Origin of the sequence: Polaromonas sp. UBA4122 (assembly GCA_002381615.1) — a bacterium.
In the GTDB taxonomy this organism is placed as follows: domain Bacteria; phylum Pseudomonadota; class Gammaproteobacteria; order Burkholderiales; family Burkholderiaceae_C; genus Polaromonas.
Window position 1 is genome coordinate 69,510 of the sequence record DFWY01000033.1, and the last position, 57,609, is coordinate 127,118.

Consider the following 57,609-nt stretch of genomic DNA (forward strand, 5'->3'; position numbering starts at 1 on the left):
TCTACGCCGGGATGGCCAAAAAAGTGATTGCCCTGGTGTCGCGCGACAAACGTCTGCTGCGGCTTGAGTTGACCCTGCCGCCCGCCCTCACGACCTGGCGTCTGGCGGTGCAGGATGCGGCGCTGGTGAACGAATGGCTGGCACCCAAAGACTGAGTTCATCGCTAAATTTATAGAAAAAGGACCTCCCGTGACCTACGAAATGATTGTGACCCGCACCGAAGGCCCGGATTCGCGCCAGGTGGCCATCGTGACGCTGAACCGGCCCAAGCAGCTCAATGCGCTCAATGACCAGCTCATGGATGAACTGGGCCGCGCGCTCAAGGCCTTTGCCGCCGATGACAGCGTCGGCTGCATCGTGCTGACCGGTAGCGAAAAGGCCTTTGCCGCCGGTGCCGATATTGGTGCCATGGCGAACTACAGCTTTGCCGACGTCTACAACAACGACTTCATTACCCGCAACTGGGAGCAAATCCGAAGCATCCGCAAACCGGTGATTGCCGCAGTCAGCGGTTTTGCGCTGGGCGGCGGCTGCGAATTGGCCATGATGTGCGACTTCATCATTGCCGCCGACAACGCTAAGTTTGGCCAGCCGGAAATCAAACTGGGCATTATTCCTGGCGCCGGCGGCACGCAGCGCCTGCCCCGCGCCGTCGGCAAAGCCAAGGCCATGGACATGGCCCTGACAGGCCGCATGATGGATGCCGCCGAGGCTGAACGCGTGGGCCTGGTGAGCCGCGTGGTGCCGCTGGACAAGCTGATGGACGAAGCGATGGGCGCAGCCTTGACCATTTGCAGCTACGGCCAGCCCAGCCTCATGGCAGCCAAGGAGGCCGTCAACCGGGCGTTTGAAGGGGGCTTAAGCGATGGCGTGATGTTCGAGCGGCGCCTGTTTCATGCGCTGTTTGCTACCCAGGACCAGAAAGAAGGCATGGAGGCATTTGTGAATAAACGCAAGCCCGCGTTCAAGCATCGCTGACGCAGTGCTTGCAAGTCGCTATAATATTGGTCGCGCGGTGATATAGCTCAGTTGGTTAGAGCGCAGCATTCATAATGCTGATGTCGGTGGTTCAAGTCCACCTATCACCACCACCGATATCTTAAGAGCCTCAGAGGTATTTACCTCTGAGGCTTTGTTAATTCACAGCCTCTGGACACATACCATGAACCGCTGCGCACCCCGCCTGATGGCCGCCCTGATATTGCTGGCAGCATCGATCAGCTTTTTAAGCTCTCCTGCCGCTGCCCAAACCGGCGAGGTCACACCCAACGTCAGGCCATTCCCCAAAGCGGCCCTGCGCGGCGAAATGGTGGTGCTCGCACCGCCCGTAATTTCCATGGACGGCAAGCCCGATTGGCTCTCCGTGGGCTCGCGCATATACGACGCCAACAACCACCTGGTGCTGTCGGGCGCACTGGTCAACCAGAAACTGGTGGTGAACTACCTGCGCGAGAACAACGGCCAGGTGCATCAGGTCTGGATACTCAACAGCGAAGAGGCCCGTGAAAAGCGACGCGGTGCCACAGACACTGTTTTCAACTTCAACACCGGTTCCACGGCAACGCCCACCGATGACGGTAAAACTTCCTACGGACAGTCGCCGGCCTACTTCCACTAGTATTTGCTTTTTTTAAGCATAAAACAGGCATTTAGCCCTTTATTGGCAGGCGTTAGAAGCTATCAATTACATAGCAAATAATGAGTAAAAAAGTCTTCATAAAAACCTTCGGCTGCCAGATGAACGAGTACGACTCGGACAAGATGTCTGACGTGCTGAATGCCGCTGAGGGTTACGAGCCCACGCAGAACATGGACGAAGCCGACCTGATCCTGTTCAACACCTGCTCGGTGCGCGAGAAGGCGCAGGAGAAAGTGTTCAGCGACCTGGGCCGCGTCAAGCATTTGAAGGCAAAAGGCGTGCTGATCGGCGTGGGCGGCTGCGTCGCCAGCCAGGAAGGCGCCGCCATCATCCAGCGAGCGCCGTACGTTGACGTGGTGTTCGGCCCCCAGACGCTGCACCGCCTGCCGGAACTGCTCGCCAGACGCGCCCGGCTGGGCAAGCCGCAGGTCGACATCAGCTTTCCCGAAATTGAAAAATTTGACCACTTGCCGCCGGCCCGCGTGGAAGGTGCCAGCGCCTTCGTCAGCATCATGGAAGGCTGCTCCAAGTACTGCAGTTACTGCGTGGTGCCCTACACGCGGGGCGAAGAAGTCTCGCGGCCCTTTGAAGATGTGCTGGTCGAAGTCGCCGGCCTGGCCGATCAGGGCGTCAAGGAAGTCACGCTGCTGGGACAAAACGTCAATGCCTACCGCGGCCCCATGGGCGGAACCGCAGAGATTGCCGACTTTGCCACGCTGCTGGAGTACGTGTCCGACATCCCGGGCATTGAACGCATCCGCTATGTGACCAGCCACCCCAACGAGTTCACGCAAAGCCTGATCGACGCCTATGGCAAGCTGCCCAAGCTGGTCAATCACCTGCACCTGCCGGTGCAGCATGGCTCGGACCGCATCCTCATGGCCATGAAGCGCGGCTACACCGCTATGGAATACAAAAGCACCATTCGCAAACTGCGCGCGATCCGCCCCGACCTGGCCATGAGCAGCGATTTCATTGTGGGCTTTCCCGGCGAAACCGAAGACGATTTCAACAAGATGATGAAGCTGATCGACGAGATCGGATACGACACCTCTTTCAGCTTCATCTTCAGCCCGCGGCCCGGCACGCCCGCCGCCAATCTGGCGGACGGCACGCCGCACGAAGTCAAGCTCAAGCGCCTGCAACAACTGCAAGCCACGATTGACGACAGCGTGCGCGCCATCAGCGCCAGCCGTCTGGGCACGGTGCAGCGCATTCTGGTCGAAGGCGCGTCGCGCAAAGATCCGACCGAGCTGATGGGCCGCACGGAATGCAACCGCGTAGTCAATTTCAAGGGCCAGTCGCGGCTGATCGGCCAGATGCTGGACATCACGATCACGCAAGCCACCCAGCGTTCGCTGCGGGGCGAAGTCCTGACCCGCGACACCGCCGTGCCAGCCTGAGGCCGCATCGTTGCTCAAGCGTCCCACCCGAATGCTGCAGCGATTTTCGTTCCGGCAACTGCTGGTCATCGCCTTCCTGCTGATTGCCGCTTTGCTGGGTGCCGCTTCGCTGCGCGCCCTATTCACGCTTGAAGACCTCACGCTGCAAAGCCGCGACAACGCGGCCCGCGCGCTCGAACTCAGCGGAGCGGCCCAGTCGCTGAGCGAGCGCAGCGTCTCGATGGAGCGCACCTCGCGGCAGTCGGTCGTGCTCGATGATCGCGTCCTTGGCAAGCGCTTTGGCGATGAGGCCCGCGAGGCCACGGACATCCTGGCCAGCCTGGCTGCGGAAGGCATACCCAGCGCCAAAGCGCGACAGTGGCGCGCTCACCTGCAAACCATTGGCAGCCTGCTTGCTGGCCCGCCCGATACCGCGCTCGACCGGGAACGCCAGCTGGCGCAGGCGTTTCGCGAACTGGAAGGGGTCAATGCCGCCATTGCGGTGCAGGTGCAGCAAACCATCCAGCAGCGCAACAAATCGTTGGAAGGCAAGCTGGAAGCCAGCCGCAAACACCTGGCACAGCAGGTGACCTGGGCCATCGTGCTGGCCGTTGCCATGGCGCTGGCTTTCGGTGTCTGGTTCACCTTGCCCCTGAAGCGTCTGGAAAATGCCATTGTGGGCCTCGGCGAAAACCGGCTGGATCAGGTGATTGCGATTCAGGGTCCGGCCGATCTGGCACTGGTAGGCCAGCGACTGAACTGGCTGCGCCTGCGGCTGGTGGAACTCGATGCCGACAAATCCCGGTTTCTACGCCACATTTCGCACGAACTCAAAACACCGCTGGCGTCGCTGCGTGAAGGGGTGTCGCTGCTGGAAGATGGCGTGGCCGGCACCCTGAGCAATGACCAGCGCGAAATTGCACAAATTCTCAGGCACAACACCGGCGTATTGCAGGGCCAGATTGAAGACCTGCTACGCTTCAATACGGCGGCGTTCGAGGCCCGCCAACTGCACCGGCAGAACGTTGATCTATTGCAACTCATAGAAGATCAGGTCGACGCGCAACGGCTGCAATGGCGCGCACGGGAACTGTCGGTCACGGTCATAGGCGAGCCGCTCAAAATGGAGGTGGACCCCGAGAAAATCGGTACCGCGCTGGCCAACCTGCTGTCCAACGCCATTCGCTATTCACCGCTCAGAGGCCTGATTCGCCTGGAGTTGATCCGACTGCCAGGCCTTGCGCGCATTGACATTCACGACCAGGGAATAGGCGTGGCCCTGGCCGACCGCGAACGGATTTTTGAACCCTTTTACCGTGGCGAGCGCCAGCCGGCCGACGTGGTTCGCGGCAGCGGCATCGGGCTGTCCATCGTGCACGAGTACATCGCCGCGCACGGCGGACGCATAGCGCTGCTGCCGGACCAACCTGGTGCACACTTCAGAATTGAGCTTCCTCATGTTTTTAAAAACTGAATTTATCTCGCCCCGCACCTACCGCTGCCTGCTGGCTTCGGTGGCTGTGGCCGTGCTGGCAGCCTGCAGCACCAGCCCGTCCAGCAAGAGCGCTGAAGTAGCAGCGGGCCGGATGACGGCGCCCTCTTCTGTCGCCTACGACGGCACCGGCCGGCCCAGCGCTGGCCAGCCAACACCTCAGGCCAACACAGCTGCATCGCCAGCGACTGACGCCACCCTGCGCATGCTGGCCTATGCGGACCGGGTACGTTTGATGCTCCCTGCAGAGCTAAGCCAGGAGATGACGCGGCTAGGTGAGGTGTCAGCCCCTGCCGAGCAGCTTCAGCTGTCACTGGTGCTGAGCCAGCTGCGTCAGTTGCCTGAACTGATACGTGCGCAAGAGCTGCTGGCCCGCGTGCTCGGCAATGACGACGCCCAGGCATTGCATCCGCTGGCCCGCTTGCTGGCCGCGCGTTATGGCGAGCAGCGCCGCCTCGAAGAACAACTTGAAAAGCAAACCCAGCAGGTGCGCGACCTGCAGCGCAGGATGGACCAGACCAATGAAAGACTGGAGGCGCTCAAGGCCATTGAACGCAGCCTGACGAGCCGGCCCCCCGCTGCGTCGTCCTCGTCTCCGCTTAACCGTGCCCGCCCCCCAGCGCCATGACCGACAATTCCACGCCGGACTCCCCCCACCTGCTGGTCGTTGATGACGACGCCGACATGCTGCGCCTGCTGACCATGCGGCTCACGGCGGCGGGTTACCGTGTGACCGCGGTCACCTCCGCGGAGGCGGCCCTGACCCAGCTTCATATCGAGCGGCCTCAATTGGTACTCAGCGACGTCCGGCTTCCCGGCAAGGACGGCTTGGGCCTGTTTGACGACATTCGCGCGCAGCACCCCTCGCTGCCCGTTATTTTGCTGACCGCGCACGGCACCATTCCCGATGCGGTCGAAGCCACCGAGCGAGGCGTGTTCACCTACCTGACCAAGCCTTTTGACGGCAAGGGCCTGATCGAGAAGATTGCACAGGCTTTGGCGCTGAGTGCGCCCGCCCATTCGGCCAAAAAGGGCAGCCCGGAAGCCTGGCAAACCCAGATCATCAGCCGGTCCAGTCGCATGGCCGAAACCCTGGCAGAGGCGCAGATGGTGGCGCAATCCGACGCCAGCGTGTTGCTGCGCGGTGAAAGCGGCACGGGCAAGGAATTGCTGGCCCAGGCGATTCACCAAGCCAGCGCGCGGGCCAGCAAGCCCTTCATTGCCGTGAACTGCGGCGCCATTCCCGAGGCCTTGCTCGAATCGGAATTGTTTGGCCACGTCAAAGGCGCCTTCACTGACGCGGTGGCGAGTCACAAGGGGCTTTTTCAGGCGGCGGACGGCGGCACTCTGCTGCTCGACGAAATCGGCGACATGCCGCTCGCGCTGCAGGTCAAGCTGCTGCGCGTGCTGCAGGAGCGGGAGGTCAGGCCTTTGGGCTCAAGCCAGTCGATTCCCGTGGATGTGCGCATCATCTCGGCCACGCACCGCGATCTGGATGCCGCAATGGCCGAGGGCCTGTTCCGTGCCGACCTGTACTACCGGCTCAACGTGGTCACACTGACGCTGCCGCCGCTGTCGGAGCGCCGCGAGGACATTCCCCTGCTGGCCAACCACTTCCTGCACCAGCTGGCCAGCAAGTACGACAAGCGCCTGAGTGGCTTCGCGCCCGAAGCCCTCAAAGCCCTGACCACTGCGGCCTGGCCGGGCAATGTGCGCCAGCTCTACAACGTGGTGGAACAGGTCTGCGCCCTGTCGACCACGCCGCTGGTGCCTCTGGCGCTGGTTCAGCGCGCCCTGCGCTCACCCAGCGTGCAGGTGCTCACCTTTGCCGAAGCCAAGCAGCGTTTTGAGCGCGACTACCTGGTGGGCCTGCTCAAGCTGACGGACGGCAATGTGGCCGACGCCGCCCGTCTGGCCGACCGGAACCGGACCGAGTTTTACCGCCTGATGCAAAAGCACGGCTTGACGCCAGGTCATTTCAAGCCAGACAGCCCCTCAACGACCTCCAGTTGAGTCGCTCTCAGGCGACAGGCTTAGACCCCTGATTTCAAAGGGATTTCTCATCCCAGACCAGAATGCTGTCGCTGCCTGGCGACAAAAAAACCGGTTTATGCCAGTTTATTCGACCATTTCCCGATTTTCCTCCATAGAAAAATTCTGAATTGATTCCAAGCCATTGATTTAAAAAGGATTTTTCAAGCTGGCACAGGGTTTGCCCTAGTCATGCCATGCAAGCCTTTTTTCGCCTTTCTGTCCCCTCCTGCCGACTTGCGTTACGGGCCCGCTTTGCAGCCCTGGTGTGCCTGGCTGCTCTGGTTGCGGGCCAGGCCCATGCCTGGAGCCTCGACGACGTCGCCGGACTGGCCCAGCAGAGCGCCCAAGCACCATTCCAGTCGGCGCGCCATGCCGTCCCGGCTGAACTTGCAAAGCTGGACTATGACGGCTACCGCGACATCCGCTTCAACCCGGACCGCGCCTTGTGGCGCGCCGACCAACTGCCCTACGAAGCCAACTTTTTCCATGTAGGGCCGCATGGGGACTCTGTTCGCATCCACGAAATCACCCCGGAGGGTGTCAAGCTCTTGCCCTATGACCCGGCCAACTTCAACTTTGGAAAAAACAAGGTTACTCCCCAGCGCTGGGGAGACTTGGGCCACGGCGGGCTACGGGCCTTCAGCCATCTGAACTCGGCGGCCTACAAAGACGAATTGATCGTTTTTCTGGGTGCCAGCTACTTCAGGGCGCTGGGCGCCGGCCAGCGCTATGGCCTGTCGGCGCGCGGCCTTGCGGTGGACACGGTAGGCGCTGCGCGGGAAGAGTTTCCGCGCTTTACCGACTTCTGGCTGGAAAAGCCCGCACCAGGCGCCGAGCGGCTCACCGTTTTCGCATTGATGGACTCGCAGCACATGACGGGCGCCTACCGCTTCGATATCAAGCCGGGCAAGCAGACCGTCACGCAAGTGCATGCCCACATCTTCATGCGCGCGACCGAAAAACCAGTAGTCACGCTGGGCCTGGCACCGCTGACCAGCATGTTTTTCTTTGGCGAGAACCAGCCCCGGCCCGGCGACTTTCGCCCCGAAGTGCACGACTCGGACGGCCTGATGGTCGCGACCGGTGAAGGCGAATGGCTGTGGCGTCCGCTGCAAAATCCGACGTCACCGCTGGTCACCTCGTTCAGCATGAAGAGCCTGAAAGGCTTTGGCCTGATGCAGCGCGACCGGGCTTTCAACAGCTACGAAGACACCGAAGCACGCTATGAACTCCGGCCTAGCGCCTGGGTCACGCCCTTGAACGACTTTGGCGACTGGGGCGCCGGAAAAGTGGAACTTCTGCAATTTGCGACGCCCGACGAAACCCACGACAACGTGGCGGCCTACTGGGTGCCGGGAAAAATGCCGGCGCCCGGCCAGTCCCTCGACATCGCCTACCAGATTGCCTGGCAGGGCAAAAACCAGCAATTGCCGCCCAACGGCTGGGTCACGCAATCGCGCCGCGGCACGGGCTACTCCAAGCTCGGCGCGGATGCCCAGGGCCAGCAGATTCAGTTCGTCATCGATTTTGCCGGCCCCGCACTCGACGCCTTGCCCGAAGACGCGAAGGTCGAGGCCATAGTGACGGCCAGCGCCAACGCACGCGTGTTGGAAAGCCTGGCTTACCGCAACCCCGCGACGGGCGCCTGGCGCATGACCTTGCGCGTGCAGCGACTGAACAACGCTAGCCAGCCGGCCCAGCCCATTGAGTTGCGCGCCTTCCTCCAACACAACAGCAACACCCTGACCGAAACATGGACCAACCTGATCACAAACTGAATCGGCGCAGCCTGCTGCGCGAAGAACGTCACCCCAATGCGGTCACTGCGCCGCCCGTTAATCGCGGCTCCATGGCACCGCGTCCCTGGCGTGGATTCTGGAACAGCATCGGCACCGCCACCTTGCGGCCCCTGCTTGGGAAGACCGATGCGGCGGCACCTCAAGCTTCTGCCTCCGGAGAGCTGGAGCCCTGGCAACATGCCGCCAAACGCCGCCGCGCCGTGTTTGTGTTGCTGACCGTGATCAGTACGGTGCTGGCCACCAGGCTTTTTGCCGACGTGCAGCCCGACTACGACAGCGCCTGGCTGCAATATGGCCAGCTCGCCCTGTTTGCACTGCTGTCTGCCTGGGTGGTCACGGGCTTCATGACGGCCATGATGGGTTTTTATGTGACGCTGCGCAGCGATGCCCACGCCCTGTCGGCTAAAAAGGTCCAGCACCACACGCTCGATGCGGCCACGCGGACCGCCATCATCATGCCGATCTGCAACGAAGATGTGCGCACGGTATTTGCAGGTTTGCGCGCCACCTGTGAATCCGTCGCGGTGACCGGCCATGTCCAGGCCTTCGACGTGTTTGTCCTGTCTGACAGCAACCAGCCGGCGATCCAGAAAGCCGAGCGCGCCGCCTGGGAAGACTTGCGGGCCCAACTGGCCAGCCAGCCTGAGCAGCCACAAATCGAGGTGTATTACCGCCTGCGCAAACGCCGCACCGACCGCAAGGCCGGCAACGTAGCCGACTTCTGCCGCCGCTGGGGCAAGGACTACCGCTACATGGTGGTGCTCGATGCAGACAGCGTGATGAGTGGCGACTGCCTGGTCTCCATGGTCAAGCTGATGGAAGCCAACCCCACAGCTGGCATCATCCAGACCGCCACACAGGCCATCGGCCATGTCACATTGCACGCCCGTGCGCAGCAGTTCGCCTCGCGCGTGACCGGCCGCCTCTTCACGCTGGGCATGCAGTTCTGGCAGATGGGCGAGTCGCACTACTGGGGCCACAACGCCATCATTCGCATAGCACCCTTCATGCAGCACTGCGCGCTGGCACGCATCAAGGGCACGGGCGGCATGGCGGGCAGCATCATGTCGCATGATTTTGTTGAAGCCGCCCTGATGCGCCGCGCCGGTTACCACGTCTGGCTGGTGGCCGACCTGGTGGGCAGCTATGAGCAGCAGCCGCCCGACCTGCTGGCCGAGCTGCAGCGCGACCGCCGCTGGTGCCAGGGCAACCTGCAAAACTCGCGTCTGATTGCCGAGCCCGGGATTCACCCGGTGCACCGCTCCATGTTTGGCACCGGTGCCATGGCCTACCTGTCAGCACCCTTGTGGCTGTGCTTCCTCACACTGGGGACCGCGCTGTGGCTGTCGGGCTCGCCCATGGTGGCCGACTGGGCGCTGCTGCCCGGCGAACTCGTGTCGCTCTGGTCCTGGACGCTGTGCCTGCTGTTTTTGCCGCGCATTCTTGGCATCGCCGCCGTGCTGCTCAAGCGGGAGCAGCAGGCCTATGGCGGCACGGCCAACCTGCTGCGCAGCGCGCTGCTGGAAACACTGATCGCCCTACTGCAGGCGCCCATCCGCATGCTGGCACACTCGCTGTTTGTGGCGGTCGCGCTGACCGGGCTGAAGCTGGAATGGAAGTCGCCCCCGCGCGAAGCGGCGGCGGTGCCGTGGCGTCATGCGCTAGCGCAACTCGCACCGATGAGCGCGGTGATCGTGCTGCTGGCAGCCGGCATCGCCTTGATCGACGCGCGCGCGCTGGTCTGGTTGCTGCCGGTGGGCCTGCCCCTGCTGCTGGCGATTCCGATGACCGTGATGACCAGCAAGGTGGGGGTAGGCACGGCGATGCGCGCGCAGAACTACCTGCTGATTCCTGAAGAAACCCGGTCACCGGCGGTGCTGCGCCGCGCCTGGCTGCACGCCGGCCAGCTGGCCAAGCCGCGGCTGAGAGCCGCATGAACGTTTCGGGAAACAGAGCTTCCGAAGCGGAGAAATACTATCATTTTGATAGCTTGCTGCGCCCGGATTTATTGGGCTACAGCCTCTTTTTACTTAAGAAATAGGCTCAGAACTTGGGCATGCCTTTCATGCCCCCCATGCGCTTCATCATCTTCATCATGCCGCCGCCCTTCATCTTTTTCATCATGCCCTGCATTTGCTCAAACTCCTTGAGCAGGCGGTTGACTTCCTGAACCTGCACGCCTGAGCCGACCGCAATGCGCCGCTTGCGCGTGGCCTTGATCAGTTCAGGCTTGCGGCGCTCCAGCGGCGTCATGCTCTGGATGATGCCTTCCTTGCGCTTGATGTCTTTTTCGGCCTTCTCCATGTCGACCTGGCCGGCCTTGGCCGCCATTTGCGCCGGCAGCTTATCGAGCAGGCTGGACAGGCCACCCATGCTTTTCATTTGCTGCAGCTGGCTTAAAAAGTCACTCAGATCAAAGCCGCTGCCGGATTTGATTTTGGCGGCGAGCTTTTGCGCCGCGGCCATGTCCACCCCGGCAGCCACCTGCTCGACCAACGCAACAATGTCGCCCATACCCAGAATGCGGCCGGCGTGGCGCTCGGCATCAAACACTTCCAGGCCGTCGAGTTTTTCGCTGGTACCGGAAAACTTGATGGGTGCTCCGGTAATCTGCCGCACGCTGAGCGCGGCACCACCGCGCGAATCGCCGTCGGTCTTGGTCAGGATGATGCCGGTCAGCGGCAGCGCCTCCTTGAAGGCCTTGGCCGTGTTGACGGCATCCTGGCCCTGCATGGCATCGACCACGAACAGTGTTTCAACCGGATTGAGAGCCGCGTGCAGCTCCTTGATCTCTTTCATCAAGGCTTCGTCAATGGCCAGTCGGCCGGCCGTGTCGACAAGCAACACGTCAAAGAAATGCTTGCGCGCATAGTCGATGGCGGCTTTGGCAATATCGACGGGCTTTTGATCCGGTGTGCTGGGAAACCATTCAGCACCGGCCTGCTTCGTGACGGTCTTGAGCTGCTCAATAGCGGCAGGCCGGTAAACGTCAGCAGACACTGTCAGCACTTTTTTCTTGCGCTTTTCAATCAGGTGCTTGGCCAGCTTGGCCGTGGTGGTGGTTTTACCTGCGCCTTGCAGGCCAGCCATCAAAATAACCGCCGGCGGTTGCGCCGCCAGGTTGATGTCGCTGACACCTTCGCCCATCGTCGCCGCCAGTTCGCGGTTGACAATCCCCACCAGCGCTTGCCCGGGGGACAGTGAGCCCATTACTTCCTGGCCCAGTGCCTTGTCCTTGACACGGGCGATGAAGTCGCGCACCACCGGCAGGGCCACGTCGGCCTCTAGCAGCGCCATGCGCACCTCGCGCAGCATGTCCTGCACGTTGGATTCGGTGATGCGGGCCTGGCCTCGCATTTCCTTGACGAGGCGGGATAACTTGTCGGTAAGGGCTGAAGCCATCAATGGGGTCCGGGAAGTGGGAAGTGAGGCTCCGAGAGGAGCGCAAAAAGGTCATGGAAGACCTGGCGAGGCGCTAAACTGTAGCCATGATTTTAGCTTTAAGCACTTTGTGGGGTCTTGCAGCGGCGGCAGGTGCCGTCACAGCCTATGCAGTACTTGCGTTGGCCGCCCCACGTCTGGGTTCCGGCACCATCCGCGGCCTGTTGCTGGCGGCTTGGTTGCTGCACGCACTGGCATTGGCCGAAGGCCTGCTGGGCGAGCCACCGCGCTTTGGTTTTGCACCCGCGATTTCCATGACTGTCTGGCTGATGCTGACCGTGTATGCGATTGAAAGCCGCCTGCTCCCGCAGCTTCAGGCCCATTGGGCGCTGGCGGGGCTGGGCAGCGCAGCGGTCATCCTGTCGCTCATTTTTCCGGGCGCCAGTTACCCCGCGATTGCTTCGCCCTGGCTACCGCTGCACTGGGCTTTGGGTATTGCCTCTTACGGGCTGTTTGCTGCCGCGGTGGTGCATGGCTGGCTGATGACCCGGTCCGAACGCGCCATCCGGCTGGCTGGGCAAACCTATGTCGGCGTGCCGCTGCTCACACTGGAACGCCTCACCTTTCGCTTTGTGGAAGCAGGTTTTGCTCTGCTTTCAGCAACCTTGCTGGTGGGCTGGCTGTTCGCCGAAACACTTTACGGGCCCGGTCTGGCCTGGAAGTGGAACCACAAAACAGTGTTTTCAGTGCTGGCCTGGCTGACCTTCGCAGGTTTGCTGGTCGGGCGCGCCCGTCTGGGCTGGCGTGGCCGCAAAGCCATTCGTGTGCTGTACCTGGGCGCTGGCCTGCTGCTGCTGGGCTATGCCGGTTCGAGTTTTGTGCTTGAAGTCATCCTGAGGCGGGCATGAAGTACTTGCTGGTCACAGCCCTCGTACTGGTCGTCTTTTGGCTCTGGCGCCACAATCGGGAGGCGGAAAGAAACGAAGCGGCAAGCTCTCGAAGTGCCCGCCCTGGTAGTCCCTCAAAGGGAACCGAGGTCACGGAAGTGGTGGCCTGCGACGTCTGCCACGTGCATCTGCCGCGGTCCGAGGCCCTGATCGGCCACAAGGGCATCTACTGCAGCGATGCGCACCGCCGCCAAGCCGGAGGCTAGATGACTCCCCAAGTCCACGCTTGGCTCGAATCTGCAGAAAAAATTTCCGCGCCTTGGGAGGCTAAACCCGAGTCAGGCTCTTTCGGCCGCCTCTGGCGTGTTTTCATGACGGCCCGCGTCGCGATTGCCAGCGTGCTGGTGATTCTGCAGGCGTTCATCTATGCCCTGGGCAACATCACCAATCGCTGGTCCATCGCGGTGTGCATAGCCTACCTGTGCGCCACGCTGGTCGCACGGCTCTGGGCCCGGCCCCGGCCGCACGGCAACACGTTTGATGCGCAATGGGTGTCCACCATTGGCGTGGACGTTGTCACGTTCTCTGTGTTGAATTTTTTGTCATCGGGAGGGATCAACTACACCCCGCTGTTTGCACTGCCGGTACTGTTGTCCTCGGTGCTCGGACCGATTTTGTTGGCTTTCGGTACGGCAGCCAGCGTGACGCTGCTGCTGCTTGCCGACGCCTGGCGGAATTCGCTGCAATCGCCTGGAGATTTCAACGCACACTTCCTGCAGGCCGGCCTGAGCGGCTCGGGGTTTTTTCTGGTGGCGCTGCTAGCCAACCAGCTGGTCCTGCGGCTGGCACGGGAGGAGAAGCTGGCGAAAAGCAGCCAGTCCACCGCGCGCATGCTAACCCAGGTCAACGAGCTGGTGATTGAAACGCTGGCCGACGGCGTTCTGGTGGTTGATGTCAATGGCATGGTGCGTTCGGCCAATCCGGCCTCCAGGCGCTTGCTGGCTACACAGGATGCGATCCGAAGTGCCCCCTTCATGCTCGCCACGGAAGCCGCCTGGCAACCGTTGGTCGAACTGATGCTTCGCACCTTTACGACGCAGTCTCCGCAAGAAGTGGACATCAGCCTCGAATGCCCGGCCCGAAACGCCAGACGGCTTCATGTGCGCACGCGTCTGGCCGCCTCGCAAAATAACACACACGACAGCCTGTGCGTGATGTTTCTCAAAGACCTGCGGGAAATGGAAGCGCGTGTGCGTACTGAAAAGATGGCGGCCATGGGACGCATGTCTGCTGCGGTGGCCCACGAAATCAGGAACCCGCTGGCCGCCATTTCGCAGGCCAATGCCCTGCTCGAAGAAGACCTGCACGATACCGGTCACCGTCAGCTCACGGCCATGGTCAGGCAAAACGCGCAGCGCCTGGCCAAAATTGTCGACGAAGTGCTGAACATTTCGCGGGCCCAGGAACAGATACCCGCACCCCAGACCAGCACGCTCATGCTGGACGACATGGTCCTTCGCATCGCCACAGACTGGGCCAGGCAAACCGCGGCAACGCAGCGGATGGGCGTGACGGCAGGCTCCGCCAATGCAGCGGTGTGGTTTGACCCCGAGCATTTGCGGCGCCTGATGATCAACCTGTTGGACAATGCCTTGCGCTATGCCAGCACCTCCGCCCAAGCCATTGAAGTGACCACCCAGTTGGTGGCGCCCGGGCAGGCCCGGCTGGCGGTATGGAGCGACGGCCAAGCACTGGAGAAAACGGTCCAGACGCATCTGTTCGAACCTTTTTTCTCCTCCGAGAGCCGCTCCAGCGGGCTGGGCCTCTATATCAGCAGGGAGCTGTGCGAACGCTACGGTGCCCTGATCGGCTACCAGCGCGTGCTGAGTGGCGGCATCGAGGGCAATGAATTTTTTGTCATGTTCAGGCCGGCTTCACAGCCTTTGAGCGCCGATTCTCTTTCTTTCGACGCCATACTTGTCTGAGACCATGAGCCTTCAAGCACCCGCCACCCATCAGCCCCACATTCTTGTCATTGATGACGAACCGGATCTGCGCACCCTGTACGAACTGACGCTGCTCAGGGAAGGTTATCGGGTGGAAGCGGCCGGCGATCTGTTGCAGGCTCGCGAACAGCTCAAGGAACATCGCTTCGATGCGGTCATCACCGACATGCGCCTGCCCGACGGCCTGGGGCTTGAACTGCTGCGCGACATGGCGAAGCAGCAGCGTGCGGAGCGCTGCGTGGTCATCACGGCGCACGGCTCTGCTGAAAATGCGGTGGAAGCCCTCAAGGCGGGGGCATTTGACTATCTCACCAAGCCCGTCGACCTCAAGCAATTCCGCAGCGTCGTGGCGTCGGCCATACAAGGAGCAAAAAATGGGGGGCTGCCAGCCAAGGACGCGCGAAGCGCACCGGCGCCTAGCGCAGGGCTTGCTACTCCGGTACCGTCCAGACCGTGCGATGCGGGTGATGCTTCAGTCCTATTGCAAAAGCTGGTAGGCGAATCGCCAGTGATGCGAGCGGTCAAGTCCCGCATTGTCAAAGTGGCCGGCAGCATGGCGCCTATCCTGATTCAGGGAGAATCGGGCACGGGTAAAGAACTGGTCGCGCGCGCAGTACACGATTGCAGCCACCGCGCGGCTGGCCCGTTTGTGGCCGTCAATTGCAGTGCAATTCCGGAAAATTTGCTTGAAGCAGAATTTTTTGGCGCGCGCAAAGGCGCTTACACCGGCTCGGCACAAGACCGGCAAGGCTACTTCCAGGCCGCCAAGGGCGGGACCCTGTTTCTCGATGAGATCGGCGACTTGCCGCTGGCCATGCAATCCAAGCTGCTCCGGGCCATTCAGGAACGCACCGTGCGGCCGCTGGGCTCGCCGCAGGAAGACATGGTAGACGTGCGCATCGTCAGCGCAACGCACAAGAACCTTGCCGCGGAAGTCCAGGCGGAAAACTTTCGCCAGGATTTGTATTACCGGCTCAATGTGATCGAAATTGTCGTGCCGCCACTGCGCGAACGACGCGAAGACTTGCCGGCACTTTGCAATGCCCTACTTTCAAGAATCTGCCAGGAGTCCGGGTTCAACATGCCCGAGCTGACCGGCCCTGTGATGGAGCAGTTGCGTTCGCGCCCCTTCAACGGCAATGTCAGGGAGCTGGAAAATATCCTGCACCGCGCGGTGGCACTCGGTGAAGGCGGCGACCTGCATTTCGATGCGCCGCCTGAAGACTATGTAGCCGTTCCGGATAATCTGCAGGAGTTCCTGGACCAGCAGGAGCGAAGCATCCTGTCAAAGGTATTGCAGGAGACCGGCTTTAACCGGACGGCCGCTGCTTCCAAACTGGGACTGAGCCTGCGCCAGATCCGCTACCGCATTGCCCGCCTGAACATCGTGACCGCGGGCGGCGATGATGCACCCGACGCGCCCGATGACGAGGCCTGAGCGCGACGGCGTCCCTGCCAGCCCGGCCTTATGGCAGGATGGCTGGTACCGGTATGCACGCGCACTGGCTTCGCCCAACTTCGGTCCGCGCCCCGCCAGCGCGCAAATTGACCTGATCGTCATTCACTCCATCAGCCTGCCGCCCGGGGAGTTTGACAATGGCAACGTACAGCGCCTCTTCACCAATCAACTTGACTGGGAAGCGCACGCTTACTTTCAGGGCATTCGAGGTTTGCAGGTTTCATCGCACTTTTTCATCACCCGTTCCGGCGCCCTGTGGCAATTTGTGGGATGTAACGACCGGGCATGGCATGCCGGCGAATCAAACTACCGGGGGCGGAGCAACTGCAATGACGATTCCATCGGCATTGAGCTGGAAGGACTTGAGGGTGGCACATTTGAAGCACTCCAGTACGAAACCCTGGCCGGACTGTGCGCGGCACTGCTCCAGGCCTATCCCATCGCACATATTGCCGGGCACGAGCACATTGCAGCAGGGCGCAAGCAGGACCCCGGTCCCGGTTTTGACTGGCCCTTGTTGCAGCGTTCACTGGCTTCACCGTCTAAGTGTTTTCCCGCAATCACCTGATCAGGTTCAGATCCCCAACCACACCATTGCGGTGCATCTTGTGGTTGAAAAATTCCCAGTATTTTCACCATTCAAGCACTGACCGGCGTTGGCGACAGGAAGTCTGCGGGAAGTCGCACCAGTGCTCTGTTTGTCTAGCTGAAGCCTGACCGAATCAGGCTTTTCCGCCGGTTCGCCCAACCGGCGACCCGGCCAACCCAAGCGTCCAAAACAGGGCTAAAAAAAGTCCTTGAATGTAACAATGAATTCAGCCGGCGATACACTACCGGTAGTGGCTTGTCTTAGTCTTGTACTCTAGGTATAGTGTCTAAGCTCCAATTCAGTTTGATGTAATTCGGGCCAATTCTGGCGAGAAAACGAAGGCATTGGTTGCTAGATCGGATGCCCCTCAGCAGATCCAAAATTGCCCTGAAACGCACAGCAGACCCGTCATAAAGCAAAGCAAAAGAGGAAATCATGCAAACTGCACAACACATGGTGCCCGTTCCGTCCAGGTTTCTGGCAAGCAGCGATGCCAACGCGCCAGCCAATCCGCTCGCCCATTACCAGATCATTCGCCGCAATGGCGGCGTGGTCCCGTTCGAGCCCAACAAAATCGCCGTGGCCATGATGAAGGCTTTTCTGGCCGTGCATGGCACGCAGGGTGCAGCGTCGGCAAGCGTCCGCGAAACGGTGGACGGCCTGACCCAGACCGTTATTCGCGCCCTGGTACGCTCGCGCCCCAGCGGCGGAACCTTTCATATTGAAGATGTGCAGGACCAGGTTGAGCTGGGCCTGATGCGCGGTGGCCACCATGAGATTGCCCGTGCCTATGTGCTGTACCGTGAAAAACGCACCCAGGAACGCGCACGCCAGCCGCAAACCCAGACGTCCGATGCGCCCTTGCTGCATGTGATGGATGGCGGCAAAAAGATTGCACTCGATGTCCGCAACCTGCAGGCGCTGATTGAAGCGGCCTGTGCCAATCTGGGTGCCGAGGTCAAACCCGACCCGATTGTTGCGGAAACCATGCGCAACCTGTATGACGGCGTGCCCATCGACGAGGTTTACAAGGCCTCCATCCTGGCGGCCCGTACCCTGATTGAAAAAGATCCTGATTACACCTACGCCACGGCACGACTGCTGATGCACACCATCCGCAAGGAAGTCCTGGGCGAGGAAGTCAGCCAGGAGGAAATGGTTACCCGCTATGCCGAGTACTTTCCGAAGTTCATTGCCAAAGGCGTCCAGAACGAACTGCTCGACGAAAAACTGCAGCAGTTTGACCTGGCCCGACTGGGTGCGGCGCTCAAGCCGGAGCGCGACCTGAAGTTTGACTACCTCGGACTGCAGACCCTGTTTGACCGCTACTTCCTGCACGTGCGCAAGCAGCGCATTGAACTGCCACAGGCTTTTTTCATGCGCGTGGCCATGGGACTCTCGCTCAATGAGATCAACCGCGAAGAGCGGGCCATCGAGTTCTACGAAATCCTCTCGTCGTTTGACTTCATGTCGAGCACGCCGACACTGTTCAATGCGGGCACCCTCCGTTCGCAGCTGTCGTCCTGCTACCTCACCACGGTGGCCGATGACCTGGGCGGAATTTACGATGCCATAAAGGAAAACGCCCTGCTGTCCAAATTTGCCGGCGGCCTCGGCAACGACTGGACGCCCGTGCGCGCTCTTGGCGCCCACATCAAGGGAACCAACGGCGAATCCCAAGGCGTGGTGCCTTTCCTGAAAGTGGTCAACGACACCGCCGTGGCGGTCAACCAGGGCGGCAAACGCAAGGGAGCCGTCTGCGCCTATCTGGAAACCTGGCACCTCGATATCGAGGAATTCCTGGAACTGCGCAAGAACACCGGCGATGACCGTCGCCGCACGCATGACATGAATACCGCCAACTGGGTTCCCGACCTCTTTATGCGTCGCGTGATGGAGAAGGGCAGCTGGACGCTGTTCTCACCATCTGACACACCCGACCTGCACGACAAGTTTGGCAAGGATTTCGAAAAGATTTATACGGCTTATGAAGCCCAAGCCGAGCGCGGCGAGATCAAACCGGCCCGCAAACTGCAAGCCACTGACATGTGGCGCAAGATGCTGTCGATGCTGTTCGAGACCGGCCACCCATGGATCACCTTCAAGGATGTATGCAATATTCGCTCCCCGCAGCAGCACGTCGGCGTCGTGCACTCCTCCAATCTGTGCACCGAGATCACGCTCAACACCAGCGAGACCGAAACGGCCGTATGCAACCTCGGCTCAGTCAATCTGGTGCAACACCTGAAGGACGGCCCCGACGGATCCAGGGTTCTTGATCACGAGAAACTGAAGAAAACCATCACGACGGCCATGCGCATGCTGGACAACGTGATCGACATCAACTACTACGCCGTCAAGAAGGCACGCGACGCCAATATGCGCCACCGCCCTGTCGGTCTGGGCGTCATGGGCTTCCAGGACTGCCTGTATGAACTGCGTGTGCCCTACGCTTCCCAAGCGGCGGTCGAATTTGCAGACCAATCCATGGAAGCGGTCTGCTACCACGCTTACTGGGCCTCCACCGAACTGGCCAAAGAGCGCGGCAAGTACGCCAGCTACAAAGGCTCTCTCTGGGACAAAGGCATCCTGCCGCTGGATACGCTGGACATGCTGGCCGAAGAGCGCGGCGGTTATGTTGAAGTTGACCGTTCTGCCACCCTGGACTGGGAGGCCCTGCGCAAGAAAATTGCCCAGGATGGCATGCGCAACTCCAACTGCGTCGCCATTGCCCCGACTGCCACCATCTCCAACATTATTGGGGTTGACGCCTGCATCGAGCCCTGCTTCGGCAACCTCTCGGTGAAATCCAACCTTTCCGGCGAATTCACGGTGATCAACGGCTACCTGGTCAATGACCTGAAACGTCTCGGCCTGTGGGACGATGTGATGGTGGTGGACCTCAAGCACTTTGACGGATCGCTCCGCCCAATCGACCGCGTGCCGCAGGACATCAAGACGCTTTACGCGACCGCGTTTGAAGTGGAAACGTCCTGGATCGTGGAAGCTGCCGCCCGCCGCCAAAAATGGATTGACCAGGCGCAGTCACTCAACATTTACATGGCGGGCGCCTCGGGCAAGAAGCTCGACGATACCTACAAGCTGGCCTGGTTGCGCGGACTGAAAACCACGTACTACCTGCGCACCATGGGCGCCACGCACGCCGAAAAATCCACCGTGAAAGCCGGCAAGCTGAACGCCGTTTCATCGTCGGTTTCATCAGGCCCTGAAGCTGCAAGCGGCAGCATGAGTGCGCTGGCGGCCGCGGCCGCTGCGGCACCAGCGCAGGTGAATGCATCCCCAGCGACCGACATCAAGTTCTGCGCGATCGACGACCCAGGTTGCGAGGCCTGCCAATAAAAAAATGGACGCATCGCGCGCTGAAATTCTTCGCGCGATTCGATGCAATTGAGCAACACTAATTTACAGCGATGTGAATGAACACTTTTCATTTTGTATCGCTGCTTTCATAATCACAAAATATTGGAAACCTCTATGTTGACCTGGGACGAAGAAGTCACACCATCGTTGCAAAAATCTCTTACCAGCGGCTTGCCCGACAGCCGCTCGATGGAACTTCCACCTCTTTCTTTCACACCATCCCAGCGTCCCCAAGCGCAAGTGCGTATGTTGCACGATGGCGCATTTTCAGCCGCTGAGGCTGCTGCTGAACCCGCAGCTACTGCCATCACAAACGCTGCGGCAGCACCCGGTAAGTCCCACCGCATCAAGGCTTCCGATAAACGCATCATCAACGGCCAGACTGACGTTAACCAGCTGGTGCCATTCAAATACAAATGGGCTTGGGAAAAATACCTCGCCACCTGCGCCAACCACTGGATGCCGCAGGAAGTCAACATGACGCGCGACATCGCGCTGTGGAAAGACCCGAACGGCTTGACCGAAGACGAGCGGCGCCTGGTCAAGCGCAACCTGGGTTTCTTTGTGACCGCTGATTCGCTCGCAGCCAACAACATCGTGCTCGGAACCTACCGCCACATCACGGCCCCCGAGTGCCGCCAGTTCCTGCTGCGCCAGGCCTTCGAAGAAGCCATCCATACCCACGCCTACCAGTACATTACCGAGTCGCTGGGCCTGGACGAGAGCGAAATCTTCAACGCCTACAACGAAGTGCAGTCCATCAGAGACAAGGACCAGTTCTTGATTCCTTTCATTGAAGTGATCTCCGATCCCCACTTCAAGACCGGCACCGCCGAAGCTGACCAGACCCTGCTCAAGTCACTGATCGTGTTCGCCTGCCTGATGGAAGGTCTGTTCTTCTATGTGGGCTTCACGCAGATTCTTGCCCTGGGCCGCCAGAACAAGATGACAGGAGCGGCCGAGCAGTATCAGTACATCCTGCGCGACGAATCCATGCATTGCAACTTCGGCATCGATTTGATCAACCAGCTCAAGCTGGAAAACCCACATCTCTGGACCGCGGAGTTCAAGGCCGAGATCAAGGCTTTGTTCATGAAAGCCGTTGAACTGGAGTACCGCTACGCAGAAGACACCATGCCTAGAGGCGTGCTGGGCCTTAATGCCTCCATGTTCAAAGGCTACCTCCGCTACATTGCCAATCGTCGTGCCACGCAAATTGGACTTGAAACTCTCTTCCCTAACGAGGAGAATCCGTTTCCGTGGATGAGCGAAATGATCGACCTTAAAAAAGAACGCAACTTCTTTGAAACCCGTGTGATTGAGTACCAGTCCGGTGGCGCTCTTTCCTGGGATTGACTGACGCAAAAAGACTGACAAAAAAAGCGCAAGGTAAGCACAACAATGATTTCTAGAATTGCAATGACCAATGACAGCACCGGAGAGTGCGCGTTGGGCTTTGCTCCTGTGTTCGCGGCGCTGGGCCCGGTTAGCCGACAGCCCAACGCCGTGAATCGCTTCACGTACTCCAACCGTGAAGTGCTCTTTGCAACGTGATCAAGGAGAAAACTATGGCAACTGCGAAAAAAACTGCGGCTAAAAAAGCTGCTCCCATGAAAGCACCGGCGAAAAAAGTAGCGGCGAAAAAAGCACCGGCTAAAAAAGTAGTCGCGAAAAAAGCGCCGGCCAAAAAGGTAACAGCGAAAAAAGCGCCAGCTAAAAAGGTAGCGGCTAAAAAGGCGCCAGCGAAAAAGGTAGTCGCGAAAAAAGCGCCGGCGAAAAAAGCACCAGCGAAAAAAGTAGCTGCTAAAACAGCAGCCGCTAAAAAGCCTGCTGCAAAAAAGGTAGCGAAAAAAGCCGCTGCGAAGAAACCCGCTGCGAAAAAAGCCGCTGCAAAGAAAGCCGCGAAAAAACCCGCTGCGAAGAAAGCCGCGAAAAAACCCGCTGCGAAGTCACCCGCTGTAGCGGCTGCCCCTGCGGCTCAGACGACTCTGAACCCGCAAGCGGCCTGGCCATTTCCAACAGCCAGCAAGCCGTAAGCAGGCAGGTCTTTCTGCTTAGAGCCCGATGTCGCAAGATGTCGGGCTTTTTTAATTCCGAATCTGCATTCTTGCCTCTACCTGTAAGCGGCAGCCTCATCCATCCTGACCAGTCGGCCACTCATAGTCGCTATTAATTCAATAGCTGACAGCGCCCGTCACACCTGGGCTATTCATTGATTTAAGCAGAAGTCAGCGTGTAATTCTGCCCCCCACGGCTGGCGATCTTCTGCGCGCCCACCCGGTTCCCCAGTGCGGCGCAGCGGGTCAGCGACCAGCCCTGCTCCAGCCCGTAAAGCAGCGCCCCGCGGAACGCATCACCACAGCCCGTCGGATCGACCACCGCCTCGGCCTTCACCGGTGGCACCGCTGTTTTCTCACCGTCGATCCAGACCTCGCAACCCTCGGCCCCTAGCGTCACCACCAGGCCCTGCACCCGCCGGGACATCTCGGCGCACGACCGGCCGGTGCGGTCACTGAGCATTTTGGCTTCGTAATCATTGACGGTCACCCAGCTTGCCAACTCGACGAAATGAGCGAGCTCCTGGCCGTCAAACATGGGCAGGCCCTGGCCCGGGTCAAATACAAACGGGATGCCGGCCGCCTTGAACTGTTCGGCATGCTGCAGCATGGCATCGCGCCCGTCCGGCGAAATAATACCCAACTTGATATCGCTGCGCGCCTCGATCCGGGTGATGTGGGCCTGCATCATCGCGCCCGGGTGAAAAGCCGTGATCTGGTTGTTGTCACGGTCGGTCATGATCATGGCCTGCGCGGTATAGGTATCACCGACTTGACGAACAAATTCGGTGCTGATGCCCAGTGTTTTCATGCGCCCCACATAGTCAGCGCCGTCGCTACCGACTGTGGCCATCGGCAAAGGTGTGCCGCCGAGCTGTTGCAAGCCGTAGGCTACGTTGCCGGCACAACCTCCGAATTCGCGGCGCAGGGATGGCACCAGAAAGGACACATTGAGAATGTGCAACTGGTCGGGCAGTATCTGCTCGGAAAAGCGGCCCTCAAAAGTCATGATGGTGTCAAACGCCAGCGATCCACAAATTACAGCAGCCATTAAGTTCTCGATTCAATCAGGGGTAAAAAGCAAGGATGCGGTAGCCAGCCACCCGCAAAGACGAAGGTAGCGCAGGTGGTTCGGACGATGGCAGCGATGGCAAGGCCCCACGGCCGCCGTCGCCCGATACTTTCATGGTCACGACGCCGGCCAGTTCCGAATGAGCAGCCAGCATGGCGGTGCTTGCGCCAAACTGCGCTGGGGCCAGAACGCGACGCACCAGCGCCTGGTCCTGGGTGTCGGTCAGGGTCACTTCCAGAGAGGGCACTTCCAGAGGTGTGGAACCCGTATTCTTGAGCGCGAAACTGAGGCGATAAGCCTCAGGGCCGATTCTGTTGAAGGTGGAACTGTCAATCACCAGCGAATCGATATGGCGCGGGGGCCGGATTTCACAGCGCAGGGGGCCGCAAAGCGCCTGAAGCAGCGGGGCGAGCCGCGGCTCCAGCGCAGCCAGGCTGTCTTTTTGCTGCATCACCCACTGCAAAGCCAGCGCAGCCAGCAACAGAAGTGACAGCACACCCAGCGTCCACCGTGCCAGCGGCTTTGTCCAGAAGGCCTTGCGCCGTGCATCGCGCACAAAAGAAACCTCGTGCGCTGCATCGGAACCCACCCCTTCTGCATCCGCCGCTTTGGAATCTGCCAAAGCCGAAGGCTCGGAGCCGGATTCATCCATGGTCGCCGTATGCACCAGCTCCGGTCGGATCAGCGGCGTGTCAAGATCCACGGACTCATGCTGCGGGTATTCCTGCCGCGCCTGCTTCCAACTTGCCGGGTCAAAGTCGGCAGCACTGTCATGCGCATCATCGGGTCCGGACAGTGCAGGCCTCAGGAGCATGCTGTCTGCAAACGACACAGAGGGAGGCCATGCTGGCTCCGCGGGGGCTCTCAGCGGCTCGATCAGTGCCTCATCAGGTGTCAAGGCCGAAGGCACAAGTCCCTCAGCTTCACCCGGCAGCAAATGCGTTGACGCGTCAAACACTTCAGCGCACGCCCCGCATCGCACCCAGCCTTGCGCGACTTTGAGTTGATCGGTCACGACTTTGAACATCGTGCCGCATGCGGGGCAACGCGTAATCAGGCTCATCTAGCGCTGCATTGTAGGGGGTTGTTGCGGCCGGTAAACGCCGATGCGCGCGTGTTTAAGACTCGCTCAGCCGGGCGCTCAAAGCCGCGCGGTCATCAAAATCCAGCCGTCTTCCTGGTCGTGCACCTGAAGCTGGCAATAGGGTAGATAGGCCGCTTTGAGCTCATCGGCCTGGCGTTCCAGAATGCCTGCGAGCACCAGATTCCCGCCCTTTTCAACATGCGAGCACAACAGAGGTGCCAACACCTTCAGCGGCGTGGCCAGAATGTTGGCAAGCACGGTCTGGTAGGCGCCGACCGCCTTGTCGGGCAAGCCCGCATGCAGCTTCACGTGATTGGCCTCGGCATTGGCACGTGTGGACTCGACAGCGGCTTCGTCAATATCGACAGCATCAATCTCCACCGCCCCAAACTTGGCAGCGCCTATGGCCAGAATGCCCGAGCCGCAGCCATAGTCGAGCACACGGCCCAGCGGTTGGCCCGCACCGCCCTGCCCAGCGATCCAGCGCAGGCACATGCCTGTGGTCGGATGGGTGCCCGTTCCAAAAGCCAGGCCCGGGTCCAGCCGTATCACTTGCCTGGCTTGCGCGGGGGGTTCATGCCAGGTCGGCACAATCCAGAATTCTGGAGTGATCTCTACGGGCGTGAACTGCGATTGTGTCAGCCGCACCCAGTCCTGCACGGGTACGGGACTGATGGCCACCAGTTGGCAGCCCGCAAAAAAATCCTGGGCGGCGAGTACCGAGGCGGCGTCCCGCGCCAGAGCCTCGGTGGCAAACAGCGACACCATGCGCGAATGCTCCCAGCCCGCTTTGGGCGGCGGCATGCCGGGCTCGCCAAACAGCGCCTGCTCGGCCGGTGTCTGCGCATCGGCATCTTCCACCGAAACGCTGAGCGCATCCAGTGCCTCCAGCGCCTCACTAAGCGTCTCCACTTCGTGAACGGGCGCCAGCAGAATCAGTTCAAACAGGCTCATAGCACCTGCCTGCGGCGCTTAGCGTTCACGCTTTGACAGCCACTCTTCAAGGTAGTGGATGTTGGTGCCGCCATCCATGAACTTGGCGTCCACCATGAGTTCGCGGTGCAGCGCAATATTGGTGTTGATGCCTTCAACCACGGTTTCGGCCAGCGCCGTGTTCATGCGCGCCAGCGCCTGCTCGCGCGTATCGCCGTGAACAATGATCTTGCCAACCATTGAGTCGTAGTTGGGCGGCACGAAGTAGTTGGTATAAATGTGCGAATCCACCCGCACTCCCGGCCCGCCTGGCATGTGCCAGGTCGTGATGCGTCCGGGCGAAGGGATGAACTTGTAGGGATCTTCCGCGTTGATGCGGCACTCAATCGCATGGCCCTTGAGCTGGATATCGCGCTGGGTAAAGGGCAGCCTTTCACCGGCGGCCACCATGATCTGGGTTCTCACGATGTCAACGCCCGTGATCCACTCCGTGACCGGGTGCTCCACCTGCACGCGGGTGTTCATTTCGATGAAATAGAACTCGCCGTTTTCGTAGAGAAACTCGAAGGTGCCGGCGCCGCGGTAGCCAATTTTCTTGACGGCCGCCACGCAGCGTTCACCAATTCTTTCAATGTGCTTGCGCGGAATGCCCGGCGCTGGCGCTTCTTCAATGATTTTTTGATGGCGGCGCTGCATGGAGCAGTCACGCTCACCGAGCCAGACCGCGTTTTTATACTGGTCAGCCAGGATCTGGATTTCAATGTGCCGCGGATCCTGCAGGAATTTCTCCATGTAGACCTCGGGATTGCCGAACGCGGCACCAGCTTCGGCTTTGGTGGTCTGCACCGCATGAAGCAGGGCCGCTTCGGTGTGCACCACGCGCATGCCGCGCCCACCACCGCCGCCAGCGGCCTTGATGATGACGGGGTAACCAATCTGCTTGGCAGTGCGCTTGATAATGGCCGCGTCGTCAGGCAGCGTGCCTTCGGAACCAGGCACGCACGGCACGCCTGCCTTGATCATGGCCTGCTTGGCCGACACCTTGTCGCCCATGAGGCGGATCGACTCCGGCGACGGGCCAATGAACTTGAAACCGCTCTTTTCGACCCGCTCGGCAAAGTCGGCGTTCTCGCTCAGGAAACCATAGCCCGGGTGGATGGCTTCGGCGTCAGTAACCTCCGCCGCTGAAATAATGGCGGGCATATTGAGGTAGCTCCGGGCCGAAGGCGCGGGCCCGATGCACACCGACTCGTCAGCCAGCTTGATGTATTTTGCCTCGCGGTCCGCCTCGGAATACACCATCACGGCCTTGACGCCAAGCTCGCGGCAGGCACGCTGGATCCTCAATGCGATCTCGCCACGGTTGGCAATCAGTATTTTTTTGAACATGCGTCGATAGGGCTGGTCTGTAATCTAGGATAAGGGGACAACGAGCCCGCTTACTCAATGATGAAGAGCGGCTGCCCGTATTCCACGGCCTGGCCATTTTCCGAAAGAATCTTGGTGATGGTGCCGGCCTTGTCAGCTTCGATCTCGTTGAGGATCTTCATGGCCTCAATGATGCAGATCGTCTCGCCTTCCTTGACCACACTGCCGACCTCGATAAAGGCCTTGGCTCCGGGGCTGGCTGAGCGGTAAAAAGTGCCGACCATGGGCGACTTGACAGTGTGACCGGCGGGCACAACTGGTGCGGCGTCGGCTACTGCAGGTGCGGCGGCGGTCGGGGCCGCTACCATGGCCATAGCATGCTGCGGCATCATGACGGGAGCGCCGCTGGATTTGACAATGCGTACCTTGCCTTCGGCTTCGGTAATCTCAAGTTCAGACACATTGGACTCTGAAACCAGGTCGATCAGTGTCTTGAGTTTTCTTAAATCCATAGATTCTCTCCAACGACGGTAGATGCTGGCGCGAGGATTTCAGCACGCAGCTTTGAATTCATCTGAAAGGCGGCGTGAACACCGAAGTGAGCACCGAACTTCCTTCTTTTTTCACTTACTCTCTGCTTTTACGCTTTAAAACGCTTATCAGCTAATTGTTGCGCGTGGCAGCCGAGCGGCTGACCAGGGAGGAAAGCGCAGAGTGTACCTCAAGCCAAGGCTGGGACAATCCGGACGCCAGCAGGGCTTGGCCCGAAAGACAAGCGTACTCCCAATGCAAGAGAAAATGTAATTAGAAGCAAATTCAGCTATTTCAAAACATTTTCCCCGCTGATCAAAGAAAAAAGCCCGGGTAGCCCTTCAAGGCTATTTGAACTGCGCCCAGAGTGCAAGGTCTTCGGGCAGGACTTTGCCAACCTTGCGGTGAAGCAACTGGCCGGAAGCGCCAAACACCACCGAAAAGGGCAGACTGCCCGCCAGGTTGCCGAGCGATTTGCTCAACTCGGTGCCCGCCAAGCCCGCCATGCCGACCGGAAAATTCAGCAAATTGGTTTGCAGCCAGGTCCGCACCGCGCTGGGCTGATCGACCGCCAGGCCGACCACTTGCCAGTTTTTATCCTTGTTTTCCTGATAAAAATAATCCAATAAAGGAAGTTCCTCCAAGCACGGGGGGCACCAGGTGGCCCAGAAGTTCACCAGCAACATCTGACCGCGAAAACTGCTCATGGCCAGCGTCTTGCCGTCCGGCGTGTCAAAACTCAGGCTCCAGAATGAGCCGACCGAAGTTGAGTTGTCCGCAGTGCCAGCCACGCCCGCCACCCCATCCACAGAGTGCTGCTGGAATTTCCACCACGCCGCGCCAGCACCCGCCACGCCGGCCACAGCGGCGACGCTGGCATAAAGCATATTTCTGCGATTCACTGTTCAGACTCCAAAAGGGGTGGCCAGCAATTTTTGCACGGCGGCCAGGTCGCCGCGCGGCGTACGGCCTTTGGCGTCTGGCCGCAAGGCGCCGCGCAGGTCGTCGTGGTCATAGACCATCAGGTGCACGCCGACCGTTTCATTCAAGGGTTTGCAGACACTTCGCAGGCTGAGCGCCTCCACCCTTTCGCCGGTAAAGCCCGTTACCGTGCGCGGCTCGTAGGCTACGTTGTGCTCAATCAAGGCAATTTCGGCCGACTTCGGGTCGTCACAAAACAGCTGGATGTAGATGTCTGACAGCCGCGTGGCCGTGCCGTACCAGACGGCACCGCCCAAATAAGGCCGGAATTGTGGCAAACGCTCCATCCAGACCAGCGCCAACTCGCGCAGGGCGGCCAGCTCAGCGGGCTGGGTGTCGGCGCAAAACAGCGCAATGTACTCATGCACAGCATCTTCCAGCTCATCATTGCCAGGCAATTCAGTGCGCGCGGGCAGCGCCATCTGCTTGATCGCGCGGCGTTTGGCCGGGCCGTATTCCAGCCCTTCCTCCACCACCAGCGCAGCGGCGGTGGCAGCAATTTCGGATTTGAGGGTGTGCAAGTTCAAGGTCGGCTGGCTCAGTGGCCAGGAGCGGATGGTTAGAGGGCTGGTTAGCCTGCAAACGATTGTGCCCAAATTAGGCTCGTGTCAGCGGCTAAAGTTCACGGCAACTTAAGTTGCTATTAAATACATAGCTTGGTGTGCCTGTCCTTATTGGGCTAAAGGCCTTTTTCTCTTAAAAACAGAGCCGGGCAGCAGAGGCTCCATAGAATAACGGCCATGCACATACATATTCTGGGAATTTGCGGCACCTTCATGGGCGGCGTGGCTGCTTTGGCGCGCGAGGCGGGGCACAAGGTCACGGGCTGCGACACCGGCGTCTATCCGCCCATGAGCGACCAATTGCGCGCCTTGGGCATTGAGCTGATTGAAGGCTACAGCGCCGGCCAGCTGGCCCAACCCGGTTTTCAGCCCGATATGTTTGTGGTGGGCAACGTGGTGTCGCGGGCGCGCCTGGCCGACGGCAGCCCCAAATACCCGCTAATGGAAGCCATTTTGGACCGTGGCCTGCCCTACACCAGTGGCCCGCAATGGCTGGCCGAACATGTGCTGCAAGGCCGCCACGTTCTGGCCGTGGCCGGCACCCACGGCAAAACCACCACCACCGCGATGCTGGCATGGATTCTGGAGCGCGCCGGGCTGCAGCCCGGCTTTCTGGTCGGCGGCGTGCCGCTCAATTTCGGCGTTTCCGCGCGGCTGGGTCCGGGTAACAACGGCGAGCGCAGCGCCGGGCCGCCCCAAACAAGCTCAGCCCCCACGGGGGGCAGCGCAGCACACGCAGTGGCAAGCGTGGGGGCCACATTCGTGATCGAGGCCGACGAATACGACACCGCGTTTTTCGACAAGCGCAGCAAATTCGTGCACTACCGCCCGCGCACGGTCATTCTGAACAACCTGGAGTTTGACCACGCCGACATTTTTGACGATCTGGCCGCCATTGAACGGCAGTTTCACCACCTGGTGCGCACGGTCCCCTCGCAAGGCCGCGTGGTCGTGAATGCTGCCGAGGACAGCCTGCAGCGCGTGCTGGCCCAGGGTTGCTGGAGTGAGCAAGTACTCTTTGGCAATAACTCGCGCAATCAAGGCGGTTTCACAGCCCAGGGCGAGCCGAACGACTTCAAAGTGCTCAAAGCGGGCCAAATCGTGGCCCATGTGCAGTGGGAGATCAGCGGCGTCCACAACCAGCTCAATGCCCTGGCCGCCATCGCCGCGGCCGAGCATGTGGGCGTGGCGCCCGAGGTGGCTGCCCGGGCGCTGGCCGAGTTCCAGAACGTTAAACGCCGCATGGAGGTGCGCGGCGTGGTCTACCGCAGCGGCGGCGACATCACGGTGTACGACGATTTTGCCCACCACCCGACCGCCATCCGCACCACCGTGGACGGCCTGCGCCGCCAACTCAACAGCGCGGGGAAGACCGACGCCCGCATCCTGGCCATCTTCGAGCCGCGCAGCAACACCATGAAGCTGGGCACCATGACGGCGCAATTGCCCTGGAGCCTGGAGCAGGCCGACCTGGCCTTTTGCCACGCAGGCGGGCTGGATTGGGACGCACGCGCCGCGCTGGCCCCAATGGGCGCGCGCGCTCAGGTGGCCGACACCCTGGCCCAGTTGCTGGCGCAGGTCAAAGCAGCGGCCCGGCCGGGCGACCATTTGCTGTGCATGAGTAACGGCGGGTTTGGCGGTATCCACGCCAAACTGCTGGAAGCGCTAAAGGCCTGAGAAGTTCTCCTGAAGGGTTCAGCGGTGCGAAATTGCTATTTATTCAATAGCTGCTCACGACCGTCCTGTCTGGGCTAGAGGAAGAAAAGCCTTAAAAAATTGGCCGGGTTAGCCGGCCGGGCGCAACCCGACGACCTAGCCGACTCATTCACTGCTATTCAGTAGCTGATGCTCAGCGAATCCGCATCAATATGCACCAGCGGCTTGGCCAGCGCCGCGCTGGTTGCGCGGGCAAACTCCCGCGCCCACTTGACGTCGGCAAACCCGGCCGGGCCGGCGGCCTGGGCCACCACCACCACTCTGTCGGCCATCAGCAGCTTGCCAGTTGGCCGCAAGGGCTCGCAACCCATTTGGGTGAACTGGTCATCAAGCCACTTGCGCGCAACATCGTTCGGCATGGGCGGCTCTTCACGGAGGTCGATCCGCACGGGCGGGCCGTCTTTAAACGTCACACTGACTTCGCTGCGCATGGCCTGCTCCTGATGGGCTGATGAGGAAAAACGGGTGTGCTGCCGCAGGCTTGATGGTACCAATAAAAATGATGGCTTTCTGGTCAGAACGAGACGTACACCACAGCGATACCCGCAAGCACCGGTAATGTGTCTGCGGGTGCTGAACCTGATGAAAATTACTTCTGAAACCTATTTCGCCCGGCGTGCCAGTACCGCGGCCGACAGAGACTCCAGCACCGTCAGCGAATCGTCCCAGCCCAAGCACGCGTCGGTGATGCTCTTGCCGTATTCCAGCGCCTTGGGGTCGTCCTTGCCGGCCGTGAACTTTTGCGCACCGGGGAACAAGTGGCTTTCCACCATCAGGCCGAACACATTGCGCGAGCCGCCAGCCACTTGGGCCGCAATGTCGCGCGCCACGTCAATCTGCTTTTCGTGCTGCTTGGAGCTGTTGGCATGGCTGCAATCGACCATCAGCGTTGCGGGAAGCTTGGCGGCTTCGAGTTCCTTGCAGGCCGCAGCCACGCTGGCAGCGTCGAAATTGGGCGCTTTGCCGCCGCGCAGTATCACATGGCAGTCCTTGTTGCCCTTGGTCTGCACCACCGCGACCTGGCCATTTTTGTGAACCGACAAAAAGTGATGGCCGCGTGCCGCCGCCTGGATCGCGTCCGTGGCAATGCGGATGTTGCCGTCGGTGCCGTTTTTAAAACCAATCGGTGCCGACAGGCCGGAAGCCAGCTCGCGGTGCACCTGGCTTTCGGTGGTGCGCGCGCCAATCGCGCCCCAGGAAATCAGGTCGCCGATGTACTGCGGTGAAATGACATCCAGAAACTCGCTGCCGGCGGGCAGGCCCAGCCGATTGATTTCAATCAGCAACTGGCGCGCAATGCGCAGGCCTTCGTCGATGCGGTAGGTTTCATCGAGGTAAGGGTCGTTGATCAGCCCTTTCCAGCCGACGGTGGTGCGCGGCTTTTCAAAGTAAACCCGCATCACGATTTCCAGCGTACCAGCGTATTTTTTGCGCTGCTCGGCCAGGCGGCGCGCGTACTCCACGGCCGCTGCGGGGTTGTGGATGGAGCATGGGCCGATCACCACCAACAGGCGGTCATCCTTGCCCGCGATGATGTTGTGAATGCTTAGTCGGGTCTGCGTGATCAGCGCTTCAACGGCGGTGCCGCGAATCGGGAAGAAGCGGATTAAATGCTCGGGAGGGGGTAGCACGGTGATGTCCTTGATGCGTTCGTCGTCGGTCTGGCTGGTTTTCTCGACGCTCGCATACCAGGTGTCGCTGGCAGAGGTGGCTTTGGCATTCATCGCAGGCTTCCTTTTAAAAAATTTCAGACAATTTCAGCGAATTTCAGGGAATCAGTACAAACCATCAAAATAAAAACAGGCAAAAAAAAACCGCCGGGAGTCCGGCGGTTTTTGGAGATTTGTTGCGTTACTTGAGGGTTACGCGAGAGTCTCTCTACCGCCGGAGGCGCTTGAGAACCAAAAGTAACCGAAATAAAATTTCGCGAAAGTCATATGCTTGAATGTAGCACAGGGCAAAAAAACGCCTGAATCACAACGGTTTAGGCGGTCCCGCCCACCGTCAACCCATCGATGCGCAAGGTCGGCTGGCCCACGCCCACCGGCACACTCTGGCCTTCCTTGCCGCAGGTGCCTACGCCGCTGTCGAGCTGCATGTCATTGCCTATCATGGTGACGCGGGTCAGCGCGTCCGGGCCGTTGCCCACAATCGTGGCACCTTTGACAGGATAGAGGATCTTGCCGTTTTCAACCCAGAAGGCTTCGCTGGCCGAGAACACGAACTTGCCCGAGGTGATATCGACCTGACCGCCCGCAAAGTTGGTGGCGTAAAGGCCTTTTTTGATGCTGGCCACAATTTCCTCGGGCGCCTTGTCGCCGCCCAGCATGTAGGTATTGGTCATGCGCGGGATGGGCACATGGGCATAGCTTTCACGGCGGCCATTGCCTGTGGGTTTGACCTTCATCAGCCGCGCATTGAGCGAATCCTGGATGTAGCCCTTCAAAATGCCGTCTTCAATCAGCACGTTGCGCTGGCTGGCGTTGCCTTCGTCATCAACATTCAGCGAGCCGCGGCGATCAGCCATGGTGCCGTCATCCAGTACCGTCACACCCTTGGCTGCCACGCGCTGGCCGACGCGGCCTGAAAACGCGCTGGAACCCTTGCGATTGAAGTCGCCCTCCAGCCCGTGGCCAATCGCCTCGTGCAACAAAATGCCGGGCCAGCCGGGGCCAAGCACCACGGTCATTTCACCAGCAGGCGCGGGTCGTGCGTCCAGATTGGTCAGCGCCGCTTTTACCGCGTCATCCACATACTGCGTAATCTGTGCCTCGTCAAAATAAGCCAGGCCAAAGCGGCCGCCACCGCCGCCCGAACCCACCTCGCGCCGGCCTTTTTGCTCGGCAATCACCGTCACGCTCAAACGCACCAGTGGGCGCACATCGGCGGCCAGCGTGCCGTCGGCGCGCGCCACCATCACAACGTCGTACTCGCTGGCCAGCCCGGCCATGACCTGCACAATGCGCGGGTCTTTGGCCTTGGCCAGTTTTTCCACTTTTTCAAGCAGCTTGACCTTGGCAGTGCTGCCCAGCGTGGCGATCGGGTCCAGCTCCCGGTACAGCGAGCGACTTCTGGCGATTTTTCGGGCAGGCGTTTTCACGCGGCCGGCTTTGCTGGCGGCAGAAATGCTGCGCACGGTGCGCGCTGCATCGAGCAGCGACGCTTCGGAAATGTCGTCGGAATAGGCAAACGCTGTTTTTTCGCCGCTGACTGCGCGCACGCCAACGCCCTGGTCGATGCTGAACGAGCCGGTCTTCACAATGCCCTCTTCCAGGCTCCAGCCTTCGCTGCGGGTGTACTGGAAGTACAAATCAGCGTCGTCCACCCCATAAGACGTGATTTCACCGAGGGCGCGGTTCAGGGCTGCATCATTCAGCCCGAACGGCTCCAACAGGAGCTTTTGCGCAATGACCAGACGCTCGGAGGTGGACTCGTGCGTGGGTAACGCAGGACGCGCCAGCGGCCGCATTCCCCCCTTGGTTTGACGAGCGGACGCGGTGGCAGATTTGAGTGAGATCATGCGGGCATTGTAGGCAGTCTGCCTTGGGCCTGTGGGGCCAAGGCCACCTGCGGCATCAGGGTACGGCGCCGACGCAAAAAGGTGAAGAGCTTTCCAGCCACAAGCCGGTTAAATCCACCCACCACTCACCCACTGGAAAAGCAGGTTAAGCAGCGGGTCAGGTCGTCAGGTCGCTGACGGCGGCGCCCGGCCCATTGGTTTTGCACGAATCGATGTCGTTGTCGCGCTCTTTTTCGCCAAGGAACATGTGGCTTTGGCCAATCACCTGGCCATTGCTGGCCTTGAGGGTGAAATACGTAGAGCCGTCTTTGCCGGTGAGGCGGCTGTAACGGGCATCGTCGGCTGCATTTTTCTTGACCGATTCAATGCCGTTGACCGCACTGGCTTTGGCTTCATACATCTCACTGGTCAAAATGATTTGTCCAGTGTCTTCCAGCAGGGTAAAAAAAACTTGTTGTTTTTGGATAGCTTGAGCTCAAATTTACCGGCCATGACGATGCTCCTTCAAGGTGTTAAGTTGAACTGAACATGTTAGCCATTTACCTCATAAAACCTGCCCTGCATCAAAGCAAGAATATTGCACGCTTTGAGATGAATCAAGCTGCAACAAATCACCATCGGCACACCAATGCACCCGCGGGCAAGGTCGGCGCTCAGGTCTGCACCAGCCGCTTGGCTTTGGCAATCGACATCAACATGCCAATGGCCACCCCGAGCGTCGCCATGGCCGTGCCGCCGTAACTGATGAAGGGCAGCGGAACACCCACTACAGGCAGGATGCCACTGACCATGCCCATATTGACAAAGGCGTAGGTGAAAAAAATCATGGTCAGCGCACCGGCCAGCAGCCGCGCAAACAGCGTGGAGGCTTCCAGCGCAATGGCCAGCCCGCGCAAAACAAGAAAGATAAAGCCAGCAATGAGCAACAGATTGCCCACCAAGCCGAACTCCTCGGAGTAAGCCGCAAAAATAAAGTCCGTCGTGCGCTCGGGTATGAACTCCAGGTGCGTCTGCGTGCCGGCCATAAACCCTTTGCCGAACACCCCGCCGGAGCCAATCGCAATCATGCTCTGAATGATGTGAAAACCCTTGCCCAGCGGGTCACGGGAGGGGTCCAGTAAGGTGCAAATGCGCTGCTGTTGGTAATCATGCAGGATGGGCCAGTGCATCCCGTCAGCGCAGAGTTGCGGCTCAAACCACACCACCAGAAAAACGCCGATCAAGCCCAGCAGCATGGGCGGCACAATCAGCTTCCAGCTCAGGCCAGCAAAGAAAATCACCGCCATGCCCACGGCCAGCACCAGCAAGGCGGTGCCCAGATCGGGTTGCTTCATGATCAGCCCGATGGGCATGGCCAGCAGCACAATGGCCACCAGGAAGTCCAGTGGGCGCAGCTGGCCTTCGCGCTTCTGGAACCACCAGGCCAGCATCAGCGGCATCGCTATTTTCAGGATTTCACTGGGCTGAATCACCACCCCGACGTTCAGCCAACGCCGCGCGCCTTTTTTGGTCACCCCGAAAATGGCGACGGCCACCAGCAGGGTCACGCCGACTAAATACAGCGGGACGGCGAAGGCCATCAGGCGATGCGGCGGGATCTGCGCGACCACAAACATGATGGCCCCGGCAATCAGCATGTTGCGGCCATGGTCAACAAAGCGACTGCCGTGGTCGTAGCCCGACGAATACATGATCAGCAGGCCGGCACAGGCCAGCAGAAAAACCGCAAAGGCCAAAAGCCCGTCAAAGCCCTGAAGCAGGGGGACGGTTCGCTGGTAAAGGGAAGGTTTGTCGAAAACGGCGGACATGCGCCATTATCCCGTGCCCTGCGTCCATCCGGCGGGGTCCGCAGTCATTGAGTGCGCTTGACCCCACCGGCGTCAGCCCAACTGGTGCGCAGACCGCGCTTCCTGTGGACTGGGTGCAGAATATTGCGGCCCATCAAATCGGTGGCGTACAGGCGGTCATCAACACGGCCTCTGGCACTTTCAGCCCGACTAAGAAGGTTCCACCTCAGTCGTTTGGAATAATGTGGCTACGCCCGCGGATGCTGTGCCAGCATTTACCTCTAGCTCGAATCTCACCCTGCTGTTCGGCTACAGAATGATCGACTCCAGCAACAAGATCGCGGTCTACACCTACAACTGACACCGGGCCCCCATCACCGCCCCGCATGGCCCCAGGCTTGCGGGGCTTTTTTTCGCCCGTTCGTTCGTATGATGGCAGCATGCCCATCACCCACCTGCTTTACCTCCACGGTTTCCGCTCCTCGCCGCAGTCGATGAAGGCCCGCAAAATGGCGGAACTGGTCGCGGCATGCCATCCGGCTGTGACCTGGTGGTGCCCGCAGTTGCCGCCGTCACCACGCGAGGCCATGGCGCTGCTGGTCGAAGGCACCGCAGCCTGGCCCCATGCGTCCATGGCCGTGATCGGGTCCTCGCTGGGCGGTTTTTACGCCACCGCCGTGGCCGAGCGCTATGGCTGCAAGGCTGTGCTACTGAACCCGGCGATCGATCCTGCGCGCGATCTGGCGAAGTACATTGGCGAGCAGACCGCCTGGCACAATCCTGACGAGCGCTTCCTTTTTGAACCCCGCTTTGTCGACGAATTGCGCGCCCTGCATGCCGGACCGCTGAAAGTCCCGGAAAACTACCTGGCCGTCATAGCCAAAGGTGACGAAGTGCTGGACTGGCGCGAAATGACGACCCGTTACGCCGGCGCGCAGATACGCCTGCTGGAAGGTGGCGACCATGCACTGAGCGATTTTGATCTGCATGCGCCGGTTATCCTGGATTTTTTGGCACTGGCCTGAAATACCGGCGTAAAGGTGACAGTCGTAAAGGCGGCCTGATTACACTAGCGCCAAGCTATTCAAGGCAAGTTATCAAAGGCTAAAGGATCCCGTTTTGTTTGTATTGTTTGAAGAAACCGGCAAGTTTCTGGCCGGCCGGATTTTATCGGAGAGCGACGCGTCGCTGCAGGTCGAGCTCGACTCGGGCAAGCGCGTCAAGGTCAAGGCCGCCAATGCGCTGCTGAAGTTTGAAAAGCCCGCCCCTGCCGAGTTGGTGGCCGCCGGGCAAAAGTTGAGCGAAGAGATCGAGCTGGACCTGGCCTGGGAATTCGCCAGCGACGAAGAGTTCGGCTTTGCCGACCTGGCCCGCGACTATTTCAGCTCCGATGCTTCCAAACCCGCATCGCTTGAGCAGCAAGCTGCGGCGCTATTCCGCCTGTATGAGGCGCCGCACTATTTCCGGCGCGCGGGCAAAGGCCGCTTCAAGAAAGCACCTCTTGAGATTCTGCAGCAGGCGCTGGCCGCCATCGAAAAGAAAAAACAGGTCGCGGCACAAATCACTGCTTGGGCCCGGGAGCTGGGTCAGGGCCAATGTCCCGCTCCGGTGCGCGAGCAGCTTTACAAAATTCTTTTCAAGCCCGACAAAAACAGCCCCGAATACAGAGCCGTGGTCGAAGCCTCGCGTGCGACCCAAACCGCGCCTTTGGCCCTGCTGCAAAAAGCCGGTGCCATTGCATCGGCCCACCAGTTTCACTGGAAGCGCTTTCTATTTGAAAACTTCCCGAAAGGTACGGGCTTTCCGGCCTTGCAGGCGCCCCAGGTCAAGGACGAGTTGCCGCTGACGAATGTGAAAGCGTTCTCCATTGATGACTCCAGCACCACCGAGATTGACGATGCCTTGTCGGTGCAAGGACTGGGCAGCGGAACCGTCAAGCTGGGCATCCACATTGCTGCACCCGGCCTGGCCGTGTTGCCGGGCAGCCCCATTGATGCCGTCGGCCGCGCACGCCTGTCCACCGTGTACATGCCGGGCTACAAGCTGACCATGCTGCCCGACGAGATCGTTCAAAGTTACACCTTGCTGGAAGGCCGCAACTGCCCTGCCCTGTCGCTCTACCTCACGCTGGATGAAGTGACGCTGGAAATCAAGGACAGCGTCACCCGGCTGGAGCAGGTCCCCATCGTCAGCAACCTGCGTCACGACGAACTGGACAGTACGTTCACCGAAGCGTTTTTTGAAACTGCCCTGACAAACCCTCCAGTTGATGTCCAGTGGGGCGTTGAGCTGACATTCCTGCATCGCCTGGCCAAACACCTCAAGGGCCAGCGCGAAATCGTGCGCGGCAAGCCCGAAAACTTCAACCGGCCCGACTACAACTTCAAGCTCGACAACCCGTCCGGCCAGGAGCCGCAGGGTGAAGAGACGGTGAGCATCAGCATTCGCCAGCGCGGCGCACCGCTGGATCTGATCGTGGCCGAAGCCATGATTCTGGCCAACAGCACCTGGGGCCAGTGGCTGGCAGAGCATGGTGTGCCCGGAATTTACCGCAGCCAGGCGAGCCTGGCGCCCGGCGTGAAGGTGCGCATGGGCACCAAGGCGCTGCCGCATGCGGGCATCGGGGTCAAAAGCTACGCCTGGAGCACATCGCCGCTACGCCGCTATACGGACATGGTCAACCAGTGGCAGATCATTGCGTGCGTGCGGCATGGCCGCACCGCCGCGTTGGCCGCACCTTTCAAGCCCAAGGACGCGGAACTCTTTTCGATCATTTCGTGCTTCGATGCCGCCTACAGTGCCTACAACGGTTTTCAGGCCGGCATCGAGCGCTACTGGACGCTTAAATACCTGCAGCAAAACAGCATCACCGAATTGACCGCCACCGCCTTCAAGGACAACCTGGTTCGCGCAGACGACCTGCCGCTGGTGCTGCCGGCGCTGGGAGCCCAGGGCTTGCCGCGCGGTGCCAAGGTGCGCATCAAGCTGGGGGCGATTGACGAGATCACGCTGGATATCTCGGGCACCGTGATGGAGCGGCTAGACGCCGTGGCTGATGACGATGCTGTAGCGCAGATTGAAGAGGCTAACGACGAGGAAGACGGCGAGTCTGAAATGGCCGCTGGCCCGATCTCGATTGCCGTCGATGTCAGCGAGCCCCCAGAGGAAGCGGCCAACGCGCCTGCAGCCGCTGGTTAACGGTGCGGATCAGGCCCAGAGAAGCTGCCGATAAGGCGGAATCAGCGAATAAAGACCCGATAATCCCCTCCTGTGAAATCATTTAGCACACTGCAAATTGCCTTGGGCGCCTCCATCGCCGTCCATGCGGTGCTGCTGACGGTACGTTTTGTCGACCCGGAGCGCTTTAACCGCGTGTTTCAGGACACGCCGCTGGAAGTGATTCTGGTCAATGCCAAATCCAGTGAAAAGCCGGACTTTGCCAAAGCCATCGCGCAAGCATCGCTCGCCGGGGGTGGCGAGCTTGAAAAGGGCCGCGCCACCTCGCCCCTGCCGCCCTCGGCCCTGATGGAGCTGGGCGACGCGACCGAGGATGCGCAGCGCAAGGTCGAGTCGCTGCAGGAGCAGCAAACGCAGTTGCTGGCACACATCAAAAAACAGCTGGCCTCCCTGCCGCCGCCGGACATGACGCTGCCCGCCAACAACCCCGCACAGGCCCAACGCGAAGAAAAGCGCAAGCAGCTCATCAAACTACTGGCCGAGATTGAAAAGCGCATCAATGAAGAAAATGCGCGGCCCAAAAAACGCTACATCAGCCCGGCCACACGCGAAGAGGTTTATGCGGTGTACTACGACGAACTGCGCCACAAAATTGAGGACAAGGGCACCACGAATTTCCCCGAGCTGGCCGGCAAGAAACTGTATGGCGAACTCATCATGAAAGTGACGATCAATTTTGATGGCAGCGTTCTGGATACCGAAGTGGTTCAAACCTCGGGCAACCTGACGCTGGACCGGCGAGCACAACGCATTGTCCGCGGCACCGCTCCGTTCGGCAGATTCAGCCATGCCATGCGCCGCAAGGCCGACCAGATTGCGGTGGTGTCCCGCTTCAAGTTCACGCGGGAAGATGCCCTTGAAACAAAGCTCACGAGCCGCTGAGTTTTCGACTGCAACACGCCGACATTTCCGCACGGACAATGACTTCAATCATGGCTAACGACTACCGTCATGGATAAGTACTACAACCATGGATAAGTACTACGTACTGGGCAACCCCATAGCCCACAGCAAATCGCCGCTGATTCATGCGCGCTTTGCCGAGCTGACAGGCCAAATCCTGCAGTACGAGCGCTTGCTCACACCGCTCGATGGTTTTGCTGCCACGCTGGCGCAACTGGTGCAAAGCGGCGCGCGCGGTTGCAATGTCACGGTTCCGTTCAAATTCGAGGCCTTTCGGGCGTCCAGCACGCAGACCGACAGGGCGCAACTGGCCCAGGCCGCCAACACGCTCAAGCTGGAGGGCAGCAACATCCACGCCGACAACACCGACGGCGTGGGCTTGGTGAATGACATCCAGAACAATGCGGGCGTTGCACTTGCCGGGCGAGATGTGCTGCTGATAGGCGCTGGCGGCGCCGGCGCGGGCGTGCTGGGCCCTCTGCTGGCAGCCCGGCCGCGTCGGCTGGTGCTGGTCAACCGCACCCGAGCCAAGGCCGATGCGCTGGTGGAGCGCCACACCGCGCACGCTTCACTGCAAAGCGTACTACAAAAAACAGAGCTACTTGCGCACGATCTGCAAGGGCTGGAAGGCTCTTTTGATGTGATCATCAACGCCAGCGCGAGCAGCCTGGCCGGTGCCGGGGTGCCGGTTGACAGCCGCGTACTCAAACCCGGCGCGCTGGCTTACGACATGATGTACGGCCCCGCGGCGGCGGGTTTCATGACATGGGCCAGCGAAAACGGTGCAAGGCCGCGCGATGGCCTGGGCATGCTGGTAGAGCAGGCCGCCGAATCGTTTGAGCTGTGGCGCAACGTGCGCCCACCTTCTGCGCAGGTACTGCAGGAAATGCGGGCGCTGCTGACATGAAAGCGCTATTGAGGCTGCTGGGCCTGGCGCTACTGGCCGGGCTGGCCCTGCAACTTTATTTTGTGGCGCGCATCGCCGTGATGGCCGTGCTAAACCCAGAGTCCACCGCCTTTCAGCGGTCAGAGGCTTACCTGCTTGCCAGGAACACCGGCGCACTGAAATGGCGTCAGCAGTGGGTGCCTTATGAGGCTATGTCGGACAACCTGAAACGGGCGGTCATCGCTTCCGAAGACGCCAGTTTCATCGAGCACGACGGCGTGGACGTGGCGGCGCTTGAAAAGGCCTGGGAAAAAAATGCCAAGGCCGAGCAGCGCGCCGCGCAATCAGCCAGCCGACCGGCCACCACAAAGCCTGCCGGGCCCAACGTGAAGCCACCCAAAATTGTCGGCGGCTCCACCATCACGCAGCAACTGGCCAAAAACCTTTTCTTGTCGGGCGAACGCACACTGCTGCGCAAAGGCCAGGAGCTGGTGCTCACGATGCTGCTCGAAGCCCTGCTGAGCAAGCAACGCATTCTTGAAATCTACCTCAACAGCGTGGAGTGGGGCGAAGGCATTTTTGGCGCGGAAGCCGCCGCCCAGCATTACTACCGAAAGCCTGCATCAAAATTGTGCACCTACGAAGCAGCCCGCCTAGCCGTGATGCTGCCACGGCCCAAGTATTTTGAAACCCGTACCAATTCGGGTTACCTCGCCTCGCACGCCAGCACGATCGCGGCGCGCATGGGCGGCGTGGAACTTCCTTAATTACTTGGGCATCGGTGATAAATTTTCAGAAATGGGGCCGATTCCAATTTCTATGGGCTGTGTTTTGCCGCGCCCATTTTTTCCTTCAGTTAAGTGCGATTTTGTCCTATAGCTCAATACCAACGGGCGTTAGCAGCTACTAAAATTATAGCATATGCGTATCCTTGGAATTGATCCTGGCTTGCAAATCGCCGGTTTTGGCGTGGTCGATGTGGACGGCCCGCAGCTGCAGTACGTGGCCAGTGGCACCATCAAAACCACGCATCTGGAACGTAGCGATCTGCCAGCCCGCCTGAAGGTGCTGTTTGACGGTGTGCGCGAGGTGGTGCAACGTTACCAGCCCGATGTCGCATCGGTGGAGATTGTGTTTGTCAATGTCAACCCTCAGGCCACGCTGCTGCTGGGTCAGGCGCGTGGCGCGTGCATCACAGCGCTGGTGTCCAGCGATCTGGCCGTGGCCGAATATACGGCCCTGCAAATGAAGAAAGCCGTTGCGGGCTATGGCAAGGCCGGTAAAGCAGAGGTGCAGCAGATGGTCATGCGCCTCCTGAAGCTGCCGGCACTGCCGGGAAAGGATGCCGCAGATGCCTTGGGATTGGCTATTACCCACGCCCACGTAGGTGCAGCCATGGCTCGGCTGGCCCAGGCAAGCGGCCTGGACGGCAAGATGGGTGGGAACTACAAGGCGGGGCGCAGTCGGTAAAGGCGCGGAGAAGGTACAGGTCGCAGTAGCGGGGCCTGTCCTTTGGCTTGAGAGGTTAACGCGCATAGGATCGTTGCTACTTCAGCTTTCGGTCTTCACGCTTTGCATCCGCCATTGCCTCTGGCTCCAGTTCTTCGGCATAACGGTTGAAACGAATGAAAAGGCCCCACGCAGCGAGCAATATTCCTACTGCCACCAAGATGCTCGCCGCGTACGGCAATTGCGCTGGGTCCTCGTGAATTGCCTTGAACGTCGCAACGAGTCCCTCGATAGCGAGCGCAACGACGAGGACCACAAAGAATCTTGACAGGAATCGACGTACACGAGTGGGTGCGCTGATGTCCGCGTCGCGGATGACCTCTTCCTCAACAATGGTCTCAGCGATTTGAAGCGCGACAACGGCCGCAGCCAAGAGCCCTATCGCTTCGATGATCTCCTGGGCTGCACTTCGATCCAGCCCACCGATGAAGGCCAACCAACCCATGCGGGTAGCGATTGTAATGAGCATGATCGCTGAGCAGGCGAAGAGTGCCGCCATCAGACCATGGACGATTCGAAATATGCGTATAAGAGCTTTCATTGGCACATCCTGTCACAAAACCACTCGCGTCGCGACGCCTTCGATTTAACCTCGATATTAAATTTCCCTGCAAATGGCTTGTCCGTTGGATTTTCGAAGACCACACTGTTTTTTACATACAGTCGTAAATCATGCCTTGAAACCCCGCCCCCCTTGCAATCGCCACGCCTGTTGGACCCAGTTCGTGAGCGGGTTCGATAATTGCACTATAGCCTGAGTACTGAAAATGTTGACGTATAGTGGGTGCGTTTTTTCATCCGCTGGCAAGAGTCGCTGTATCCGCGCGAGATGGGCGCATCCGAGTTGGAAGCGTTTCTGACCATGGCGGCAACCCAGCGCAAAGTTTCGCCTTTACGCACAACCCGTCCTTGAGTGCGCTGCTGTTTCTTTAGCGCAAAGTGCTGGAGGTGGAGTTACCGTGAATAGAAGGCATCAGACGGCCGACCTATACCAAGCGCATTCCGTCTATTCTGACCAAGAACGAAATGGCCGGGATCTGCATCACCGAATACGAGGAGCCGGGTGTCGCGTCTTAAGCGATGCGCTCCAGAATCAGCACCGCAAAAAAACCAAAAGCGGCTATCAGTGTCCACTTGAGGATGGTCAGTCCGAAGCGCCTGAATCGGGCTTGCCCCGTCCCGGCGTAAAACATGAACGACACGACGGCAGCCAGCAGCAACAGCAGAACGATCCAGCGGAAGAGCAGCATGGCCTGAAATCCTGCAGTGCGCTACCAGGCGCGGGCCAGGGTCGAAAAACCCTGCGGGGCGCGCTTCTCGTCATCAAACGTGACCATTTCGTAGGCCTCTGGGTGCGCCAGCAGTTCCCGCAGCAGCTTGTTGTTCATCGCATGGCCAGAGCGGAATGCGCTGTAGGCCGCGAGTAGCGGTTTACCCAGCAGGTAAAGATCACCCATGGCGTCGAGGATTTTGTGCTTCACAAACTCATCGTTGTAGCGCAGGCCATCGCTGTTGAGGACCTTGTAGTCGTCCATGACGATGGCATTGTCCAGCCCGCCGCCAAGTGCCAGCCCGTTGGTGCGCATCATCTCCACATCTTTGGTAAAGCCGAAGGTGCGGGCCCTGGCGATGTCACGGGAGTAGGAGCCCGAGCCCAGATCGAACTCCACGCGCTGGCCTGTGGAATCCACGGCCGGGTGGTCAAAGTCAATTTCAAAACTCAGCTTGTAGCCCTCGTAGGGGTCGAGGCGTGCCCACTTGACTGTTGCGCCTTCGCCTTCACCGCTACCTTCCCGCACTTCGACCGGTTTGATCACCCGGATGAAGCGCTTGGGCGCAGCCTGCAGTTCAATGCCGGCGGACTGCAGCAAAAACACAAACGAAGAGGCTGAGCCGTCAAGAATGGGCACCTCGTCAGCGGTGATGTCGATGTACAGGTTGTCCAGCCCCAAGCCCGCGCAGGCCGACATCAGGTGCTCGACGGTGTGCACCTTGGCGCTGCCGCTTGAGATGGTGGATGCCAGTCGGGTGTCGGTCACAGCCTGCGCCGAGACGACGATATCCACCGGTTGCGGCAAATCGACCCGCCTGAACACAATGCCCGTATCAGGCGCCGCCGGCCGCAAGGTCAACTCCACCCGCTGGCCACTGTGCAGGCCGACGCCGACGGCCTTGGTCAGGGATTTAAGTGTTCGTTGGGCCAGCATGGTGCTATTTTAATTGGTGTACGCCCAACGCGCCGAATAGGGATTAATGGGAGGGAAAGCGCAGCGAGTAGTCCGAGCTTGAGCTGATGAGCACAGTTGCACAGGCGTATAGCGCACACCAAAAGCTCAAGATCAGCCCGCACGGCAGCATTGCCACCGTGCGCCGCGCCGGGCCGGGCCGCCCCAGGCAAGCACCGCCCCCGAGGGGGGCGGTGCAGTATACGAAGCGACAAGCGTGGGGGCAATATCAGTCAGCTTGCTTGCGCAGAAAAGCGGGGATCTCGAAGTCATCCATGCCGCCTGATGCCAGTGCATCCACCTTGGCCGCCGCCTGGGTGCGGTTGGTGCGCCACACGCTGGGCACGGTCATGTTGCCGTAGTCGGGCTGCGCAGACCCCATGGCCATCTGCGGCGCGCCTGCAGCGCCCGACACCGCATTGAGGGTGGGTATATTGAACGGTACGTTGTCGGTGCCCGTGCGCAATACCTGCAGCGGCGGGGCATGGCGACGCACGCCCTGGCGGCTCAGACCCGTGGCAACCACTGTGACACGGATGTCATCACCCAGTTCATCGTCGTAAGCCGTACCATAGATTACGTGCGCATCGGGTGAAGCATAGGCGCGGATGGTGTTCATCGCCAGCTTGGATTCGCTCAATTTGAGCGAGCCTTTGGCTGCGGAGATCAGCACCAGCACACCCTTGGCACCCGACAGGTCAATGCCTTCCAGCAAGGGGCAAGCCACCGCCTGTTCAGCGGCGATGCGCGCGCGGTCCGGGCCATTGGCCTTGGCGGTGCCCATCATGGCTTTGCCGGGCTCGCCCATCACGGTGCGCACGTCTTCAAAGTCGACATTGACATGGCCGGGCACATTGATGATCTCGGCAATGCCGCCCACGGCGTTTTTCAGCACGTCGTTGGCATGCGCAAAAGCTTCATCCTGAGTCACATCATCGCCAAGCACTTCCAGTAGCTTTTCGTTAAGCACGACGATCAGCGAGTCCACATTGGCCTCCAGTTCGCCCAGGCCGAGATCGGCATTGGTCATGCGGCGGCCACCTTCGAATTCGAACGGCTTGGTCACCACGCCGACCGTCAGAATGCCCATCTCCCTGGCCACGCGTGCAATCACCGGTGCTGCACCGGTACCGGTACCGCCGCCCATGCCCGCGGTGATGAACAGCATGTGCGCGCCGGCAATGGCGCTGCGAATGTCATCAACCGCCAGTTCGGCCGCATCACGGCCCTTGTCGGGCTTGCTGCCTGCACCCAGGCCGCTGCTGCCCAGTTGGATGGTCTTGTGCGCGCTGCCGCGGCTGAGCGCCTGCGCGTCGGTGTTGGCGCAGATGAACTCGACGCCTTGCACGCCGCAATCAATCATGTGCCCTACCGCGTTGCCACCTCCACCACCGACACCGATCACCTTGATCTGTGTGCCCTGGTTGAATTCTTCGATTTCAATCATTTCGATGCTCATTGGGAGCCTCCTATCAATAAACCGCAGTTGCCAAAAAATTTCTGAAAGTTTTTATGCTTGACATGCCTGTCATGCAGGGGGATCCGCGCCTCCGGAATGGATACACCGCGAAGAACGCCCCATGAAGTTGGAAGATTTATTCATCAAAAATTCCCCACAAACCAGTCTTTGACACGGCCGAATGCGTTGTGCACGCTGCCAGCCTTCTGCGCCACCTTGTAGCCCCGCATGCGTCCCAGCCGGGCTTCTTCAAGCAATCCCATCACCGTGGCGGCCCTGGCTTGGGCCACCATGTCGGAGAGCGCGCTGGAGTAGCGCGGTATGCCGCGCCGCACGGGTTTCAGGAAGATGTCCTCACCGAGTTCGACCATGCCGGGCATCACCGCGCTGCCGCCGGTGATGACAATGCCCGAAGACAGCACTTCTTCGTAGCCCGACTCGCGGATCACCTGCTGGACCAGCGAAAAAATTTCTTCAACACGCGGCTCAATAACACCGGCCAACGCCTGTTTGCTCAACATGCGGGGGCCGCGGTCACCCAAGCCGGGCACTTCCACCTGCGTGCCGGGGTCAGCCAGCAACTGCTTGGCATAGCCGCTTTCGACCTTGATGTCCTCGGCGTCCTTGGTGGGGGTACGCAAAGCCATGGCGATGTCGCTGGTAATCAAGTCACCGGCAATCGGAATCACGGCTGTGTGCCGGATCGCGCCACCGGTGAAGATCGCGACATCGGTGGTGCCGGCGCCAATGTCCAGAAGCGCTACGCCGAGTTCCTGCTCGTCCCGCGTCAGCACCGACAGGCTTGAGGCCAGCGGGTTGAGCATCAGTTGGTCCACTTCAAGTCCACAGCGTCGCACGCATTTGATAATGTTCTCGGCAGCACTTTGCGCGCCGGTCACGATATGCACTTTGGCCTCCAGGCGGATGCCGCTCATGCCGATCGGTTCGCGAACATCCTGACCGTCGATCACAAACTCCTGGGGTTCGACCAGTAGCAGGCGTTGGTCAGTCGAGATGTTGATGGCCTTGGCCGTCTCAATCACACGGGCCACATCGGCCTGCGTGACTTCCTTGTCTTTCACCGCAACCATGCCGCTGGAATTGATGCCGCGAATATGGCTGCCTGTGATGCCGGTATAGACACGGGCGATCTTGCAGTCAGCCATCAGCTCGGCTTCCTTGAGGGCTTGCTGAATGCTTTGCACGGTGGCGTCAATATTGACCACGACGCCGCGCTTGAGGCCGTTGCTGGACGCGATGCCCAGGCCCGCGAGCTTGAGTTCACCACCCGGCATGACCTCGGCAACCACGGCCATCACCTTGCTGGTTCCAATGTCTAGCCCAACCACCAGATCTTTGTATTCTTTGGCCATATGTTTACCTTTTCTTTTTTCTGTCTGCGTTGTCACCGGGGCTTCCCGTGGTGACGCCTCTCAGCTTGATCGCGTAGCCGTTTCCGTAGCGCAGATCGGCGGACTCCAGGTCCCTTCCATACCTTGAGGAAACCTGTGTCAACGTTGCAATGAACCGGCGGGTGCGCGCCTGTATCTCATCGAGCGAGCCGTGCCCCAGTTCAATCACGGCGCCGCCGTCCAGTTGGGCACGCCAGCTGCCCTGCCCCGTCAACTGCAGTTGTTCCAGCACAGCGTCGATCTCTTCAAACATCGGGGACAACATCTGGTACCCCTGGAGCACCAGCGGGGCCTGTTCCTGCGGCCCATTGAGCAGCGGCAGGTCTTCGGTTTCCACGTCGCCCTGGTTGGCATCAAACACTTCACCAAAGCTATTGACCAGGCGGGAATCGCCCTCTGAACCCCAGTAGGCGATAGCCTTGTGTTCCTGCAGCACCACCTTCAGCCGACTTGGAAATTCACGCTGAACCACCGCCCGGCGTACCCAGGGCACCGCCTCGAAAGCCGCGCGCGTGGACGCCAAGTCCACCGTAAAGAAATTACCGGCCAGTTTCGGTGCCACATTGGCGCGCAGGGTGACGGCATTGTTGTGCGTCAAATCGCCCTGTACATGAAGGGCACTCAGGTTGAACAGCGACTGACGCATCAGCCACGCCATGGTCAGCGCCAGTACCATGGCAGCAAACACCAGGCCAAGCGCCACCGACAAAGTGTTCATGAGCTTGACGTCCAGCGGCAAGGGCTGGGACAATCGGTGCGGCGGTGGGATGGTGCGACTCAAGGGGCGGCTCCGCTCTGCTTTTGATGATCGAGCGCGGCGGTCTTCAGCACCTCGATGCAAAGGTCTTCATAGGAAATGCCGGCCGCCCGCGCGGACATGGGCACCAGGGAGTGCCCCGTCATGCCAGGCGAAGTATTGATTTCAAGCAGGTAGGGCTTGCGTGTGGCCTTGTCAATCATCACGTCGGCGCGTGCCCAGCCGCGGCAGTTGAGTGTGCGGTAAGCCTGCAGCACCAGTTGCTGGATGACTGCCTCTTCCCCATCAGGCAGTCCGGAAGGCACCAGGTATTGCGTGGTGTCCGTGAAGTATTTGTTCTGGTAGTCGTAGTTGCCCTCGGGCGCCACGATGCGGATGACAGGCAGGGCATGCGCATCGGCGCCGCTTCCGAGCACAGGACAGGTCACTTCGTCGCCACTGATGAACTGCTCGCACAAGATGTCGGCATCCAGCTTTGCAGCCTGCACGACGGCCTCCAGCATGCCGGCCCGTTCGGTCACCTTGGTCAAGCCAATGGATGAGCCCTCCCGCGCGGGTTTGACAATCAGCGGAAAACCCAGCTGATCCGGCACCGCGCTGATGTCGGCGCTGCCATAGGAACCCCGGCGAAGCAGGACATACCGGGGGGTGGGAAGGCCCTCCGAAAGCAGTACGCGTTTGGTCATGACTTTGTCAATGGCCATGCTTGAGGCCATGACTCCGGAACCTGTGTAGGGAATACCTTGCAGCTCCAGCGCGCCTTGCACGGTGCCGTCTTCACCGAAGCGGCCATGCAGCGCGATAAAGCAGCGCGCAAACCCGCCTTTTTTCACCTCGCTGATGTCGCGTTCGGCGGGATCAAACGCGTAGGCGTCCACGCCGCGCGATCGCAGTGCCTGCAAGACGCCGTTACCCGACATCAGCGAAATTTCACGCTCGGCGGACAGGCCGCCCATGAGAACTGCTACTTTTCCAAAATTTGAGGTGTTCTGGGCCATGGTCAATGTCCTGCCGGCGCGTTGGACTCTGTTGTTTCCAGCATGTCAACGATTTTTCCGGGCACAAGCCCGATGGATCCGGCGCCCATGCACATGACGACATCGCCGCCCTGCACGTTGTCCAGGATCGCTTGTGGCAGGGCCTCCACCTCGTCCACGAATACCGGCTCCACCTTGCCGGCCACGCGCAAGGCACGCGCCAGGGAGCGACTGTCCGCCGCCACGATGGGCGCTTCACCGGCGGCATAGACTTCGGTCAGCAATACGGCATCAGCCTGGCCTATGACTTTGACGAAATCCTCAAAGCAGTCGCGTGTCCGTGTGTAGCGGTGCGGCTGGAACGCCAACACCAGCCGCCTGCCGGGGAAAGCGCCACGCGCAGCGGCCAGTGTGGCGGCCATTTCGACGGGGTGGTGGCCGTAGTCTTCGATCACGGTGAAGTGCCCCCCGTCTTTTGCAGGCAGGTCCCCATAACTCTGGAAGCGCCGACCCACGCCCTTGAATTCAGCCAGCGCTTTCTGCACGGCTGCGTCTGGCACATTGAGTTCCACCGCCACCGCAATGGCCGACAAGGCATTGAGCACGTTGTGCTCGCCCGCGAGGTTGAGCACAACGTCCAGGTCCGGCAGCGTGACGCCGTTGCGCCGCTGCGCGGTGAAATGCATTTGGGCACCCACAGCCCGCACATTGACCGCGCGCACCTGTGCCTCTTCGCCAAAACCGTAACTCGTGATGGGGCAGGAGACTTGCGGCACGATGTCCCGCACGGCCGGGTCATCGGTGCACAGGATCGCCGTGCCATAGAAAGGCATGCGGTGCAGAAAATCGACAAAAGCCTTTTTCAGATTGCCAAAGTCATGCCCATAGGTCTCCATGTGGTCGGCATCGATATTGGTGACCACCGCCATCACGGGCGACAGGTTCAGGAACGAAGCGTCCGATTCGTCGGCTTCCACGACGATGTAATCCCCCGAACCGAGCTTGGCGTTGGCACCGGCGCTGTTGAGCCGGCCGCCGATTACAAACGTAGGGTCCAGACCACCTTCGGCCAGCACACTGGCGACCAGGCTGGTGGTGGTGGTTTTGCCATGGGTACCGGCAATGGCGATACCTTGTTTCAGGCGCATCAGCTCGGCCAGCATCAGGGCACGCGGCACCACGGGAATGCGCTTTTCGCGCGCCGCAAGCACTTCAGGGTTGTCCGCCTGCACGGCTGTTGACGTCACCACTGCATCGACCAAAATCAGGTTGCTGGCTGCGTGCCCGACAAAGGTCTTGATGCCGAGCCTGGCCAGGCGCTGCAGCGTCGAGCTGTCCGACAGGTCGGACCCCGAAATGACGTAACCGAGGTTGTGCAAGACTTCGGCAATGCCTGACATGCCAGCACCGCCCAGCCCAATGAAGTGAATGTGTTTAATGGCGTGCTTCATGTCGCAAGCTCCTCGCAAGCAGCCACCACACGGGCTGTGGCGTCCGTTTTTTGCATGTTTTTAGCGTGCAGTGCGCATTGGACAAGCGCAGTACGCTCTGTTTTTTGTAGCATCACTGCAAGCTTTTCAGCCGTCAAGTCGCGCTGCTGCACCAGCCAGCCGCCGCCCTGGTCCACCAGAAACTTCGCATTGGTGGTCTGGTGGTCGTCCACTGCAGAGGGAAAGGGCACAAACAGCGCCGCAGCTCCCAGGGCTGCAATCTCGGTCACCGTGCTGGCACCTGCTCGGCAAATGATCAGGTCGGCATCGGCAAAGGCCTGGGCGGTGTCTTCAATGAACGGCGTGAGTTCCGCCTGCACGCCTGCTGCCTCGTAGTGGGCGCGCAGCGCTTCAATCTGGCGGGCGCCGCTTTGATGCGTGACCTGCGGGCGCTTAGCCATAGGGATCAGCGCGAGGGCTTTGGGCACCAACTCGTTCAATGCCTTGGCGCCCAGGCTGCCCCCCACCACCAGCAGCTTTAGCGGCCCGCTGCGGCCTGCAAAACGTGCAACAGGATCAGGCTGTCGGGTAAAAGCGGGACGCAAGGGGTTGCCAATCCACTCGGCTTTCTTGAACACGCCGGGGAAGGCCGTAAAAACGCGGTCGGCCACGCCGGCCAGCATTTTGTTGACCAGACCTGCCACGGAGTTTTGTTCGTGCAGCACCAGCGGCTTGCCGAGCAGCACACTCATCATGCCGGCCGGAAAACTGATGTAGCCGCCCAGACCGACCACCACATCGGGCTTGACGCGCTTGAGAACCTGGATGCTTTGCCAAAAGGCCTTGAGCAGACGCAGCGGCAGAAACACCAGTGTGGCCAGGCCTTTGCCGCGCACACCGGAAAAGTCAATCGACTCGAAAGCAAAGCCGCGCGGCGGCACCAGCTGGCTTTCCATGCTGGGATGGCATGCGCTACCACGGCCGCCCAGCCAGTGCACGCGCCAGCCGCGCTCGCGCAATGCGTCAGCCACGGCCAGCCCCGGAAAAATATGTCCGCCGGTACCGCCGGCCATGACGAGAACGCAATGCTGCCGGTTCATATGCGGCCTCCGCGCATGAGCGGCGCTTGCGCTTCGCAGCGCTGCGCGCTGACACAGTTTTGACGAAACCGCGTTCTCATACGCGGCCTCCGCGCATGAGAACGCGGTTTTCATAGTCGATTCTCAGGACGACAGCCAACGAAATCAGATTCATCAAAATCGCCGAGCCGCCGTAGCTCATCAAGGGCAGGGTCAAGCCCTTGGTGGGCAAGGCGCCCAGGTTCACGCCTATGTTGATAAAGGTCTGAAAACCCATCCAGATCCCGACACCCTGTGCCACCAGCCCGGCAAACAACCTGTCCAGCGCAATCGACTGGCGGCCTATGTGCATGATGCGGCGGGTCATCCACATGAACAGGCCGATCACAACCAGCACGCCCAGCAGCCCGAACTCCTCACCGATCACAGCCATCAGGAAGTCGGTATGCGCTTCAGGCAACCAGTGAAGTTTTTCAATGCTGCCGCCCAGGCCAACGCCAAAGATTTCCCCGCGCCCGAATGCAATCAGTGAGTGCGTCAACTGGTAGCCCTTGCCCATGGAATATTTGTCGCTCCAGGGGTCTAAATAGGCAAAAATCCGCTCGCGCCGCCACTCACTGAGCATCACCATCAGGCCAAAAGCGACCACCACCACGGCCGCGATCACAAAGAACATGCGGGCGTTAACGCCGCCCAGAAAGAGAATCCCCATGGCGATAACCGAGATCACCATGAAGGCGCCCATGTCGGGTTCAGCGAGCAACAACACGCCGACGACCGCAATCGCAATCGCCATGGGCATCACGGCGCGAAAGAAACGTTCTTTCACTTCCATTTTGCGAACCATGTAGTCGGCCGCATACAGAAGCACCGCGAATTTCGCCAGTTCCGAGGGCTGGAAGTTCATGATTCCCAGGGAGATCCAGCGACGGGCTCCATTGACGCCCTTGCCAATGAAGGGCACCAGCACCAGTATCAGCAGCAGCAGGGACACGACAAACAGCCAGGGCGCCAGCTTTTCCCAGGTCGCCATGGGAACCTGAAACACCAGCACCGCCGCAATGAAAGCCATGACCAGCGACAGGATGTGGCGCATCAGGAAGTGGGTGTGCGCATAGCGTGCAAATTTTGGGTTGTCAGGCATCGCAATCGATGCCGAATACACCATGATCAGACCCCACATCAGCAGCGCCACCGTGACCCAGACCAGCGCCTGGTCAAAACCTGCCATACGCACAGGAGGCGCAGCCAGCGTTCGCGACAGGCTCTGACCACCCAGCCGGACCGGCAGCACATCCGAGGCGACTTTGCCGACGCCGGAGAACCAGCCGAAAAGACGTGTGGCCACCGTCACAGCACCGTCCCCCGTTCCTGGGCAAGCGCCTGCACCGCTTCACAGAAGACCCGCGCACGGTGTTCGTAGTTGTCAAACATGTCAAAACTGGCACAGGCTGGCGACATCAGTACGGCGTCGCCGCCTCGGGCCTGCTGTGCGGCAACGGTCACCGCTTCCTGCATGGATGCGGCGCCCAGCAGCGGAACATGACTGGCCTGCAGCGCAGACCTGATAAGAGGGGCATCGCGTCCTATCAGCACCACGGCTCTGACATAGCGAGACACTGGCTCGGCCAGCGGCGAGAAGTCCTGCCCCTTGCCTTCGCCGCCCAAAATCACCACCAGCTTGCGTTCCGTTCCCAGGCCCGCAAGTGCCGCTGCTGTCGCACCCACGTTGGTGCCCTTGCTGTCATCGAAGTATTCGATGTCGTTGACCACGGCTACCGATTCCACACGATGCGGCTCACCCCGGTATTCGCGCAGGCCATGCAGCATCGGGGCGAGGCTGCAACCCGCCGCCACCGCGAGCCCGAGCGCGGCCAGGGCATTGGTGGCGTTGTGGCGGCCGCGGATACGCAGGGCGTCCAGCGGCATCAGGCGCTGAATATGCAGCACCACCTCTTCGTCTTTGCGACGCTTGATGGTCTCATCAGCTTCGGCAGCGCGCACCAGCCACGCCATGCCGTTGACCGTTTCAATCCCATAGTCCCCCGGGCGCTGCGGCTCATCGCTGCCGAACGTCAGGTAGTCGCGCACCTGCTTGCCTTTTACCCGGGGCACCTGCGCCATTTGCTGAGGTATTGCAGCCATCACCAAAGGATCGTCGCGATTGAGCAGCATGAGGCCGCCGCTGCCGTACACACGCGCCTTGGCGACGATGTAGTTGGGCAAGGTCTCGTGCCAGTCCAGATGGTCTTGCGTCACATTGAGGACTGTGGCCACGGTGGGCTCAAAGTTATCGATGCGATCCAGCTGGAAGCTCGACAGCTCCAGCACCCACACATCTGGCAAGGCGTGGCCCTTGAGCTTTTCATCAAGCTTTTCCGCCAGGGTGTCGAGCAACGTAGGGCCAATATTGCCCGCCACGGCCACTGATTTACCCGCACGTTGCACAAGCTGACCGGTGAGTGAGGTCACGGTTGTTTTGCCATTGGTACCGGTGATGCCAATCACCTGCGGCACATAGGCCTGATCCTCCTTCAAATCGGCCAGCGCCTGCGCAAACAGGCTGAGTTCGTTGCCGCAGGCGATTCCCCGGGCAACAGCTGCCGTGATCACACCCGCCACCGACGCGGGCGACAAACCCGGGCTTTTCAGCACCAGATCAAATGCAGCGCTCGCCAGCAGGGCTTCTGTCATCTCGGCGTTGATAAACGTCGCCGCGGGCACGCTGGCGCGCAACGCCTGAAGCTGCGGTGGTGTGGCCCGTGTGTCTGCCACCGTGACCTTTGCGCCGCAGCGGGCGCACCAACGCGCCAGCGCCAGGCCCGAAGCGCCCAGTCCCAGGACAAGAATGTTTTTTTGGGCCAGGTGTTTCATCTCAGTTTGAGCGTTGAAAGACCCACCAGGCACAGCAGCATGGTGATGATCCAGAATCGGACCACCACCTGCGTTTCCGTCCAGCCACTCTTCTCGAAGTGATGGTGCAGCGGTGCCATCTTGAGGATGCGCCGCCCTTGACCGTAGCGTTTTTTGGTGTACTTGAAATAAGTCACCTGCAGCATTACGGAAAGGGCCTCCACAACAAAAATACCGCCCATGATGGCCAGCACAATTTCTTGTCGCACGATGACCGCGATGGTGCCCAGCGCGGCGCCCAATGCCAGAGCACCGACATCGCCCATGAATACCTGTGCTGGATGCGTGTTGAACCACAGGAATGCCAGCCCTGCCCCCGCCATGGAGGAGCAAAATATAAGCAGCTCACCGGAACCAGGGATGTGCGGGAAGAAAAGGTATTTGGAATAGACCGCGCTGCCGGTCACATAAGCAAACACACCCAGCGCAGAACCCACCATGACCACCGGCATGATGGCCAACCCATCCAGTCCATCCGTCAGGTTGACGGCATTACTCGATCCCACAATCACCAGGTAAGTCAGGATCACAAAACCAAACACGCCCAGTGGATAACTCACTTCTTTTATAAAAGGCACCAGCAATCCGGCCTTGGGCGGCAAATTCACATCAAAACCTGACTGCACCCAGCTGAAGAACAGTTCAAGCACACGCATATTGGAGCTCTCCGAGATGCTGAACACCAGGTACAGCGCTGCCACCAGACCAATCAGGGATTGCCAAAGGTATTTTTCGCGCGATCGCATGCCTTCCGGATCCTTGAGCACTACTTTGCGCCAATCGTCAGCCCAGCCGATGGCGCCGAATCCCAATGTGACGACCAGCACAATCCAGACAAAGCGGTTGGACAAATCGACCCATAGAAGGGTCGAGATCGCAATGGACAACAGGATCAGCACGCCCCCCATGGTGGGCGTACCGCTTTTGCTTAAGTGCGTCTGCATCGCGTATTCGCGGATGGGCTGGCCAATCTTGAGCGCTATGAGCCGGCGAATCACAAATGGCCCGGCTAGCAGGCCTATCAGCAGTGCCGTGACTGCCGCCATGACTGCGCGAAATGTCAGGTACTGAAATACCCTGAAATGACCAAACTCAGGGGATATCGTCTGGAGCCATTGGGCCAGGCTAAGCAGCATGAGGCTCTTCCTTGCGTTGTTGGGTGTGATCGTGTGCGTGATCGGTCATGGCGTGAACCACCCGCTCCATCTTCATGAAGCGGGAGCCCTTCACCAGCACGCTGGCTGTAGCAGGCAGTTCGGCCAAAACGGCAGCGACCAGCTCAGACATGTCATTGAAGTGGTGACCCTGGCCAAAGGCGATGGCCGCCCTTTGGGACTGGGCGCCCAGCGTGAAAAGCTTTTCGATACCCAGCGCACGGGCATGCTGGCCGGCTTCGTCGTGGAACTGGACCCCTTGATCGCCGACCTCCCCCATATCACCCATCACCAGCAAGCGCGGCCCGGGCAGCTCAGCCAACACTTCGATGGCGGCACGCATGGAATCGGGATTGGCGTTGTAGGTGTCATCAATCAACGTCAGCACGCGATCCTGCAGGCCTGGAAGACGTATGGATACGGCGCGCGACCGTCCCTTGACCGGCGCAAACGCTGACAAGCCTGCCGAGATGAATGCCAAGGGCACGCCCGCAGCGAGCGCGCAGGCGGCTGCGGCCAACGCGTTCTTGACGTTGTGCCGGCCGGCGATATGCAAGGAAAACTCAAGCGGACCTGACGGCGTGCGAGCCGCTACCCTCCAGCGGTCGCCGTTCCAACACGCCTCGGCAGTGACGTCTGCCGGGGTAGAGAGCGCAAAGGTCAACACCCGGCGCGAACCCGCCAGGCTGCGCCAGACCGATGTGTAGTCATCATCCGCAGGAAAAACCGCCACACCATCTGCATCCAGCGACTGCAACACGGAACCGTTTTCCCGGGCCACCGCTTCAACCGTGGCCATGAATTCAAGGTGCTCCCGCTGCGCGTTATTGACCAGCGCAATGGTGGGCTTGGCCAATGCGGCCAGGTAGGCTATTTCCCCAGGATGGTTCATGCCCAGTTCGACCACCCCGACCTGATGCGAAGCCCGTAGGCGCAGCAGCGTCAGAGGCACGCCAATGTCGTTGTTGAGGTTGCCTTCAGTCGCAAAAGCCTCAGCCGATTTCCAGGCACGCAAAACCTCCGCAATCATCTGCGTGACCGTCGTTTTTCCGTTGCTGCCAGTCACCGCAATGAGGGGCAAGCTAAATTGCGAACGCCAGCCGGCAGCCAGTTGGCCCAGCGCCAGCCGGGGGTCGCCAACTTCCAGACCGCCCAGGCCAGCGTCAGCCAGACCCTGCTGCGCGATCGCCGCAACAGCGCCCTGCGCCTTGGCTAGCGGCAAAAATTCGTGGGCGTCAAAACGATCCCCCTTGAGCGCCACGAACAGGTCGCCAGCCTGCAGGCTGCGCGTGTCGGTATGCACGCGCAGGAACTTCACACGGCCATCGCCCACCAGCCGGGCCGATGGCAACCAGCCAAGGGCTTGTTGCAAGGTCATCATGCGGCGCCTCCCCCCGCCCTGCGCCCAGCTAGCGTTGCGTTCAAGGCGGCTTGCGCATGCGCCCTGTCAGAGAACGGGCGCTTGACGCCACCCGCCTCCTGAATGCTTTCATGGCCCTTGCCCGCCAGCAGCACCACGTCCTGAGGCTGCGCCAGGCTCAGCGCATACGCAATCGCAACAGCCCGGTCGGCCTGCACATGCACGGCGTCCCGGTGACTCAATCCCAGCAATATCTGCCCAATAATGGCCAAGGGCTTTTCACTGCGCGGGTTGTCGCTGGTCACGACAATCTGGTCGGCATTTTTTTCGACCACCGCAGCCATCAGCGGGCGTTTGTTGGCATCACGGTCGCCGCCACAGCCGAAGACACACCAGAGCTGGCCACCGCGACTCATCGCAACCGGTTTGAGCGCCGTGAGTACCTTCTCAAGCGCATCAGGCGTGTGCGCGTAGTCGATCACGACCAGCGGCAGGCCCTCCACCGCGAGGGGCTCCATGCGTCCCGGCACCGGCAGCAGACCGGTACAAGCGCCAACGGCGTCGGCCAGCGGCAGCTTCATCGCGCGCAGGGCAGCCATGACACCCAGCAGGTTGGACACGTTGTACTGCCCGACCAGTTCGGTCGA

General features: G+C 60.2%; 50 protein-coding genes, 1 tRNA gene and 1 pseudogene (1 of these 52 cut by a window edge). 25 read left to right on the forward strand and 27 right to left on the reverse strand.

The window, feature by feature from the left end:
- The 10 genes from B3F77_RS04740 to mdoH all read left to right on the forward strand — a co-directional run.
- Positions 1–155, forward strand: partial view of a M61 family metallopeptidase gene (locus B3F77_RS04740; protein ID WP_293603919.1) — the final stretch only. It extends 1,657 nt beyond the left edge of the window; the window shows 155 of its 1,812 coding nt (coding positions 1,658–1,812); its start codon lies off the left edge, out of view; it ends in the stop codon at positions 153–155.
- A 34-nt stretch (positions 156–189) separates the two neighbouring features.
- Positions 190–978 carry an enoyl-CoA hydratase gene (locus tag B3F77_RS04745; protein ID WP_293603844.1) on the forward strand — a complete coding sequence of 263 codons (789 nt, stop codon included), beginning with the start codon at positions 190–192 and terminating at the stop codon, positions 976–978.
- A 36-nt stretch (positions 979–1,014) separates the two neighbouring features.
- A tRNA-Met gene (locus B3F77_RS04750) sits at positions 1,015–1,091 on the forward strand.
- 71 nt (positions 1,092–1,162) lie between these two features.
- Complete coding sequence (locus tag B3F77_RS04755; protein WP_293603845.1) at positions 1,163–1,618, forward strand: hypothetical protein; 456 nt, start codon at positions 1,163–1,165, stop codon at positions 1,616–1,618.
- Positions 1,619–1,698: 80 nt separating this feature from the next.
- Positions 1,699–3,042, forward strand: coding sequence for a tRNA (N6-isopentenyl adenosine(37)-C2)-methylthiotransferase MiaB (miaB, locus tag B3F77_RS04760; protein ID WP_293603846.1), 1,344 nt, complete (start codon positions 1,699–1,701; stop codon positions 3,040–3,042).
- Positions 3,043–3,073: 31 nt separating this feature from the next.
- Positions 3,074–4,495 (forward strand): sensor histidine kinase, encoded by a 1,422-nt coding sequence (locus B3F77_RS04765; RefSeq protein ID WP_293603847.1) that lies wholly within the window; start codon positions 3,074–3,076, stop codon positions 4,493–4,495.
- Complete coding sequence (locus B3F77_RS04770; protein ID WP_293603848.1) at positions 4,479–5,141, forward strand: hypothetical protein; 663 nt, start codon at positions 4,479–4,481, stop codon at positions 5,139–5,141. Before B3F77_RS04765 ends, B3F77_RS04770 begins: the two co-directional genes overlap by 17 nt.
- Positions 5,138–6,526, forward strand: coding sequence for a sigma 54-interacting transcriptional regulator (locus B3F77_RS04775; protein ID WP_293603849.1), 1,389 nt, complete (start codon positions 5,138–5,140; stop codon positions 6,524–6,526). The genes B3F77_RS04770 and B3F77_RS04775 overlap by 4 nt, the downstream gene beginning before the upstream one ends.
- A gap of 215 nt (positions 6,527–6,741) precedes the next feature.
- On the forward strand, positions 6,742–8,325 hold the full coding sequence (locus B3F77_RS04780) for a glucan biosynthesis protein G (protein WP_293603850.1): 1,584 nt from the start codon (positions 6,742–6,744) through the stop codon (positions 8,323–8,325).
- Positions 8,301–10,283: a glucans biosynthesis glucosyltransferase MdoH gene (gene mdoH / locus B3F77_RS04785; protein WP_293603851.1), complete on the forward strand. Its 1,983-nt coding sequence runs from the start codon at positions 8,301–8,303 to the stop codon at positions 10,281–10,283. The genes B3F77_RS04780 and mdoH overlap by 25 nt, the downstream gene beginning before the upstream one ends.
- 106 nt (positions 10,284–10,389) lie before the next feature.
- Here mdoH and ffh read toward each other — a convergent pair whose 3' ends face one another.
- A complete protein-coding gene (gene ffh, locus B3F77_RS04790; protein WP_293603852.1) occupies positions 10,390–11,748 on the reverse strand; it encodes a signal recognition particle protein in 1,359 nt (452 codons plus the stop codon).
- A gap of 86 nt (positions 11,749–11,834) precedes the next feature.
- Here ffh and B3F77_RS04795 point away from each other — a divergent pair, with 86 nt between their 5' ends.
- The 8 genes from B3F77_RS04795 (at position 11,835) to B3F77_RS04830 (ending at position 22,085) form a co-directional block, all read left to right on the forward strand.
- Positions 11,835–12,635 (forward strand): cytochrome C assembly family protein, encoded by an 801-nt coding sequence (locus B3F77_RS04795; RefSeq protein WP_293603853.1) that lies wholly within the window; start codon positions 11,835–11,837, stop codon positions 12,633–12,635.
- Positions 12,632–12,880: a PP0621 family protein gene (locus B3F77_RS04800; protein ID WP_293603854.1), complete on the forward strand. Its 249-nt coding sequence runs from the start codon at positions 12,632–12,634 to the stop codon at positions 12,878–12,880. The genes B3F77_RS04795 and B3F77_RS04800 overlap by 4 nt, the downstream gene beginning before the upstream one ends.
- The gene (locus B3F77_RS04805; protein WP_293603855.1) at positions 12,881–14,599 is read left to right on the forward strand and encodes a sensor histidine kinase; all 1,719 of its coding nucleotides are present in this window, start codon (positions 12,881–12,883) and stop codon (positions 14,597–14,599) included.
- 4 nt (positions 14,600–14,603) lie between these two features.
- Positions 14,604–16,058, forward strand: coding sequence for a sigma-54-dependent transcriptional regulator (locus B3F77_RS04810; RefSeq protein ID WP_293603856.1), 1,455 nt, complete (start codon positions 14,604–14,606; stop codon positions 16,056–16,058).
- Positions 16,045–16,647 (forward strand): 1,6-anhydro-N-acetylmuramyl-L-alanine amidase AmpD, encoded by a 603-nt coding sequence (ampD, locus tag B3F77_RS04815; RefSeq protein WP_293603857.1) that lies wholly within the window; start codon positions 16,045–16,047, stop codon positions 16,645–16,647. Before B3F77_RS04810 ends, ampD begins: the two co-directional genes overlap by 14 nt.
- Positions 16,648–17,121: 474 nt before the next feature.
- Positions 17,122–20,028, forward strand: a complete 2,907-nt coding sequence (locus B3F77_RS04820; RefSeq protein ID WP_293603920.1) for a ribonucleoside-diphosphate reductase subunit alpha — start codon at positions 17,122–17,124, stop codon at positions 20,026–20,028.
- Between the two features lie 135 nt (positions 20,029–20,163).
- A complete protein-coding gene (locus B3F77_RS04825) occupies positions 20,164–21,405 on the forward strand; it encodes a ribonucleotide-diphosphate reductase subunit beta (RefSeq protein WP_293603858.1) in 1,242 nt (413 codons plus the stop codon).
- Between the two features lie 212 nt (positions 21,406–21,617).
- Positions 21,618–22,085: a histone H1-like DNA-binding protein gene (locus tag B3F77_RS04830; RefSeq protein ID WP_293603859.1), complete on the forward strand. Its 468-nt coding sequence runs from the start codon at positions 21,618–21,620 to the stop codon at positions 22,083–22,085.
- Between the two features lie 181 nt (positions 22,086–22,266).
- Here the strand turns inward: B3F77_RS04830 and B3F77_RS04835 are convergent, their stop codons facing one another.
- From B3F77_RS04835 to B3F77_RS04865, 7 genes are all read right to left on the reverse strand, one after another.
- A complete protein-coding gene (locus tag B3F77_RS04835; protein WP_293603860.1) occupies positions 22,267–23,157 on the reverse strand; it encodes a carbohydrate kinase family protein in 891 nt (296 codons plus the stop codon).
- 16 nt (positions 23,158–23,173) lie between these two features.
- A complete protein-coding gene (locus B3F77_RS04840; RefSeq protein WP_293603861.1) occupies positions 23,174–24,241 on the reverse strand; it encodes a DUF3426 domain-containing protein in 1,068 nt (355 codons plus the stop codon).
- Positions 24,242–24,319: 78 nt separating this feature from the next.
- A complete protein-coding gene (prmA, locus tag B3F77_RS04845; protein ID WP_293603921.1) occupies positions 24,320–25,210 on the reverse strand; it encodes a 50S ribosomal protein L11 methyltransferase in 891 nt (296 codons plus the stop codon).
- Positions 25,211–25,234: 24 nt separating this feature from the next.
- The gene (gene accC / locus B3F77_RS04850) at positions 25,235–26,584 is read right to left on the reverse strand and encodes an acetyl-CoA carboxylase biotin carboxylase subunit (RefSeq protein WP_293603862.1); all 1,350 of its coding nucleotides are present in this window, start codon (positions 26,582–26,584) and stop codon (positions 25,235–25,237) included.
- A 50-nt stretch (positions 26,585–26,634) separates the two neighbouring features.
- Complete coding sequence (gene accB, locus B3F77_RS04855; RefSeq protein ID WP_293603863.1) at positions 26,635–27,075, reverse strand: acetyl-CoA carboxylase biotin carboxyl carrier protein; 441 nt, start codon at positions 27,073–27,075, stop codon at positions 26,635–26,637.
- Between the two features lie 366 nt (positions 27,076–27,441).
- A complete protein-coding gene (locus B3F77_RS04860; RefSeq protein ID WP_293603864.1) occupies positions 27,442–27,996 on the reverse strand; it encodes a TlpA disulfide reductase family protein in 555 nt (184 codons plus the stop codon).
- A 3-nt stretch (positions 27,997–27,999) separates the two neighbouring features.
- Positions 28,000–28,596: a hypothetical protein gene (locus B3F77_RS04865; RefSeq protein ID WP_293603922.1), complete on the reverse strand. Its 597-nt coding sequence runs from the start codon at positions 28,594–28,596 to the stop codon at positions 28,000–28,002.
- Between the two features lie 219 nt (positions 28,597–28,815).
- On the opposite strand from B3F77_RS04865, the gene mpl reads away from it, so the two are divergent.
- Complete coding sequence (mpl, locus tag B3F77_RS04870) at positions 28,816–30,315, forward strand: UDP-N-acetylmuramate:L-alanyl-gamma-D-glutamyl-meso-diaminopimelate ligase (protein WP_293603865.1); 1,500 nt, start codon at positions 28,816–28,818, stop codon at positions 30,313–30,315.
- 158 nt (positions 30,316–30,473) lie between these two features.
- Here mpl and B3F77_RS04875 read toward each other — a convergent pair whose 3' ends face one another.
- The 5 genes and pseudogenes from B3F77_RS04875 to rodA form a co-directional block, all read right to left on the reverse strand.
- A complete protein-coding gene (locus tag B3F77_RS04875; protein WP_293603866.1) occupies positions 30,474–30,785 on the reverse strand; it encodes a hypothetical protein in 312 nt (103 codons plus the stop codon).
- A 171-nt stretch (positions 30,786–30,956) separates the two neighbouring features.
- Positions 30,957–32,078: a 3-deoxy-7-phosphoheptulonate synthase gene (locus tag B3F77_RS04880; protein ID WP_293603867.1), complete on the reverse strand. Its 1,122-nt coding sequence runs from the start codon at positions 32,076–32,078 to the stop codon at positions 30,957–30,959.
- 260 nt (positions 32,079–32,338) lie between these two features.
- Positions 32,339–33,823 (reverse strand): metalloprotease TldD, encoded by a 1,485-nt coding sequence (tldD, locus tag B3F77_RS04885; protein ID WP_293603923.1) that lies wholly within the window; start codon positions 33,821–33,823, stop codon positions 32,339–32,341.
- Positions 33,824–34,031: 208 nt separating this feature from the next.
- A pseudogene (locus B3F77_RS04890) lies at positions 34,032–34,366 on the reverse strand (YegP family protein).
- A gap of 161 nt (positions 34,367–34,527) precedes the next feature.
- The gene (gene rodA / locus B3F77_RS04895) at positions 34,528–35,682 is read right to left on the reverse strand and encodes a rod shape-determining protein RodA (RefSeq protein WP_293603868.1); all 1,155 of its coding nucleotides are present in this window, start codon (positions 35,680–35,682) and stop codon (positions 34,528–34,530) included.
- A gap of 419 nt (positions 35,683–36,101) precedes the next feature.
- On the opposite strand from rodA, the gene B3F77_RS04900 reads away from it, so the two are divergent.
- From B3F77_RS04900 to ruvC, 6 genes are all read left to right on the forward strand, one after another.
- Positions 36,102–36,686, forward strand: a complete 585-nt coding sequence (locus B3F77_RS04900; RefSeq protein WP_293603869.1) for a YqiA/YcfP family alpha/beta fold hydrolase — start codon at positions 36,102–36,104, stop codon at positions 36,684–36,686.
- A gap of 94 nt (positions 36,687–36,780) precedes the next feature.
- Complete coding sequence (locus B3F77_RS04905; protein ID WP_293603870.1) at positions 36,781–38,859, forward strand: ribonuclease catalytic domain-containing protein; 2,079 nt, start codon at positions 36,781–36,783, stop codon at positions 38,857–38,859.
- Between the two features lie 72 nt (positions 38,860–38,931).
- A complete protein-coding gene (locus B3F77_RS04910) occupies positions 38,932–39,780 on the forward strand; it encodes an energy transducer TonB (RefSeq protein ID WP_293603871.1) in 849 nt (282 codons plus the stop codon).
- Between the two features lie 88 nt (positions 39,781–39,868).
- A complete protein-coding gene (gene aroE / locus B3F77_RS04915; protein WP_293603872.1) occupies positions 39,869–40,708 on the forward strand; it encodes a shikimate dehydrogenase in 840 nt (279 codons plus the stop codon).
- The gene (locus tag B3F77_RS04920) at positions 40,705–41,454 is read left to right on the forward strand and encodes a transglycosylase domain-containing protein (protein ID WP_293603873.1); all 750 of its coding nucleotides are present in this window, start codon (positions 40,705–40,707) and stop codon (positions 41,452–41,454) included. The genes aroE and B3F77_RS04920 overlap by 4 nt, the downstream gene beginning before the upstream one ends.
- 154 nt (positions 41,455–41,608) lie before the next feature.
- The gene (ruvC, locus tag B3F77_RS04925) at positions 41,609–42,157 is read left to right on the forward strand and encodes a crossover junction endodeoxyribonuclease RuvC (RefSeq protein WP_293603874.1); all 549 of its coding nucleotides are present in this window, start codon (positions 41,609–41,611) and stop codon (positions 42,155–42,157) included.
- Positions 42,158–42,233: 76 nt separating this feature from the next.
- Here ruvC and B3F77_RS04930 read toward each other — a convergent pair whose 3' ends face one another.
- The 14 genes from B3F77_RS04930 to B3F77_RS04995 form a co-directional block, all read right to left on the reverse strand.
- A complete protein-coding gene (locus B3F77_RS04930) occupies positions 42,234–42,737 on the reverse strand; it encodes a hypothetical protein (RefSeq protein WP_293603875.1) in 504 nt (167 codons plus the stop codon).
- Between the two features lie 532 nt (positions 42,738–43,269).
- Complete coding sequence (locus B3F77_RS04935; protein ID WP_293603876.1) at positions 43,270–43,446, reverse strand: hypothetical protein; 177 nt, start codon at positions 43,444–43,446, stop codon at positions 43,270–43,272.
- A 21-nt stretch (positions 43,447–43,467) separates the two neighbouring features.
- Positions 43,468–44,403 carry a UDP-3-O-acyl-N-acetylglucosamine deacetylase gene (gene lpxC / locus B3F77_RS04940; RefSeq protein WP_293603877.1) on the reverse strand — a complete coding sequence of 312 codons (936 nt, stop codon included), beginning with the start codon at positions 44,401–44,403 and terminating at the stop codon, positions 43,468–43,470.
- 247 nt (positions 44,404–44,650) lie between these two features.
- Positions 44,651–45,880 carry a cell division protein FtsZ gene (gene ftsZ / locus B3F77_RS04945; protein WP_293603878.1) on the reverse strand — a complete coding sequence of 410 codons (1,230 nt, stop codon included), beginning with the start codon at positions 45,878–45,880 and terminating at the stop codon, positions 44,651–44,653.
- Between the two features lie 143 nt (positions 45,881–46,023).
- Positions 46,024–47,253 carry a cell division protein FtsA gene (gene ftsA, locus B3F77_RS04950; protein WP_293603879.1) on the reverse strand — a complete coding sequence of 410 codons (1,230 nt, stop codon included), beginning with the start codon at positions 47,251–47,253 and terminating at the stop codon, positions 46,024–46,026.
- Positions 47,254–47,257: 4 nt separating this feature from the next.
- On the reverse strand, positions 47,258–48,073 hold the full coding sequence (locus B3F77_RS04955; protein WP_293603880.1) for a cell division protein FtsQ/DivIB: 816 nt from the start codon (positions 48,071–48,073) through the stop codon (positions 47,258–47,260).
- Positions 48,070–49,047: a D-alanine--D-alanine ligase gene (locus tag B3F77_RS04960; RefSeq protein WP_293603881.1), complete on the reverse strand. Its 978-nt coding sequence runs from the start codon at positions 49,045–49,047 to the stop codon at positions 48,070–48,072. The genes B3F77_RS04955 and B3F77_RS04960 overlap by 4 nt, the downstream gene beginning before the upstream one ends.
- A 2-nt stretch (positions 49,048–49,049) precedes the next feature.
- Positions 49,050–50,477, reverse strand: coding sequence for a UDP-N-acetylmuramate--L-alanine ligase (murC, locus tag B3F77_RS04965; RefSeq protein ID WP_293603882.1), 1,428 nt, complete (start codon positions 50,475–50,477; stop codon positions 49,050–49,052).
- The gene (gene murG / locus B3F77_RS04970) at positions 50,474–51,556 is read right to left on the reverse strand and encodes an undecaprenyldiphospho-muramoylpentapeptide beta-N-acetylglucosaminyltransferase (RefSeq protein ID WP_293603883.1); all 1,083 of its coding nucleotides are present in this window, start codon (positions 51,554–51,556) and stop codon (positions 50,474–50,476) included. The genes murC and murG overlap by 4 nt, the downstream gene beginning before the upstream one ends.
- 76 nt (positions 51,557–51,632) lie before the next feature.
- Positions 51,633–52,889, reverse strand: a complete 1,257-nt coding sequence (gene ftsW / locus B3F77_RS04975) for a putative lipid II flippase FtsW (RefSeq protein ID WP_414702958.1) — start codon at positions 52,887–52,889, stop codon at positions 51,633–51,635.
- Positions 52,886–54,409 carry a UDP-N-acetylmuramoyl-L-alanine--D-glutamate ligase gene (gene murD, locus B3F77_RS04980; RefSeq protein WP_293603885.1) on the reverse strand — a complete coding sequence of 508 codons (1,524 nt, stop codon included), beginning with the start codon at positions 54,407–54,409 and terminating at the stop codon, positions 52,886–52,888. The genes ftsW and murD overlap by 4 nt, the downstream gene beginning before the upstream one ends.
- Positions 54,406–55,584: a phospho-N-acetylmuramoyl-pentapeptide-transferase gene (gene mraY, locus B3F77_RS04985; RefSeq protein WP_293603886.1), complete on the reverse strand. Its 1,179-nt coding sequence runs from the start codon at positions 55,582–55,584 to the stop codon at positions 54,406–54,408. The genes murD and mraY overlap by 4 nt, the downstream gene beginning before the upstream one ends.
- On the reverse strand, positions 55,574–56,983 hold the full coding sequence (locus B3F77_RS04990; protein WP_293603887.1) for a UDP-N-acetylmuramoyl-tripeptide--D-alanyl-D-alanine ligase: 1,410 nt from the start codon (positions 56,981–56,983) through the stop codon (positions 55,574–55,576). Before B3F77_RS04990 ends, mraY begins: the two co-directional genes overlap by 11 nt.
- The coding region (locus tag B3F77_RS04995) for a Mur ligase family protein (RefSeq protein WP_293603888.1) at positions 56,980–57,609 on the reverse strand (630 nt) is incomplete at its 5' end. The genes B3F77_RS04990 and B3F77_RS04995, both read right to left, overlap by 4 nt.

What these genes read in the sequence shown, in the direction of transcription:
- ftsZ (WP_293603878.1), bottom strand. Translation starts at nt 45,880, where the DNA reads ATGAGCATCGAAATGATTGAAATCGAAGAATTCAACCAGGGCACACAG.
- B3F77_RS04775 (WP_293603849.1), top strand. Translation starts at nt 5,138, where the DNA reads ATGACCGACAATTCCACGCCGGACTCCCCCCACCTGCTGGTCGTTGAT.
- B3F77_RS04780 (WP_293603850.1), top strand. Translation starts at nt 6,742, where the DNA reads ATGCAAGCCTTTTTTCGCCTTTCTGTCCCCTCCTGCCGACTTGCGTTA.
- ftsA (WP_293603879.1), bottom strand. Translation starts at nt 47,253, where the DNA reads ATGGCCAAAGAATACAAAGATCTGGTGGTTGGGCTAGACATTGGAACC.
- B3F77_RS04990 (WP_293603887.1), bottom strand. Translation starts at nt 56,983, where the DNA reads ATGATGACCTTGCAACAAGCCCTTGGCTGGTTGCCATCGGCCCGGCTG.
- B3F77_RS04960 (WP_293603881.1), bottom strand. Translation starts at nt 49,047, where the DNA reads ATGGCCCAGAACACCTCAAATTTTGGAAAAGTAGCAGTTCTCATGGGC.
- tldD (WP_293603923.1), bottom strand. Translation starts at nt 33,823, where the DNA reads ATGCGGCCGCTGGCGCGTCCTGCGTTACCCACGCACGAGTCCACCTCC.
- ruvC (WP_293603874.1), top strand. Translation starts at nt 41,609, where the DNA reads ATGCGTATCCTTGGAATTGATCCTGGCTTGCAAATCGCCGGTTTTGGC.
- accB (WP_293603863.1), bottom strand. Translation starts at nt 27,075, where the DNA reads ATGGATTTAAGAAAACTCAAGACACTGATCGACCTGGTTTCAGAGTCC.
- rodA (WP_293603868.1), bottom strand. Translation starts at nt 35,682, where the DNA reads ATGTCCGCCGTTTTCGACAAACCTTCCCTTTACCAGCGAACCGTCCCC.
- murG (WP_293603883.1), bottom strand. Translation starts at nt 51,556, where the DNA reads ATGAACCGGCAGCATTGCGTTCTCGTCATGGCCGGCGGTACCGGCGGA.
- murC (WP_293603882.1), bottom strand. Translation starts at nt 50,477, where the DNA reads ATGAAGCACGCCATTAAACACATTCACTTCATTGGGCTGGGCGGTGCT.
- B3F77_RS04800 (WP_293603854.1), top strand. Translation starts at nt 12,632, where the DNA reads ATGAAGTACTTGCTGGTCACAGCCCTCGTACTGGTCGTCTTTTGGCTC.
- B3F77_RS04825 (WP_293603858.1), top strand. Translation starts at nt 20,164, where the DNA reads ATGTTGACCTGGGACGAAGAAGTCACACCATCGTTGCAAAAATCTCTT.
- B3F77_RS04755 (WP_293603845.1), top strand. Translation starts at nt 1,163, where the DNA reads ATGAACCGCTGCGCACCCCGCCTGATGGCCGCCCTGATATTGCTGGCA.
- B3F77_RS04805 (WP_293603855.1), top strand. Translation starts at nt 12,881, where the DNA reads ATGACTCCCCAAGTCCACGCTTGGCTCGAATCTGCAGAAAAAATTTCC.
- accC (WP_293603862.1), bottom strand. Translation starts at nt 26,584, where the DNA reads ATGTTCAAAAAAATACTGATTGCCAACCGTGGCGAGATCGCATTGAGG.
- lpxC (WP_293603877.1), bottom strand. Translation starts at nt 44,403, where the DNA reads ATGCTGGCCCAACGAACACTTAAATCCCTGACCAAGGCCGTCGGCGTC.
- ampD (WP_293603857.1), top strand. Translation starts at nt 16,045, where the DNA reads ATGACGAGGCCTGAGCGCGACGGCGTCCCTGCCAGCCCGGCCTTATGG.
- B3F77_RS04875 (WP_293603866.1), bottom strand. Translation starts at nt 30,785, where the DNA reads ATGCGCAGCGAAGTCAGTGTGACGTTTAAAGACGGCCCGCCCGTGCGG.
- murD (WP_293603885.1), bottom strand. Translation starts at nt 54,409, where the DNA reads ATGAAACACCTGGCCCAAAAAAACATTCTTGTCCTGGGACTGGGCGCT.
- B3F77_RS04820 (WP_293603920.1), top strand. Translation starts at nt 17,122, where the DNA reads ATGGTGCCCGTTCCGTCCAGGTTTCTGGCAAGCAGCGATGCCAACGCG.
- B3F77_RS04840 (WP_293603861.1), bottom strand. Translation starts at nt 24,241, where the DNA reads ATGAGCCTGATTACGCGTTGCCCCGCATGCGGCACGATGTTCAAAGTC.
- B3F77_RS04765 (WP_293603847.1), top strand. Translation starts at nt 3,074, where the DNA reads ATGCTGCAGCGATTTTCGTTCCGGCAACTGCTGGTCATCGCCTTCCTG.
- B3F77_RS04835 (WP_293603860.1), bottom strand. Translation starts at nt 23,157, where the DNA reads ATGGCTGCTGTAATTTGTGGATCGCTGGCGTTTGACACCATCATGACT.
- ffh (WP_293603852.1), bottom strand. Translation starts at nt 11,748, where the DNA reads ATGGCTTCAGCCCTTACCGACAAGTTATCCCGCCTCGTCAAGGAAATG.
- miaB (WP_293603846.1), top strand. Translation starts at nt 1,699, where the DNA reads ATGAGTAAAAAAGTCTTCATAAAAACCTTCGGCTGCCAGATGAACGAG.
- mdoH (WP_293603851.1), top strand. Translation starts at nt 8,301, where the DNA reads ATGGACCAACCTGATCACAAACTGAATCGGCGCAGCCTGCTGCGCGAA.
- B3F77_RS04930 (WP_293603875.1), bottom strand. Translation starts at nt 42,737, where the DNA reads ATGAAAGCTCTTATACGCATATTTCGAATCGTCCATGGTCTGATGGCG.
- B3F77_RS04900 (WP_293603869.1), top strand. Translation starts at nt 36,102, where the DNA reads ATGCCCATCACCCACCTGCTTTACCTCCACGGTTTCCGCTCCTCGCCG.
- B3F77_RS04810 (WP_293603856.1), top strand. Translation starts at nt 14,604, where the DNA reads ATGAGCCTTCAAGCACCCGCCACCCATCAGCCCCACATTCTTGTCATT.
- B3F77_RS04880 (WP_293603867.1), bottom strand. Translation starts at nt 32,078, where the DNA reads ATGAATGCCAAAGCCACCTCTGCCAGCGACACCTGGTATGCGAGCGTC.
- B3F77_RS04770 (WP_293603848.1), top strand. Translation starts at nt 4,479, where the DNA reads ATGTTTTTAAAAACTGAATTTATCTCGCCCCGCACCTACCGCTGCCTG.
- mpl (WP_293603865.1), top strand. Translation starts at nt 28,816, where the DNA reads ATGCACATACATATTCTGGGAATTTGCGGCACCTTCATGGGCGGCGTG.
- B3F77_RS04935 (WP_293603876.1), bottom strand. Translation starts at nt 43,446, where the DNA reads ATGCTGCTCTTCCGCTGGATCGTTCTGCTGTTGCTGCTGGCTGCCGTC.
- mraY (WP_293603886.1), bottom strand. Translation starts at nt 55,584, where the DNA reads ATGCTGCTTAGCCTGGCCCAATGGCTCCAGACGATATCCCCTGAGTTT.
- B3F77_RS04920 (WP_293603873.1), top strand. Translation starts at nt 40,705, where the DNA reads ATGAAAGCGCTATTGAGGCTGCTGGGCCTGGCGCTACTGGCCGGGCTG.
- B3F77_RS04795 (WP_293603853.1), top strand. Translation starts at nt 11,835, where the DNA reads ATGATTTTAGCTTTAAGCACTTTGTGGGGTCTTGCAGCGGCGGCAGGT.
- aroE (WP_293603872.1), top strand. Translation starts at nt 39,869, where the DNA reads ATGGATAAGTACTACGTACTGGGCAACCCCATAGCCCACAGCAAATCG.
- B3F77_RS04830 (WP_293603859.1), top strand. Translation starts at nt 21,618, where the DNA reads ATGGCAACTGCGAAAAAAACTGCGGCTAAAAAAGCTGCTCCCATGAAA.